Here is a 56878-nt window from a genome sequence, read left to right as displayed (position 1 = left end):
GGAGGATCTGGAACCGCGCCTGCTGCCCGCCGGACAGGCGGTCGAACGGCCGCTCGGCTGCCCCGACCAGCTCGTACCGTCGCAGCGACGACATGGCGGGGCCCATCTGGAGGGAGTGGTCCTCCCAGAGGATCGACAGGAGCGTGCGCCCCACGAGCTCGGGGTGGGCGTGCGTCTGCGCGAAGTGGCCGGGCACCACGCGAGCGCCCAGCTTCCACGTCCCGGTGTGCGCCACGTCGCCCCCGGCGAGGAGCCGCAGGAAGTGGGACTTGCCCGACCCGTTGGACCCGAGCACGGCGACCCGCTCGCCGTAGAAGACCTCGAGGTCGAACGGCTTCATCAGCCCGGTGAGCTCGAGCCCCGCACACGTGACGGCGCGCAGTCCCGTGCGCCCGCCCCGCAGGCGCATCGTGATGTCCTGCTCGCGCGGCGGCTCGGGCGGCGGCCCGGCCTCCTCGAACTTCGCCAGGCGCGTCTGGGCCGCCCGGTAGCGTGACGCCATCTCGTGGCTCACCGCGGCGGCCTGCCGTAGCGTGACCACGAGCTTCTTGAGCTGCGCGTGCTTCTCGTCCCAGCGTCGGCGCAGCTCCTCGAACCGGGCGAAGCGCTCCTGGCGGGCCTCGTGGAAGGTGGCGAAGCCCCCGCCGTGCACCCAGGCGTCGGCCCCGGCGGGGCCGGGCTCGAGCGACACGATCCGGTCGGCGGCGCTGGCCAGCAGCTCGCGGTCGTGCGACACGAACAGGACGGTCTTGCGCGTCTCCCGGATCCGGGCCTCGAGCCACCGCTTGCCGGGCACGTCGAGGTAGTTGTCGGGCTCGTCGAGGAGGAGGACCTCGTCGGTGCCGCGGAGCAGCGCCTCGAGGACGAGCCGCTTCTGCTCGCCGCCGGACATGGTGCGGACCTCGCGGAACTGCGCGCGGTCGTAGGGCACGCCCATCGCGGCCATGGTGCACACGTCCCAGAGCGTCTCGGCCTCGTAGCCGCGCACCTCGGCCCAGTCGGCGAGCGCCTGCGCGTACGCCATCTGGACGTCCTCGTCGTCCGACTCGAGCATGGCCTGCTCCGCGGCGTCGACGGCGCGGGCCGCGTCCCGGATCTGCGGGGTCGCGACGGAGACGAGCAGGTCACGGACGGTGGAGGCGTCGCGTACGGACCCGACGAACTGGGGCATGACCCCGAGCCCGCCCGACACGGTGACGGTGCCGCCGTGCGGCTTCAGCTCGCCGGTGACGATCCGCAGGAGCGTGGTCTTGCCGGCACCGTTCGGCCCGACGAGCGCTGTGGCGCTGCCCTCACCGACCCGGAAGGAGACGTCCCCGAGGAGCGTCCGGCCGTCGGGGAGCTGGTACTCCACGTGCGCGACTTCGAGATGGCCCATGGGTCACCATGGTCCGGCCTCGCACGCCCAGGTCCAAACGCATTGTCGCAGGGCGCGACGTGCGGTGCTGTACAGCCTGTGGACGAGTCGCCACGGATGTGGGCGGCGTGTTGTTGACTGTTCCTCGTGAGCACCGACCTCGACTTCACCGACGTGGCATCCCTCTCCTACGAGCAGGCGCGTGACGAGCTGGTCCGCGTCGTCGGACGGCTGGAGGCGGGCGGCGAGCCCCTGGAGGCGTCGCTGGCCCTCTGGGAGCGCGGCGAGGCCCTCGCGGCCCGCTGCCAGGAATGGCTCGACGGCGCGCGCGAGCGCCTCGCCGCGGCGCAGGCCGCCTCGTCCGGTACCCCGGGCGACGCCGCGTGAGCGGCCACGTCCTCGCCGTGGGCGAGGCGCTGGTCGACGAGGTGCACCGCCCGGACGGCACGTCGGCCGAGCACCCGGGCGGCAGCATCGCGAACGTCGCGCTGACTCTCGGCCGGCTGGGCCGGGACGTGCGGCTGGCGACCTGGACGGGGCCCGACGCGCGGGGTGACCTGGTGCGGGGCTGGCTCGCCGAGTCCGGGGTCACGGTCGTGGCGGGCAGCGACCGCGCGGACCGCACGAGCGTCGCCGTCGCCACGCTGGACGCGCAGGGCGCGGCCACCTACGACTTCGACCTCACCTGGCGGGTGCCCGACGACGCCGCGGCCTCCGAGGGCACGCTCGCGGTGCACACCGGCTCCATCGCCGCCGTGCTGGAGCCGGGGGCGTCCCAGGTGCGCGCCCTGCTGGAGGCCGCGCGCACCACCGCCACCGTGACGTACGACCCGAACGCCCGCCCCGCGATCATGGGCGACGCGGACACCGCCCGACCTCTGATCGAGGCTCTGGTGGGCCTGGCGGACGTGGTGAAGGTCAGCGACGAGGACCTCGCCTGGCTCTACCCGGGTCAGGACCCGCGCGACGTCGCCCGCACGTGGCGGAGCGGGGGTCCGGCCCTCGTGGTGGTCACCCTGGGCGGCGCAGGAGCCGTCGCGGTGACCGCCGGCGGCGAGGTCGAGGTCGCGGCCCCGAAGGTCGAGGTCGTCGACACCGTGGGCGCGGGCGACTCGTTCATGGGCGCCCTGCTCGACGGCCTCTGGGACGCCGGCCTGCTGGGTGCCGCACGCCGCGCGGAGCTGCGCGCGATCGGTACCGACGTGACCACCTCGGTCCTGGAACGGTGCGTCGCCGTCGCGGCGATCACGGTGTCCCGGGCCGGGGCCAACCCCCCACGACGAGAGGAGCTCGCACGATGACCGCCACGCAGGAGAGGGTCCCGCTGACGCCCCAGGAGGCCTGGGCGCGGCTCCGGGCAGGCAACGCCCGGTTTGTCGCGGGCGAGCCGGCGCACCCCTCGCAGAGCGCCGACCGGCGGCGTGAGCTGCAGGCGGCCCAGTACCCGCACACGGTGATCTTCGGCTGCTCCGACTCGCGGGTCGCGGCGGAGATCATCTTCGACCAGGGCCTCGGCGACGTCTTCGTGGTCCGCACCGCCGGGCACGTGCTCGACACGACCGTGATCGGCTCGATCGAGTACGGCGTGGACGTGCTGGGCGCGTCGCTCGTGGTGGTCCTCGGCCACGACTCGTGCGGCGCAGTCGCGGCGGCGGCGCACACCCTGGCCACGGGCGAGCAGCCGAACGGCTTCGTGCGCGCGATCGTGGACCGCGTCATCCCCTCGATCGTCAACATCACGGCCGGTGATCCCGGGATCGACATCCGGGCGCTGTCCGACCCGGACATCCTGCGCCGCCAGCACGTGGTGCACACGGTCGGCATGCTGCACGGCTACTCCGCGGGCCTCGCCCAGGCCGTGGCGGAGGGCCGGTGCGCCGTGGTGGGCGTCGAGTACGACCTCGCCGAGGGCAGCGCCCGCCTCGTGGACGTGGTCGGAGACGTGGGTGAGCAGCCGGCGGAGTGACCCCTCGGCGTGACACGGTTCACGATGGGCGGTCCCGCGCGGTGCGGCACGATAGTTCCATGACTGCAGACACCGTCGTCCCGTCCGGCGTGCCCGGCGCCGACCCCACCGAGTACCGCATCGAGCACGACACGATGGGTGAGGTGCGGGTCCCCGCGCACGCGCTCTACCGTGCCCAGACGCAGCGGGCCGTGGAGAACTTCCCCATCTCGGGCACACCGCTGGAGCGTGGCCACATCGAAGCGCTCGCCCGCATCAAGAAGGCCGCGGCCCAGGCCAACGCCGAGCTGGGCGTCCTCGACCAGGCGATCGCCGACGCGATCGTCGCAGCCGCCGACGAGGTGGCGACCGGGGCGTACGACGCGCACTTCCCGGTGGACGTGTACCAGACGGGCTCCGGCACGTCGTCGAACATGAACACCAACGAGGTGCTCGCCACCCTGGCCACGCGCTCCCTCGGCCAGGACGTGCACCCGAACGACCACGTGAACGCCTCCCAGTCGTCCAACGACGTGTTCCCCACGTCGGTCCACGTCGCGGCGACGTCGGGCGTCATCAAGGACCTGGTGCCCGCCCTCGAGCACCTCGCCGGCGCGCTGCAGGCCAAGGCCGACGAGTACGCGACGGTGGTGAAGTCGGGTCGCACGCACCTCATGGACGCCACCCCGGTGACCCTGGGCCAGGAGTTCGGCGGCTACGCGGCGGCGATCCGCTACGGCGTCGAGCGCCTCCAGGCGGCACTCCCCCGCGCCGCGGAGGTGCCGCTGGGCGGTACCGCGGTGGGCACGGGCATCAACACGCCGGCCGGCTTCCCGCAGCGGGTCATCGCCCTGCTCGCCGAGGACACGGGCCTGCCGCTCACCGAGGCGCGGGACCACTTCGAGGCGCAGTCCTCGCGTGACGGTCTCGTCGAGCTGTCCGGCGCGCTGCGCACCATCGCCGTGTCGCTGACCAAGATCTGCAACGACCTGCGCTGGATGGGCTCCGGCCCCAACACCGGCCTCGGGGAGATCTTCATCCCCGACCTGCAGCCGGGCTCGTCGATCATGCCGGGCAAGGTCAACCCGGTGGTCCCGGAGGCCGTGCTCATGGTCTGCGCGCGCGTCATCGGCAACGACGCCACGGTGGCATGGGCCGGGGCGTCGGGCTCGTTCGAGCTCAACGTGCAGATCCCGGTGATCGCTCAGGGGGTCCTGGAGTCGATCCGCCTCCTCGCCAACGCGAGCCGCGTGCTCGCAGACAAGACGGTCGTGGGCATCACCGCGAACGTGGAGCGTGCCCGCGCGCTCGCGGAGTCGTCGCCGTCGATCGTCACGCCGCTCAACCGGGTGATCGGCTACGAGGCCGCCGCGAAGGTCGCGAAGCACTCCGTCAAGGCGGGCGTCACCGTGCGCCAGGCCGTCGTCGACCTGGGCTTCGTGGAGCGCGGCGAGGTCACCGAGGAGCAGCTCGACACCGCCCTGGACGTCCTGTCGATGACGCGTCCGCCCCAGGCCTGACGCCTCGCCCGCGTGCCCGCGGAGTCCGCGGGCACGCGGGCCGGCACCTGCCGGCCACCGTCCGGCACCCGCCGGCCACCGTCCGTCGCTCACCGTCCCGCGCGTCCGGGCGAGAGGTCGGTCACGTCTCCATAACGACATCGGTTTCCTCATGGAAACGCTCCCACTCGTATAGGTAGCGTCGGCCGGGCACGGCCACCGGGGACCGCCCGGGAGCCGTCCCGACCTCCGAGGAGACCCGTGGCCTGGCTGCCCCGTGTGCTCGGCCGCCGCGCTGCCGCCCAGCTCGGCGTCCTCACCGCCGTGACCGCGCTGACGCTCGTGACCTGCTCCCTGCTCGGGTCGTTCGCCCTGCTCCTCACCACAGCGCAGGACCACGCGCTCGGCGCGGCGCTCGACGACGCCCGGCCCGACGACGTCGCCCTGGTCGCCGACCTGCGCCTCGGCGGGCCGATGGGCACCGGGGACGCGACCCGAGCAGCCGTCGGAGCGGCGACCGGCGCCCTCGCCACCCTGGCCGGGGACGCGCCGCTCACCACGACGGCGTGGCTGTCGTCGGGGCTGATGCAGTCCAGCGAGGCCCGGAACGAGCCGGCCACCTACCTCGCGGCCGTGCCCGACCCGGCACTCGTCCGCGTCGTCGAGGGCACGGTCCCGGCGCAGGACGCGCCGCTGCTGCCTCCGGCGCCGGACGGCGCCGACGTGGTCCCGGTGGCCGTGCCCGCCTCCGCGGCGGAGGCCCTGGGCTGGGCCGTCGGAGACCGGCTGACTCTGGCCGGCATGAACGACAGCGGCCGGGTCACCGTCGAGGTGACCGGCGTCTACGAGCTCACCGGCCCTCGCTCGGCCTGGCGCACCGACCTCCTGGAGGGCGCGAGCCACGACCCGGCGTTCCCGCTCCCCGAGTCCTTCGGCTTCGCGACCATCCCGGTGTGGGGCCCGCTGCTCACCCCGCAGGCTCCCCTGCTGGACGGCGTCGTCCCGACCGCCGAGGCGCGCGTCACGGCCCGTCCGGACCTCGCCGGCCTGACGGCGGCCGGGTCTGCCGCGATGCGCGACCGGCTCGTCGACGGCCAGGCGGTCCTCCAGAGCGCCACCGACCGCCAGACCAGGACCTCGGTGCTGTCCACCCGCCTGGACGACACGCTGGAGGGCGTCGCCGCCCGGCTGGCGGCGACACAGACCGGCGTCCTCGTGGCGGGACTGGCGCTGGCGGTCGTGGGCGGCGCGGCGTTGCTGCTGTCGGCCCGGCTGCTGTCCGAGCAGCGCACGGCCGGCCTCGCCCTGATGGCCGCACGAGGCACTTCGCACGGGCAGCTTCTCGCGCTCGCCGCGCTCGAGGCCGCGGTCGTCGCCGCAGCCGCCGCCCTCGCCGCCCCCTGGCTCGCGGCCCTGCTCGTCCGGGCGACGTCCGCGGTCCTCGCCCCGCCGGGCGCCACAGCCCTGCCGGTCACCGACGCCCTGAGCACCCCCGCGCTGTGGTGGACCTGCACCACGGGAGCCGTGCTCCTCGCGGCGCTGCTGGTGGTGCCCGTGCTCCGCCCCGACGACGCCGACTCCGACGCTCCGACGACCCGGCCCGGCCGTGCCGACGCCGTCCGGGCGGTCCTCGCCCGGTCCGGCGGCACCGTCGCCCTCCTCCTCGTCGCCGGGGTGGCGGCCTGGCAGCTCGACCGGTACCGGACGCCGTCGGGCGCCGCGGGTCCGGACCCGGTGCTCGTCGCCGCACCCGCCCTCCTGCTGCTGGCCTGCGCGCTGCTCGTGGTGCGGGCGCTGCCCGTGCTCGCGCGCGCGACGGACGCCCTCGCGGCCCGCTCCCGTCGCCTCGTCGCCCCGCTCGCCGCCTGGGAGACCGGGCGGCGTCCGGACCGGGCTGCGGGCACCGTGCTGCTGGTGACGCTGGCGGTCGCCAGCGGCACGTTCGCCCAGGTCACGCTGGCGACGTGGCGTACCTCCCAGGTGGAGCAGGCGGCGCTGGCGGTGGGCACCGACGTGCGCCTGACCGACGTGCCGGGCTCCCCGCTCGACGCGGCGGCCCGGGTGGGCACGCTGACGCCCGACCGGCCGGGGACTCTCCAGCCCGTGACGGACCGCTCCGTGACGTTCGGCGGCGCCGACGGCGACAGCGAGAGCCGCAGCGCACGGCTGCTCGCCGTCGACGACGCCTCGGTGCTGCGCGGGCGCGTCGAGCCGGGCGCGGGCCTGTCCGGGGCGCAGACGTGGGACGACGTCGTCGGGCACCTCGGGCCGGTCACCGGCCCCGCACCCGGCCTGGCGCTCCCGGGCAGCGCCTCGATGCTGTCCGCGCTCGTCACCACCTCCGCGGACGCGCCCCTGACCGGCACCGTCGTCGTGAGCGTCGTGCTGGAGGACGAGCAGGGCGTCCGCAGCCAGCATCCCTTGGCGACGCTCCCCCTCAACGGGACCGCAGCCGGCCAGGCGGCGCTGCGCGACGCCTCCGCCGACGACACCCCGGGCACCCCCGTCCGGGTGGTCGGCCTGCTGGTCACGACGTTCCCCGGCGACGACCTGCCGGACGGCTGGGAGCTCGCGGGCTCCGCCGACCTGCGGCTGACCCTCTCGAACCTGACCGCGACCGACCCGGCCGGCACCACGACCCCCGTCCCCCTCGACGGCTCGTGGACAGCGCTCTCGCGCCCGCAGCCGGGCGGGTCCCCCGGCACGCAGGTCCTCGGAGCCGGCAGGCAGCTGCCGGGTGAGGCAACCGTGTCAGCCGGCGCCCTCACGCTGGAGCAGCGCGTCGACCTCCTCGACTTCTCGTTCGAGGGCGAAGGTCTCGTGGCCGCACCGGGCCCCCTCGTCCCGGGCCGCCTCCCCGCGGTCGTCACCGCGGACCTGGCCTCGTCGGCAGGACTGGCCCCGGGCGACACCGTGCGGCTCGGCGGTGCGACGCCGTTCCTCCTGGAGGTGACGGGAGTCGTGGAGCACCTGCCCGGCGGTGCGGGACCCGGCGTCCTCGTCCGGCGCGACGCGCTGCAGGCCGCCGAGCTCGCGGCCGTCGCCCCCGCACACGGACCCGAGGCCTGGTGGGGCACCGTGCCCGACGACGCCGTGCCCGCGCTGACGGCCGCCGCGGCCGCGGTCGGCGAGCTGCGCTCCCTGTCCGCCGAGCGCACGGCGCTGCTCGACGGACCCGACCGGGTGGGACTCCAGGCCGCCCTCTGGATCCTCTCAGCAGCCGCTCTGCTCCTGGCCGGGGCCGGCGTGGCGACGAGCGTCGCGGCGGGGCTCCGCCTCCGTCGGCTGGAGCTCGCACGGCTGCAGGCTCTCGGCGTCCCGCGCGCCACGCTGGTGCGAGCCGTCCTCACGGAGCACGGGCTGCTCGCCGCCGTGGGCCTGGCCGGAGGCGCCACGGTCGGCGCGCTCGTGGCGGCGCTGCTCGCGACCGCGCTCGCCGTCGGGCCGGACGGCCGGGTGCCCGTACCCGACCCCGTCCTGCACGTCCCGTGGGCCCACCTGGCCGCTCTCGGCGGCGCGGCGCTCCTGGTCGTCACGCTCGCCGTGACGACGACGGCGCGCAGCCAGGTGCGCCAGGCGTCCGCCGACCTGCTGCGACTGGGAGCCGACCGATGACCGCGACCGCCCGCGCCCTCCGCGCGACGTTCCAAGGCCTGCCCGTCGCGGCGCACCGCGCCCGGCGGCACGCGGGCTTCGTCACGGCGTACGGAGCCCTCACCGCCGTGGTGGCGCTCGGCGCCCTGGCGACCCCCCTCGCTCTCACCCGCGCGGCGGACGACGGCCTGCGCACGGTCGTGTCCGACGCCGGCCCCGGCGCGGACGTCGTGGTCCGGTACGTGGGACGGGAGGACACCAGCCTCCGGCACCCCGGCGAGCTCGCCCAGAGCCTCACCCGGGCGGCGGACGACGGCCTCCCCCGCTCCCTCCGTGCCGCCACGCAGGACCCCGTGACCGTGCTGCGTACCTCCGGGCTGCCGACGCTCGCACCCGACGGCGACTTCTCCGTCCGGCTCGTCCACGCCCCGCAGGGCGACGTCACCTGGGTCGCCGGAGAGGCCCCCGGCGCACCGGACGACATCACGCCGGGCGACGTACCGGCCGTCGAGGTGGGGCTCTCCGCGGCGACCGCCGAGGCCATGGGCGTCGGCGTGGGCGACGTGCTCGCCCTGTCGGGCGACATCGTCATGGCGCGGGTGACGGGCGTCTTCGAGGCCGTCGACCGGAACGACGTCGCGTGGACCGACGCGGCCGACCTGCTGACCCCCGGCCCCCTCCGCGAAGGCCAGTCGCTGCGGCCGGCGGCGGCCCTGCTGCCCGTCGAGTCGCTCGCCGCCGCCCTGCGGGTGTTCGCCTCCGGGTCGACGACGGTCCAGGTCCGCTTCCCCGTCGAGGGGGAGGCCCTCCACGCCGACGACCTCGCGACGCTGCGCCAGGTGCTCGCCCGGGTCGCCACGAACCCGGACGCCCTCGCGATCCCCACGGCGGCGCCGCCCGTGCTGGAGACCAGCCTGGACGACGTGCTCAGCACCTACGAGGCCCGCCTCGCCGTCGCCCGGGGCCAGGCCGCCGCGGTGCTGACCGGTCTCGCGGCGGCCGGCGGCCTGGTCCTCTTCCTCGCCGCGAGCCTGCTGGTGGCACGCCGCCGACAGGTGCTGGAGCTCGAGCGGGCGCGCGGCGCGTCGGTCGCGTCGGTGGCGCTGCGCGCGGCAGCCGAGTCGGTACCCGTCACGCTGGTCGCCGCCCTCGTCGCCGTCGCGGCGACGCTGCCCGGCGGCGGGCCGCCGTCCGGCATCGAGCTCCTGCCCGCCGTCGCGGTGCTCGCCGTGGCGGCGGGCGCCCCGGTGGCTCTCGCCGCCCAGGTCGCCGCGTCGTCGTGGGCAGGACGTCGCGTGGCCGCCAACCGCCGGGACCGCGAGCGCGACGCGCGCGTGCGGCGCACCTGGCGCGCGTCGGCCGAGGGGGCGGTCGTCGCGCTCGCTGCGGCGGCGGTCGCGGCCGCCCTGGTCCGTGGCGTGGTGCCCGACGGCGACCTGCTCGTCGCCGCCGCGCCCATCCTGCTGGCGGGTGCGTGCACGGTGGTGGTGCTGCGGGTCGTGCCCCTGCTGCTCGGCACCCTGGCGGGGGCGGCCTCCCGGGGCCGCGGGCTGGTGCCGCTCGTCGCCGCCTCCCGGGCGGCGGGCGGGAGGTCCCGTGGCGCCGCCGGGGCGAGCGCGGCGGCCCCCGTCCTGGCCCTCACGATCACGGCGGCGCTCACCGTCTCGTGCGCGGCGGCCGCGACGACCGTCCGGTACGCGCAGGAGGAGGCGGCGGACGTCGTCGTCGGCGCGGCTGCCCGGGTCGACGGGCCGGACGAGGACCTCTCGGCGCTCGCCCTCGCGGCGCGTCCCGGCGTGACGACGGCCTCGGGCGCGGTCCTCCCTCGGCGCACGTTCGCGCAGGGCAGCGGGATCAAGGTCACGGTGCTGGCCGTCGACGCCGCGGCCTTCCCGCAGCTGGCCGCGCTGGCCGACGCCGGACCGGTCGCCCCCGGCGGCCCCGTCCCCGCCCTGCTCGACCCCGGCCTCGCGCGGACCGCCGCCCTGGTTGAGCCGGACGTCTGGGCGCTCGACTCGACGGTCCCGCTCACCCCCGTGGGCGTGGTAGACCTGGTCCGCACCGGCCCCTACCCGGACGTCACCGGCCCGCCCACGGCACCGGTGGTCGTGGTCGACAGGACGGCGCTGGCCGGGTCGCTCGGCATCTCGCCCGGCGAGCTGCCGGTGGACGTCGTCTGGCTCGACGGGCCCGGGACGCAGGCCGCGGTCGACGAGGTGAGGGCAGCCGGGGCGTCGTCGGGCACCGTGACGACGCGCGACGAGCGCGCCACGGCGCTGCGCACCGACCCGCTCGCCGTGGGCCTCGTCGCGCTCTACCTGCTGGCGGCGGGCCTGCTGACCGCCCTCGGCGTCGCGGCCGTGGCGCTGACTGTGCTCGCCACCGCGCCCGAGCGGACCCGGGTGCTCTCAGTGCTGCGCACGCTCGGTACCCCCCGGGCTGCGGGCCGGGCCCTCGCAGCGGCCGAGCTCGCCCCCGTGCTGGCGGCGGCGGTGGCCGCGGGCCTGGCCTCGGGGGTGCTCGTCGCGGTGCTGCTGACCTCCGCGCAGGGGCTGGGGTCGCTCGCGGGCGGCGGCGAACCCGGCCTGCGCGTCCCGTGGTGGCCGTTCGCGCTCGTGGTGGGTGCGACCGCAGCCGCCCTGGCCGCCGCAGTGGTGGCGGAGGCGCGCTCGCGCCGCCACGTCCGGATCGGGGACGTGCTGCGCACATGGTGATTCGAATCCACAGGTGGGGCCGGACGAGGAGGCGGACGTGAGCGGGACGGCGACAGAGACGACCAGGACCGAGCCGGGCCGGGCAGAGGGTGTGTTCGGCGACGGTGCGCTCGTGGTGTGCGACAGCCTGGTGCGCATCTACCAGTCGGACGGGATCGAGGTGCAGGCGCTGCAGGGCCTCGACCTGCTCGTCGAGGAGGGCGAGCTGGTCGCCGTCGTCGGGGCCTCGGGCTCGGGCAAGTCGACGCTGCTGGGCATCCTGTCGGGCCTCGACGTGCCGACGGCGGGCCGGGTACGGGTGGGCCCGTGGGACCTGGCCGCCATGACGCGTGCCCAGCGGGTGACCTACCGGCGGCAGTCGGTGGGCTTCGTCTGGCAGCAGACCGCACGGAACCTCGTCCCGTACCTCACGGCCGAGCAGAACGTCGACTTCCCGCAGTCGGTGGCGGGGGTTCCCCGGCGGGAGCGCGCCGCCCGCACCACGGAGCTCCTGGAGGTGCTGGGGGTCGGCGACTGCGCGCACCGGCGGCCCGGGCAGCTCTCGGGCGGGCAGCAGCAACGCGTCGCCATCGCGGTGGCCCTGGCGAACAGCCCGGCGCTGCTCCTGGCGGACGAGCCCACGGGCGAGCTCGACACGACCACGTCGGCCGAGGTGCTTGGGGCGCTGCGGTCGGTCAACACCGAGCTCGGCACCACGGTGCTGGTGGTCACGCACGACCCCGGGGTGAGCGAGCACGTGCGCCGCACCGTCGCGATCCGCGACGGGCGCACCAGCTCGGAGGTGCTGCGCAGCACCCGTACGCACGACGACGGCACGGAGCACACCGTGGCCGAGGAGTTCGCGGTGCTCGACCGCGCCGGCCGGGTCCAGCTCCCGCGCGAGTACCGCGAGGCGCTGGACCTGGTGGGGCGCGTGCGCCTCGCGCTCGAGGAGCACCAGGTGACGGTCCGGTCCGGGAGGGAGAGCTGATGACGACGTCGGAGCCGCTGGTGCGGGTGAGGGACGTGCGCCGCACGTACGGGCGCGGGCACGCCGCGGTGCGTGCGCTCGAAGGGGTGTCGTTCGAGGTGCGGCCCGGTGAGCTCGTGGCCGTCGTGGGACGGTCGGGCTCGGGCAAGACGACCATGCTCAACATCGTGGGCGGTCTCGACCGGCCCGACGAGGGCAGCGTCCACGTCGCGGGGCGGGAGGTGTCGTCGCTCGACGAGCGCGGGCTCGACACGCTGCGCCGCGACGTGGTCGCGTTCGTGTTCCAGTCGTTCGGCCTGGTGCCGACGCTGTCGGCCGCAGAGAACGTGGGCGTCCCGCTGCGGCTGCGCGGCACGCCGGTGGCCGAGCGCGAGGCCCGGGTGCGGCTCCTGCTCGACCTGGTCGGGCTCGGCGGACACGCCGACCAGCGCCCCGGCGAGCTGTCGGGCGGGCAGCAGCAGCGGGTGGCGATCGCCCGGGCGCTGGCCACCTCGCCCCAGCTGCTGATCGCCGACGAGCCCACGGGCCAGCTCGACTCCGAGACAGGGCTCGCGGTGATGGCGCTGCTGCGCGGTGTGGTCGAGGCCGAGGGCATGACGGCCCTGGTCGCGACCCATGACCCCACGTTCATGGCCCTGGCCGACCGGGTGCTGCGCCTGGAGGACGGCCGGCTGCACGAGGACGCTCTGGCCGGCCCGGGCCGCGGGTGAGCCGTTCCCGCGGGACGGACAAGTTACTCCTGTCTCCCTTGCCGGATATACGATCCCGCCATGCTGATTGCTGAAGACCTCCTGCTCCTGTCCGTCGACGACGAGACGGGCAAGACCGCCAGCGTCGACAACCTCGGCGTCCGCCTCGCCGGGGCCCTCCTCGCCGACCTCGCCGCCGCGAACCGCACCCTCGTCAAGGGCGGGCCCGAGGCCGGCGCCACGAAGGAGGAGCGCAAGAAGGCTCTCGACGCCTACATCCGCGTCACCAACAACGACCCCACCGGCCACGTGGCGCTCGACGCCGCGCTCCAGGCCGTCCTGGCCACGGAGGGCAAGGCGCAGGCCGTCGTCGAGGCCATCGCCAAGGACGCGGAGGAGAACCTCCTCGCGGGCCTGGCCGAGCGCGGCATCCTGGAGAAGAAGGAGAGCAAGCTCTTCGCGATGCTCCCCGTCACGCGCTGGCCGGCCGCCGACTCGGCCCACGAGACCGAGCTGCGCGCCACGCTCCGCAGCGTCCTCGTGGACGGCGCCGAGCCCGACGAGCGCACGGCGACGCTGATCTCCCTGCTGCACGGCTCCGGCCTCGTGGCCGGGGTGGTCGGCAAGGAGAACCGCAAGGCCGCCGAGGACCGCGCCGAGGAGATCGCGGGCAGCGACTTCGGCTTCGCCACCGTCGCCACCCAGGTGGCCATCGCGGCGACCGTCGCGACCGTCGCCGTCGTCGGCGCGGGCGTGGCCGCTGCCCTGCTGCTCGCGGCCGCCAAGGAGGGCGAGGAGGCCCCGGCCCCCGCCGAGGCCGCCCCGACCGCCTGACCCTCCCGTCCGGCGGGCCTCGCCCATCGGACCCGGCCCGACGCCGGTGGCACGCCTGGTGAGGCGCGCCACCGGCGTCAGCCGTTCTCAGACCTCCAGCGACTCCAGCATCTCGGTGACGAGCGCCGCCACGGGCGAGCGCTCGGACCGCGTCAGGGTCACGTGGGCGAACAGCGGGTGCCCCTTGAGGGCCTCGATGACGGCCGCGACGCCGTCGTGCCGGCCCACCCGCAGGTTGTCGCGCTGCGCCACGTCGTGGGTGAGTACCACCCGCGAGCTCTGCCCGATGCGGGACAGGACCGTGAGCAGCACGTTGCGCTCCAGCGACTGCGCCTCGTCCACGATCACGAACGCGTCGTGGAGCGAGCGCCCGCGGATGTGGGTCAGGGGCAGCACCTCGAGCATGTCGCGGGCGATGACCTCCTCCACGACCTCCTTCGAGACGAGCGCCTCCAGGGTGTCGAACACGGCCTGCGCCCAGGGGTTCATCTTCTCGGACTCGTTGCCGGGCAGGTAGCCGAGCTCCTGACCGCCCACCGCGTACAGGGGGCGGAACACCACGACCTTGCGGTGCTTGCCGCGCTCCATCACGGCCTCGAGCCCGGCGCACAGCGCGAGCGCCGACTTGCCGGTCCCGGCCCGGCCGCCGAGGGAGACGATGCCGATCTCCTCGTCGAGCAGGAGGTCGATCGCGATGCGCTGCTCGGCCGACCGCCCGTGCACCCCGAACACGTCCTGGTCGCCCCGGACGAGCCGCACCCGCTTGTCGGCGGTCACGCGGCCCAGCGCCGACCCGCGCGGCGAGTGCACCACCAGCCCCGTGTGGCACACGAGCGGCCCGGTGGCCTCGACCACCGCGGGGTCGAGCGACGCGAGCTCGAGCGAGTCCTCCTCCCAGAGGGCCGCCATCTGCTCGTCGGCGATGTCGATCTCGCGCATCCCCGTCCAGCCCGAGTCCACCGCGAGCTCGGCCCGGTACTCCTCGGCCGCGAGCCCCACGGCCGAGGCCTTGACGCGCATCGGCAGGTCCTTGGACACCACTGTCACCACGGCCCCCTCGGCCGCCAGGTTGGCGGCCACGGAGAGGATCCTCGTGTCGTTGTCGCCCAGCCGGAACCCGGCCGGCAGCACCGTCGGGTCGATGTGGTTCAGCTCCACGCGGAGGGTGCCGCCCGCGTCACCGACCGGCACCGGCGCGTCGAGCCTCCCGTGCTTGACGCGCAGGTCGTCGAGCAGCCGCAGCGCGCTGCGGGCGAAGTACCCCAGCTCGGCGTGGTGCCGCTTGGCCTCGAGCTCCGTGATCACCACCACGGGCAGCACGACGTCGTGCTCGGCGAAGCGGAACATGGCGCGGGGGTCGCTCAGCAGGACAGAGGTGTCGATGACGAAGGTCCGCCTGTCGCCGTCCGCGCCACCGGGCTCGGCGGTCGCGGTCACGGGCGTGGGGCTGGTTGCGAAAGAGACCACAGCAGGACTCCCTCCGACGCCTCAGCGTCGAACGTGGGGCGGGCGACCGGTCCCGGGCACAGCCACGTGCCGCAGAGCCGGGGCCGGCCCTCCTGCACGGAGCAGATACTCCAAGGTTGGCCTCCCGTAGGACGACTGGGTGTCGCCCCTGCTCGCGAAACTACGCGCGCACCCGGATCATTGCCAGACCTCGACACCGGCGCGTCGCAGATGTCACCAACTGTTCACATGTTGGTAACACCTTGACCAAATACCCAAGAACGGGTCAAGTCAACTGGTGATAACGGTTCGACGGCGGTCGTGCGCGGCGTCCCCTGCCTGCGGCAGGATGAAAACATGAGTGCCTTCGTCGTACTGCTCCGCGGGGTCAACCTCGGCCCCCACCGGCGCGTCCCCGCCGCCGACCTGCGCGGCGCCGCGCAGGACGCCGGCCTCGCCGACGTCCGCACGCTGCTCACCAGCGGCAACCTCGTGGTCACGCCGGGCACGTCGGGAGCCACGGCGCCCGACGACGTCGCTCGCCTCGTGCACGACGGCCTCACCACCCGCCTGGGCCTGGATGTGCCGGCGGTCGCCCTCTCCGCGGCACGCCTCGCTGCGGTCGTCCGGGAGAACCCGTTCCCGGCCGCGGCCCGGGACGACCCGTCCCACCTCCAGGCGCACGTGCCGTTCGGGCCGGTGGACGAGGCCGGCATGGCCCGGCTCGACCTGCGCCACCCCGGCCGCGAGCGGATCGCCGTCGCGGAGAACGTGGTCTACGTGCACTACGCCGACGGGATCGGCACGTCGCGCCTCACGGCGGACGTGCTCGACAAGGCCGCCGGGACCATGCTGACCGGCCGCAACTGGAACACGGTGACCCGCCTCCTGGAGATGACCCGCGACCTCGAGGGCTGACGCGCCGGAAGGGGGCACCGCCCCGGTAGACTGCTCCCAGGTGTGCCGGGAAGTCTGGTCGGCGTCGCGGCGTGGACCCTTCACGCCGCTGCTTCGCTCTCGGACTGGAGACCACGTGGCCTCGTCGCACACCCCTCAGCCCTCCGCCCACCCCACGCTCGACGCGGTGAAGCGCGCCCGGCGCCGCACCCGCACGTGGGTGACGCGTGAGACCACCGGCGGAGCGCTCCTCATCGGCGCCGCCGTGATCGCGCTGGTATGGGCCAACTCGCCGTGGTGGGAGAGCTACCAGGCGCTGTCGCAGACCGTGGTGGGCCCGGCCTACCTCGGCTCGTGGCACGTCCACCTCGACCTGCCGCTCACCGCCTGGGCGGCCGACGGCCTCCTCGCCATCTTCTTCTTCGTGGTAGGCCTCGAGCTCAAGCACGAGTTCGTGGCCGGGTCGCTGCGGAGCCCCAGGCAGGCAGGCGTGCCCATGCTCGCCGCCGTGGGTGGCATGGCGCTGCCCGCCGCGATCTACGTCGCGGTGCTGCTCGGCCTCGGGGACCAGGGAGCCATGCACGGCTGGGCGATCCCGACCGCCACCGACATCGCGTTCGCCCTCGCGGTGCTCGCAGTGTTCGGCAAGGGCCTGCCGGTCGCGATCCGCACCTTCCTGCTGACCCTGGCCGTGGTCGACGACCTGCTGGCGATCGTCGTCATCGCGATCTTCTACACGAGCGAGATCCACTGGCTGCCGCTCGGTGCGGCGCTCGTGGGTGTCGCCCTGTTCGCCTGGCTGGTCCGCCGCCGCCGCAACCTCTGGTACGTGCTGGTCCCCGTCGCGCTGGTGACCTGGGCGCTCATGCACGCATCGGGCATCCACGCCACGATCGCCGGTGTTCTCCTCGGCTTCGTCGTGCCCGCCACCGCGATCTGGGGCGAGGACGACACGCGCGTGCACCGGATGGAGTTCGACCTGCGGCCGGTGTCCAGCGGCCTCGCCCTGCCGATCTTCGCCTTCTTCGCCGCCGGTGTGTCGCTGACCGAGGGCGGCGGGCTCGGCGCGGTCCTCGGCCAGCCGGTCGTGATCGCGATCGCCGTCGCGCTGATCCTCGGCAAGCTCGTGGGCGTGCTCGGCGCCACCTGGCTGCTCACGCGCCTCACGCCGCTGCGGCTCCCGGACGGCCTCGGCGTGCGCGACCTCCTGCCGGTCGGCTTCCTCGCCGGGATCGGGTTCACGGTGTCGCTGCTCATCGCCGAGCTCTCGTTCGAGCACGGCTCCGAGCACACGGCCGGGGCCAAGGCCGCGATCCTGGGCGCCTCGGTGCTGGCCGCCGTGCTCGGCGCGGTCACGCTGCGCTGGGACGCCCGGACAGCCCGGAGCGAGGACATGAACCTCGACGGCGTGGCCGACTCCGTGCTGGTGCGGATCGGCGACGAGAAGGACCGCGAGGAGCACTAGGCTCCTCGCGGCCTTCGGGAGACCTACGCCTCCAGCAGGAGCGCCTCGCCCTGCCCGCCGCCGCCGCACAGCGCGACGGCGGCACGGCCCCCGCCCCGCCGGGCCAGCTCGTGGACGGCGTGCACGGCGATCCGCGCGCCGGACGCCCCCACCGGGTGGCCCAGCGCGATCCCGCCGCCGTGCACGTTCACGCGGTCCAGCGGAACGCCGAGGGCGCGCGCCGACACGGCCACGACCACCGCGAAGGCCTCGTTGATCTCGACGAGGTCCAGGTCGGCCACGGTCCAGCCCTCGCGGTCCAGCGCGGCCTCGACGGCCCGGGCGGGCTGCGAGTGCAGCGACGTGTCGGGCCCGGCCACCTGGCCCGCGGACCGCACCGTGGCCAGCACCGGCACGCCCGCCGCCTCGGCCCGCCCGCGCGTGGTCAGCACCAGCGCGGCCGCGCCGTCGGAGATCTGCGACGCGTTGCCCGCCGTTACGGTCCCGTCCTTCGCGAACGCCGGCCGCAGGCGGGCGAGGGTCTCCACGCTGGTGTCGGGCCGCACGCCCTCGTCGGTGGCGACCACGACGGGCTCGCCGCGGCGCTGCGGCACCGACACGGGCGCGAGCTCGGCGTCGAACGCGCCGTCGGCCCAGGCCTTCGCGGCGCGCTGGTGCGACTCCGCGGCGATCGCGTCCTGCTCCTCGCGCGACACGAACACCTCGCCGGTGTTGTGGCCCTCGGTGGAGACCCCCATGGACACGCTGTCGAACGCGTCCGTCAGGGCGTCGTGGGCGGTGGCGTCGAGCATCGTGGCTGATCCGTAGCCCAGGCCGCCCCGCGCCCCCGGCAGGAGGTGGGGAGCGTTGGTCATCGACTCCTGGCCGCCCACGAGCACGGCGCGCGCCTCGCCCGTGCGCAGCAGCCGGGCGCCGTCGATCACCGCGGTGAGCCCGGAGAGGCACACCTTGTTGATGGTGATCGCCGGGACGCTCCAGGGGATGCCGGCGCCGATCGCCGTCTGCCGCGCGGGGTTCTGCCCCGCACCGGCCTGGATCACCTGGCCGAAGATCACGGCGTCCACGTCGGCGGCGACGGGCCCCGCCACCTCCAGCGCCCTGCGCGCCGCGACCGACCCCAGCTCCGCGGCGGACAGCGCCGCCAGCGAGCCCTGCATGCGGCCCTGCGGCGTCCTCGCCGCGGAGACGACCACCACGTCGTCGGCACTCATCAGCTCTCCTCCGGTCCGGAGACCTCGTCCACGAGGCCTATCAGCATCGACACGAACTCCTCGCGAGCCTCCAGGTGGGGGCTGTGGCCCACACCGGGTAGCTCTACCTCACGGTACGACCCCCCGGCCGCCGCATAAAGATCCAGCACCGCACGGGTCTGCGCCACCATGGGCTGCGCCGGCGCGGCGTCGGCCCCTGGCCAGCCCGGGACCACGCCGAGGGCGCCGAGCTGCGCGAGGTCCAGCGCCGACGCGTCGGACACGATCGCGTCCACCGCCCCGTGCACCCACAGCACCGGCGCGGTCGCGCCGCTCCGCGCGAACCCCGAGACGTCGCAGTACTTCGGGGAGATCGCATTGTTCATCCCTCGCGTCCCGGGCGCCAGGAACGGCCAGGTGTCCGACGACGTCGTGTCGCCCGGGTAGAAGTCGTCGCCCGTCCGCGTGCTCAGCACGGAGTCGAGCAGGGCCTCCTCGTCGTCGCCGAGCGACGCCGGGTCGGCCACGTAGAAGCGGCGGAGCACGTCGCGCGGCGAGCCCGGGCCGTCCGACCGGTCGCCCGCGGCGATCGCCGCGACGAAGTCCGGGTTCGCGGTGCCGCCGCCCGACCCGGCGAAGTCAGGCGCGTTCGGGGTGCCGTCCGGACCGTGCGTGCCGCCGAACCCGAACGGCGACATCGGCGCCTCGAGCAGGATGCCGGCGAACAGGTCGGGGTGGTCCGTCGCCGCCTGCAGCACCACCGCCGCGCCGGCCGAGTGGGCGACGGCGACCAGCGGGCCGCCGTCGAGCGACGGGGCGAGGTGGCCCGTGAGCGCCTCGAGGTCGTCCGCGAAGTCACGGACGCCCCGGGTCGCGTCGATAGGCCGGGGCTCGGAGTCTCCGTACCCGCGCAGGTCGACGGCGACGCCCGCGACGTCGTCGGGCAGCGCGCGCAGGACCGGGTCCCAGAACGCCGACGACGAGCAGTTGCCGTGCACGAGCAGGACGGTGGCCCGCGGCGCGCCGTCGACGGTGACCCGGCGCACGTGCTCCTGCCCGCGGGACGTGGCGATCTCCGCGTGCTCGATCGCGCGGGTCACGCCGCACCGGCCCCGGGCGTGACGACCACGTCGCCGGGCACCACCAGGTCGGGCTCGGTCGCCGCCACCACGTCCTCGACCGAGACGCCCGGCGCGACCTCGCGGAGAACCAGGCCGTCCGGCGTCACATCGATCACCGCGAGGTCCGTGATGATGCGGTCCACGACGCCACGCCCGGTGAGCGGCAGCGAGCACTCGCGCAGGATCTTGGGCGAGCCGTCCTTCGCCGTGTGCTCCATGAGGACGATGACCAGCCCGGCGCCGTGCACCAGGTCCATCGCCCCGCCCGGTCCCTTGACCATCTTGCCGGGGATCATCCAGTTGGCCAGGTCACCGGAGGCCGACACCTGCATGCCGCCCAGCACCGCCGCGTCGATCTTGCCGCCGCGGATCATGCCGAACGACAGCGCCGAGTCGAAGAACGCCGCGCCCGGGAGCACGGTGACCGTCTCCTTGCCCGCGTTGATCAGGTCGGGGTCCACGGCGTCCTCGGTGGGGTACGGGCCTACGCCGAGGATCCCGTTCTCCGACTGCAGCACCAGGTGCCGGTCGGCCGGCACGTAGTTCGGCACGAGCGTCGGCAGGCCGATGCCGAGGTTCACGTACCAGCCGTCCTGCAGCTCGCGCGCGGCGCGCGCGGCCATCTCCTGTCGCGTGAGCGTCATCGCTCAGCCCTCCCCGCTCGTTCGTACGGTTCGCCGCTCGATCCGCTTCTCGATGTCGCGGCCCACCTCGACCACACGGTGCACGTACACGCCGGGCAGGTGCACCTGGTCCGGGTCCAGCTCGCCCGGCTCCACCAGCTCCTCGACCTGCGCGACGCAGAGCCGCCCCGCCATCGCGGCCAGCGGCGAGAAGTTGCGGGCGGACTTGTTGAACACGAGGTTCCCGTGCCGGTCGCCCTTCTCGGCGTGCACCAGGGCGAAGTCGGTCGAGATCGCGTCCTCCAGCACGTAGTCGGCCCCGCCGAACGACCGGACCTCCTTGGGCGACGAGGCCACGGCGACGCCGCCGGCGCCGTCGTACCGCTGGGGCAGGCCGCCCTCGGCGACCTGCGTGCCCACGCCCGTGCGGGTGAAGAAGGCAGCGATGCCGGCGCCACCCGCCCGGAGCTTCTCCGCGAGCGTGCCCTGCGGCGTGAGCTCGAGCTCCAGCTCCCCCGAGAGGAACTGCCGCTCGAACTCCTTGTTCTCCCCCACGTAGGACGAGGTCATCTTGCGGATGCGGCCGGCGCCGAGCAGGACGCCGAGGCCCCAGTCGTCGACGCCGCAGTTGTTCGAGACCACCCACAGGTCGCGCGTACCCTGCGCGAGCAGGGCCTCGATCAGCGCGATCGGGTTGCCGCAGAGGCCGAACCCGCCCACCGCGAGCGACGCGCCGTCGGGGATGTCCGCGACCGCCTCGGCCGCGGAGGCCACCACCTTGTCCAGTCCAGTCATCGCGCGCTCCATCCTCCGTCCATCGTCCAGGACGCCCCTGACACCATGGCAGCGTCCGGCCCCGTGAGCCACCCCACCAGGGACGCCACCTCCTCCGGCTCCACGAGCCGCTTCACCGCGGACTCGGCGAGCATCACCTTCGCCACCACCTCCGACTCGGGGATCCCGTGCACCTTCGCCTGGGCGGCGATCTGCTTCTCCACGAGCGGGGTCCGCACGTAGCCCGGGTTGATGCACACGCTCGTGACCCCGCGCTCGCCGCCCTCGAGGGCGATCACCTTCGACAAGCCCTCCAGGCCGTGCTTGGCCGAGACGTACGCCGACTTGAACGGCGACGCCACGAGACCGTGCACCGAGGACAGGTTGACCACCCGGCCCCAGCCCTTCGCGTACATGCCGGGCAGCACCGCCCGGGCCAGCAGGAACGGAGCCTCCAGCATGATGCGGTGGATCAGCCGGAAGTCCTCCGGGTCGAAGTCCTCGACCGGGCTGACCCGCTGGATCCCGGCGTTGTTCACCAGGATGTCGGCGTCGAGGCGGAGCCCGTCGAGGGCCCGGGTGTCGGACAGGTCCACCACCCACGCCTCGCCACCCACCTCGGCGGCGAGCCGCTCGGCGGGCTCCGCGACGACGTCGGCCACCGTCACGTGCGCGCCGCGTGCGGCGAGCTCCCGCACGCAGGCCGCGCCGATGCCGCTCGCGCCGCCGGTGACGAGGGCCCTGCGGCCCGCGAGGTTCACCGGGCGATCGAGGTTCTGGCTCATCGGTCCTCCTCGACCGTCGAGATCTCCTCCGCCACGGCGGCCACGCCGGGCGGGGACATGATGATCGTGTAGTGGTTGACGTCCGCGACCTCGCGGACCACCAGCCCGGGCAGGCGCCCGGTCCAATCGGCCACCGCGGCCGCGGGGTACAGCCCGCCCGGCTCGTCGAGCAGCCCGCGCGGCGCACGCAGCAGCGTGATCGGCGCGCGCACCGGGTCGGGGCCGAGCAGGGCCTCCATGAGGGGCCCGCCCTCGTAGAGGTCGAGCGAGTCGTGCGCGACGGCGTCCGGGCTCGTCGCGGGCCGCAGGCCCGCCCCGGTCTCGACGAGGTCGTAGTCGACGTACCCCTCGACGACGTCGTCCCAGGCGCCGGCGAACGCGGGGTGCGCCCGCCAGAAGTCCCGGTACGCCTCCCGGGAGGGGAAGGTGCGCCCCAGCCGCTCGACCGCGGGGCCGAGCAGCGCCTGCAGCACCTCCTCGTGGGTGGCGCCCTCCGGCAGGCCGGCGGGCGGCGGCAGCGGCAGGCCGCCGTCGACCAGCACGAGGCGCGACACCAGGTGCGGGTAGCGGTGCGCCAGCACCACGGACGCGAACCCGCCCATGGAGTGGCCCAGCACCACGACCGGGCCCGAAGCCACGGCCTTCAGCACCGCCGCCAGGTCGTCGGCGTGCGCCCCCATCCCGAACGGGCCGGGCAGGTGGTTGCTGCGGCCGCGGCCGCGCAGGTCGGGCGCGACGACGCGCACGCCCGGCAGGGCCGCCGCCACCGCGGGCCACGCCCGGTGCGAGGCGGTGATGCCGTGCACGGCGAGCACGGTGGGGACGTCGGACGCCGACGCCGCCTCGGGCTCCCACACGCCGACGCGCAGCGCGCCGCCGGCCACCGGCACGTCGACACCGGTGTACGAGTGGGTGGTGGTCATGGTCATCGGTTCTCCCCCTCGGGCGCGAGCGCCCGCTCGATGAAGCGCATCGCCTGCTCGAACACCTCGGGCGGCAGGGTCGACGTCGGCCCGCCGGGCTGGACGTCGTCTCCCCACAGGACCCAGCGCATGCCCACGATCTCGCCGATGCCCATGAGGGCCCAGGCCGCGACCTCCGGGTCGATGTCACCGATCTGCCCCTCGGCGCGCGCCTTCGCGAGGCCGGTCATGTAGCCCTCGACGATGTTGGTGTAGTGCTTGCGCAGGGCGCCCGGCGAGACGAACTCCGCCTGCCGCACGATCCGGTACAGCGCCGGGTGCTCCGCGGTGAACGCGAAGAAGGCCGCGAACCCCGCACGCTCGGCGTCGATCCGGTTCGTGGCGCGCGAGGACGCCTCGATCATGGCGTGCCGCACCCGGCGGTTCAGGTCCTCCACGACCTCGTCGAACACGTCGATCTTGCTGTGGAAGTACAGGTAGAAGGTGCCCTGGCCTACGCCCGCCGACTCGGTGATCTTCACGATCGAGGCGTCGTGGAACCCCAGCTCGGCGAACACCTGCTCGGCCGCGGCGAGAATGCGCCCGCGGGTGCGGGTGCCCTTGGTGGTGCGCGGCACTGGCTTCGGGTCGGTCACCGGGCCTCCTCCGGGGTAGTGGTCTGGGTCTGGGGCGCGCCGGGCGCGAGCGCGGCGCGCATGACCTTGTGCAGGGACGAGCGCGGCAGGTCGGGTACGAAGTCGAACGAGCGCGGCACCTTGAAGCCCGCCAGCTCGCGGCGGCAGAACGCCTCGAGCTCCTCGGCATCGGTCACCCGGCCGGGCCGGGGCACCACGAACGCGTGCCCCACCTCGCCCCAGCGCTCGTCGGGGACGCCCACCACGGCGGCGTCGGCCACCCCGGGGTGGCGCCGGAGCACCGCCTCGACCTCTGCGGGCGTCACGTTCTCGCCGCCGGTGATGAACACGTCCTTGAGCCGGTCGAGCACGCGGTAGTAGCCGTCGGCGTCGCGCTCCACGAGGTCGCCCGAGCGGAGCCAGCCGTTCGCGAACGCCGCAGCGGTGGCCTCCGGGTCGCGGAAGTACCCGGCGAACACGCCCGGCCCGCGCACCAGGAGCTCGCCGGTGGCCGGCCCGTCGAGGTGCTCGCCCGTGACCGGGTCGGCCACGGCCACCTCGACGTGCGGGTAGGGCACGCCGGCGGAGCCCACGTGGGTGCGGGCCACGTCGTCGGGCAGGCAGAGCACGTTGGGGCCCGCCTCGGTGAGGCCGTAGCCCTGCGTGAGCTGCACGCCCCGCCGGTACCAGGCCCGCAGCAGCGGCTCGGGCATCGGGGCCCCGCCGACCACGGCGTGCCGCAGCGACGACAGATCGGCGTCGGCGAAGCCCGGGTGCTCCGCGAGCAGCACGTAGTTGGTGGGGACGCCCATCATCGTGGTCACGCGACGCTCGGCGACGAGCTGGAGCACCCGCTCGGGCTCGAACGTGCGCTCCAGCACCACCGTGGCGCCGGTCCACCAGGCCAGGAGCGGCTGGATGTTCCAGCCGCCCGCGTGGAACTGGGGCAGCACCGACAGCACCACGTCGGCGCTGCTCAGCTCGGCCGTGCGCGAGAACGACAGGTTGGTCCAGAAACAGTTGGCGTGGGTGAGCAGCGCGCCGCGCGCGTTGCCGCCGGTCCCCGAGGTGAAGACGAGCAGCAGCGGGTCGTCGTCGCGCACCTCGCGGACCGGGGGTAGGTCGCCCGACCCGGGCCGGCGCGTGGGGCGCGGCACGTGCGCCTCCACGCCGCTGCGCCCCAGCTCGGTGCGGAGCGGCGGCAGGGGCAGCCGCTCGAGCGCCGCCGAGGCGAGCGCGGAGAACTCCTCCTCCACCAGCACCAGGGCCGGGTCGGCCTGGTCGAGCTGCGCCGCGAGCTCCCGGGGCGTCAGCCGCCACGACAGCGGCGCGAGCACCAGGCCCGCCTGCGCGCAGGCGAAGAACAGGACCACCTGGTCGGCGCTGTTGCCGGTCACGGTCGCGACCCGGTCGCCGACGCCGTAGCCCGCCTCCCGGAACCGCCGCGCCAGGGCGGTGGCCCGGTCGTGCAGGTCGCGGTAGCGCAGCGTGACGCCGCGGTCGTCCACGGCGACGCGGTCCGGCGTGGCCAGGGCCCGGTCGCGCGTCCAGCGGCCGAGGGTGTGGAGGCCGTCGGGGCTCACGCGGCCACCGTCCGCCGCCCCGGCCCCGCGGTTCGGGCGGCGCCCGCCCGGGTGAGCCGGCCCGCCGCCCCGGCGAGGCCGCCCGGGACGAACATCACCACGAGGATGAAGCACGCCCCGAGGAGGAACATCGGCTCGGACAGGGGGACGCGGAGCACGGCCGGCAGGGCCTCGACGGCCTCGGACCCGGCGAGCTCGCCGAGCCGCTGGTCCAGCATCGTGTACAGCACGGCCCCCACGATGGCCCCCCAGCGGGAGCCCACGCCACCCAGGACCACCATGACCAGCAGCGTCAGGGTGAACTCCGACGACGACGCCCGCGGCACCGCCCCCGACTGCAGCAGCAGGTACGCCATGCCCACGACCGTCGCGAGCGCGGCGGCGAGGACGAAGACGAGGAGCTTCACGGCGTACGGCCGCCCGCCGACGACGCGCACGCGCAGCTCGTTCTCCCGGACGGCGGCAGCCACGTGGCCGGCCCGCGAGCGCTCGATCCAGAGCACCACGAGGTAGACCACCACGAGGACCGCGAGCGCCAGCCAGTAGAGGTTCCGGGTGTTGACCACGCCGACGAGGGCGTCGGGCACGTGCTGGGTCTCGAGCGCGAGCCCCTCCTCGCCGCCGGTGAGGTCGCCGGGGTTGCGGCGCACCAGGACGTTGCCCGCCTGGGCGAACGCGAGGGTGACCATGGCGAAGGAGATGCCGGTGACGCGGAGCGAGATGGCACCGAGCACGTTGGCGAGGAGCACGCCGCCCGCGAGGACCACCGCGGCGGCCCCGAGGAGCGGGAGGTCGGTGCGCTCCAGCACGATCGCGAGTCCGTAGACGCCGGCCGCGAAGTAGAGCGCGTGCCCGAAGCTCATCAGGCCCACCACGCCGAACAGGAGGTGGTAGCTCAGGGCGAGCGCCGCCGTCAGCCAGCACAGGGCGAGAAGCTGGAGCGCGCCGGGCGTGTAGGTGGGACCGGGGAGCACGCCCGGGACGTTGATCGCGAGCAGCGGGAGGCACGCGACCAGGACGAGGCCGCCGAGGGCGGCGGCGAGGCGGATCCAGCGGGTGCGGGTCATGCTTTCCTCCCGAGCAGGCCGGAGGGGCGCACCAGCAGCACGACGGCCAGCAGGAGCACCACGACCAGGTCGCCGTAGCCGAGGTAGTAGTTGGTGAGCTGCTGGAGCACCGCGACGACGACGGACGCCACCGCGGCTCCCGTGAGCGAGCCGAGGCCGCCGATCACCGTGACGATGAACGCGAAGATGAGCAGGTTGCCGCCCAGGTGCGGGGACACGTAGCCGAAGTACTGGGCGGCGAGCACGCCGCCCAGGCCGGCCGCCGCGCCGCCCACGGCGAAGACCAGCGTGAACGCGCGGCGCACGTCGATGCCGAGGGCCGTCACCATGGCGCGGTTCTCCACGCCGGCCCGGATGATGAGGCCGTAGCGCGTGTGCTTGAGGAAGAGCACGATGCCCGCGAGCACGAGGGCTCCGGCCACGAAGGTGGCGAAGGCGACGTTGGGGATCCGGGCGCCGGCGAGCGTGGTGGTGGACTCGAGCCACGCCGGGCCGGTGAGGTACTGCGCGTCGGGGCCCCAGATGCCCTCGAACAGGGCGACGGTCGCGAGCGACAGGCCGACCGTGACGAGCACCTGCTCGATGTGCCGCTCGTAGAGCGGGCGGATCAGGCCGAGCTCGGTGAGGGCCGCGGCGGCCGCGCCGGTCGCGGCCCCCACCACGAGGGCGAGGGCCAGGCCGGCCCACGTGTCGGTGCCGACGAGGCGTGCCACGCCGACGCCGACGAACGCCCCGAGCGTGAGGAACGAGCCGTGGGCGAAGTTCAGCACGCCCATCAGGCCGTAGATCAGGGACAGGCCCGAGGCCACGAGGAAGTACAGGCCGCCGAGGCCCAGACCCGTGACCAGCAGGAGGACGAGGGTGCTCACAGTGATTCCTCTCCGGCGTGCACGCCGAGCAGGCGCTGGATCCGGTCGGGGTCGCCGAGGAGGTCGGCGGCCTGGCCCGTGTGGACCACGCGGCCCGCGTCGATCACCACGACCGTGTCGGCGAGCCGCTCGATGACCTGCAGGTTCTGCTCGACGAGCAGGATCGGGACGGTGGTGGCGGCGCGGGCGAGCGCCTCGGCCACCTCGCCGACGATCTTCGGGGCGAGGCCCTTGGTGGGCTCGTCCACGAGGAGCAGGCGGTTGTCGTTGAGGAGGGCCCGGGCGAGCGAGACCATCTGCTGCTGGCCGCCCGAGAGCGTGCCGGCGCGCTGCTCGGCGCGCTGGACCAGGTCGGGGAACAGCTCGGCGACGAGCTCGCGGCGCTCCGGGCTGGTGCCGTTGGCGCCGGTGCGCTCGGCGAGCCGGAGGTTCTCCGCGACGGTGAGACCGGCGAAGACCTCGCGGTCCTCGGGCACGTAGCCGACACCGCGGCGCACGATCTTGTCGGTGCGGTCGCCGTCGACGCGCTCACCGTCGACGAGCACCTCGCCCTTGCGCTCGATCAGGCCGAGCACCGCCTTGAGGGTCGAGGTCTTGCCCACACCGTTGCGGCCGAGGACGGCGGTCACGCCGACCGCCGGCACCTCGAACGACACGTCCTCGACCACCTGCTGGCCCGCGATGCGGGCGGAGAGGTTCCTGACCTTGAGGACGGGCCCGCTCATGCTGTGCCCGCTCATGCGACGTCCCCCAGGTACGCGGACTGCACGGTCGGGTCGGCCATGATCTTCTCCGGGGTGTCGCAGGCGAGGAGCTCGCCGTGGTGCATGACGGCCACGCGGTCGGCCAGGCCGAGCACCACGTCCATGTGGTGCTCCACCATCAGGACGGTGCACCCCGTGCCGTGCAGGTCCTTGATGACCTGGCACAGCCCGGGCACGTCCGCCGTCGCGACGCCGGCCATGGGCTCGTCGAGGAGCACCACCGTCGGCCGCATCGCGAGCAGCACCGCGATCTCGAGCTTGCGCTTCTCGCCGTGGGACAGGTCGCCCGCGGCGGCGTCGGCCCGGTGGGTGAGCCCCACCGTCGCGAGGTGCTCGGCGGCCTCCCGGGTGGCGACGTCGCCACCCCGGGGGAACCGCAGCACCGACAGGGCGCCGCCGAGGCGGCCCTGGGAGGCGAGCCGGACGTTCTCGAGCACGCTCAGGCGCGGGAACAGGCTGGACGTCTGGAACGTCCGGCCCAGCCCGGCGCGGGCGCGCGCGGCGACCGGCGCCGCCGTGACGTCCTGCCCGGCGAGCAGCACCTGGCCCTCGGTGGGCCGGTGCACCCCGCTGACCAGGTTGAACAGCGTGGTCTTGCCGGCGCCGTTGGGTCCGATGACCCCCACCAGCTCACCCTGCCCTACCGTCAGGTCGACCCCTTGCAGGATCCGCGCCCCGCCGATCCGCAGCCCCAGGCCGCGCACCTCGAGCGCCGTCGGCTCGCCTCCTGTCACGTCACTTCACCTCGGCCGGCGCGACGGTGTCGGCGTCGACGGACTCGATGAGCTCCGGCTTCCAGGTGTCGCCGTCCTTGACCAGGCTCACCTGGTACATCGGCTGGACGAGCGCGTGGTCCGAGGCGCGGACCGTCGTCGTCCCCTTGGGGCCCTCGAAGCTGTAGCCCTCGAGCGCGTCGACCATGGCCTCGACGTCGTCGCCGCCCTCCTCGATCGCGTGCACCATCAGCTGGGCCGCGACGAAGCCGTCGGGCGTGAACAGGTCGGGGGTGCCGCCCGCGCCGGCGACCGCGTCCAGCATGGCCTTCTCGACGTCGGTGCCCGCGGCGCCCGGGAAGTAGTGGTTCAGGTAGCTGACCTTGGCCGCCGCCTCGCCGTACGCGCCGTAGGTCGACACGTCGCCCAGGCCGGTGACCACCGTGGTGGCGTCGAGGACGCCCTGCTGGTCCAGACCCTGCCACATCGCGCCGGAGGTGGCACCGGCCCAGGCCACGAAGACCAGGTCGGGCTGCTCGGCGGTGATCTTCTGGGCGAACGGCGTGAACTCGGTGGCGTCCTCCGGGACCAGCACGCTGGTCACCGTGGCGCCCTGGGCACCGAGGACGGCCTCGACTGCCGCGAGGTTGCCCTGGCCGAACGCGTTGTCCTGCGCGAACACGACGATCTTGGCGCCTGCGGGGTCGATGAACGTCCCCGCGGTGGCGACGTCCTGGAGCGACTGGCGGCCGGACCGGAACGTGTAGCGGTTGATGCCGGTGACGGCGTCGGCGGCCGCGGGACCGGAGACGTACAGGACCTTGTTCTGCTCGGCCTGCTCGGCGAGCTTGAGGGCCACGCCCGACACGACGGTGCCGCCCAGCACCTTGTAGCCCTTGCCGATGAGGTCCTTCGCCTGCGTGACGGCCTTGTCGGGGTCGCCCGCGTCGTCGTGGAAGGTGATGTTGAGGGGGCGGCCGCCGGCCTCGCCGGTACCGTCCGTCGCGTACTCGATGCCGGCCTCGAAGCCCTCCTTGTAGGCCTTGCCGTAGGCCGCGAGCGCGCCGGACTCCGAGTAGATGATGCCGATGTCGATCGGCATGGCCTCGGCGGTCTCGCCGGAACCGGCGGGGGTGGTGCCGGTGGTGTCGCTCGGCGCGCAGGCCGCGAGCGCCAGGCTCGCGACCGTGAGGGCCGCGACGGCCAGCACCTGGGACTTCCTCGTCCGCATGATCTGCCCTTCGTCGGGTGGTCGCTCCCTCGAAACTGAGAGGCGATTCAGGTTTTGGGAATGGTGTCCCTCCGGGCCGGTTCCTGTCAAGTGCCCGTTTCGTTGACAGGTGATTCAGGTTGCACCTAAGGTCCAGCCAACTTCGCACCTCAACGAGGAGGTCCCCATGGTCCGCACCAGCCGGCGGGTAGCAGCAGGTCTGCTCACCGCCGCCACGTCCCTCGCGCTCCTGCTCCCGGCGGTCGCCGTCAGCGCGCCCGCCGCAGCGGCCGGCGCCTGGTCCCAGCGCTCCGCCGGCGGCATGACCGTCGAGCTCTACACGCCGTCCACCGCCCCCGCGATCCCGGCCGGGCGGGCGCTGATGATCAACCTGCACGGCTGCGTGCAGACGTCGTCGGTGCTCAAGAACGGCGGCAACTGGGCCGCCACCGCCGACCAGTACGGCATGGTCGTCGCCGTCCCCGCGGCCCCGAGCGGCGGCGTGCTCCTCGGCTGCTGGGACTACTACGACACGAACCACTCGCGCACGTCGCCCTCCCGGCACGACGACAACCTGCTCGCGCTCGTGACGTCGCTCCTCTCCGACGCCTCGCTCGGCATCGACCCCGACCAGGTGTACCTCTCGGGCCTGTCGTCCGGCGGCGGCGAGACCATGGTGATGGGCTGCCTCGCCCCCGACGTCTTCGCCGGGATCGGCATCAACGCCGGGCCGACCGTGGGCACCACGTCCGGGCAGATCTCGTCGGTGGCGGTGAGCGCCTCGACCGCGAAGTCGACGTGCACGCGCTTCGCCGGGACGCACACCGCCGGGTTCTCCACGCAGCTCACGTCGGTGGTGTACGGGACGTCGGACACGACCGTCGCTCCCGGGTACAACACCCTCAACGCCCAGGTCATGGCGTCGATCTACGGCGCCTCGACACAGTCGTCGTTCTCGCTCTCCTCGCTGGCGGGGTCCAACCTCGCGGGCACGGGCACCCTGTGGTCCGACGCCTCCGGGCCGCGCGTCTCGCTCATCGCCAACTCCGGGGTGGGCCACGCCTGGCCCGCGGGCGGCGGGCCGGGCGGCTCCTACGTCACGACGTCGTCGGTGAACTACCCGGCGTACGTGACGGACTTCTTCTTCGACAACAACCGGCGGGTGGACCGGAGCGGGGAGCCGGGGCCGGGGCCGACGCCCACGCCCACGCCCACGCCGGATCCCACCCCGACGCCCACCCCGACCCCCGGGCTGTACTGCGGCTCGGCGACGAACGCAGCCCACAAGGCTGCCGGGCGCGCGACCTCCTACGGCGTGAACCCGTACAACCCGTACTACGCCAACGGGTCCCTCGACTACCTGGGCCAGGGCGACACCACCGTGACGACCCTCCAGGAGTCGGCGGGCGGCCGCTTCGACCTGGTGACGAGCTGCTGACCCCTTAGCCCCGAGGGGCGCGCGCCAGACTGCCTCCAGGGCCGTCTACCGACCCGTAGACGAACCTGGAAGCAGTCTGGCGCGTTCTCGTGACCAGGTTCCGCGGCTGCGACCCCGACCACAGGGGCCTGATTGGCGTCCTCGTCCACAGGGTCCGGTGCCGGCCCAGCCGTCGGGCCCCGCTCGCTGCTGTGATCAGGTGATGCGCATCCGCTCCCTGACCCCGATCGCCCAGGCCCTGCTCGACCTCGCGACCCTCCAGGAGGGCCTCGTCTCCTCTGCCCAGTGCGCAGAGGTCGGGCTATCCAGCGCGCGCCGGTCCCGACTTGTCGCGCATGGACGGTGGCAACGCGTCACCCACGGCATCTACGACACCGATCCGCGCCCACCGTCAGAGCGACGGGAACCTGGCACGCTCGACCGGCTCAGGAGACGGTCGGCCTGGATCGCGCTGCTCGCGTGCGGGCCGAGCTCGGTCGCCGTCGGTCAGTGCGCCCTCGCCCTCCTGGGGGTTCAGGGGCTACCGCTGCGGATCGAGCCCGAGGCCGCGCTGCTCGGGAAGCGATCGACACGGGTCGCCCCGGGCGTCCGGCTCCGTGGGTATGCCCTGCGCCCGGACGACGTCGACGCGTCCCGACGATGCGTGACCCTCCTCGTAGCGCTGGCCCAGGCGCTCCCCACACTGCCGCGAGAACGTGCGGTGGCTGTCCTGGACCATCTTCTGAACACCGGCCGCCTCCAGCCCGAGGACCTCCCGGTGGTGCACGACATGCTCCGCGGTCGCCCCGGAGCGAAGGCCGTTCACCAGTGGTTCGCCGAGGTTGACGGCCGCGCCGAGTCAGCGCTCGAGACCTTCGCGAGGCTGGAGTGCGTCGACGCCGGGGTTCCGCCCCACGACCTCCAGCGTGAGTTCTTCGACGATCGTGGACGGTTCCTCGGTCGGGCCGACCTGGCGTGGTGCCTCCCGGGGAACCGCTGGCTCGTCGTGGAGATCGACGGCGACGAGTTCCACAGCTCTCGACAGGCCCGCACCCGGGACGCACAACGCCAGAATGACCTGGTCTCGGACGGGAACATCGTGGTGCTCCGCTTCACGTACGACCACCTCCGCCGCCGCGGGACAGTCGGGGCTGAGGTGCGTGCGGTGATCACCCGGCTGAGCGTCTGAGAGATGCACGCCAAACTGCTTCCAGGCCCGCCTAAGCCCCAGTGGACGACTCTGGAAGCAGTCCGGCGCGCATCTGACCACCGCTTCTCCCGGGCGGTGAACCTCGCAGAGCTCTGAAGGTGCGCCCCTCAGTCCCCCGCCGGCGCGTGCCGGTCCAGGAAGCGGTACACCTCCGTGGTCTCCACGCCGGGGAACGCCCCCGCCGGCATCGCCGCCAGCATCGACGCGTGGGGCCGGGCGGACGGCCACGCGAAGTCGCCCCACCGCTCCTCCAGCGCGGCAGGGGGCCGCCGGCAGCACGACTCGTCCGGACACTTCGAGGTGGCCCGCTTCGTGGTGTCGCGCCCGAGGAACCAGCGCACGTGGGCGAACGGCACGCCCACCGAGACGGAGAACGCCCCGTCCGACGTGCCCTCCACCCGCGACGTGCACCAGTACGTCCCCGTCGCCGTGTCGGTGTACTGCGCGTACGGGTTGAACCGGTCCTCCACCCCGAACACGACGCGCGCCGTCCACTGCCGGCACACGTGCTGCCCCTCGACGGCACCCAGCGCGTCGGCGGGGAACCTCACGCCGTCGTTCTCGTACGCCTTGTGCAGGATCCCCGACTCGTGGACCTTCATGAAGTGCACCGGGATGCCGAGGTGGTGCGTCGCAAGGTTGGTGAACCGGTGCGCGGCCGTCTCGAACGACACCGCGAACGTGTCGCGCAGGTCCTCGATGGCGATCGACCGCGTCTCCTTGGCCTCGCGCAGGAACTTCACGCCGGTGCGCTCCGGCACCAGGAGCGCGGCCGCGAGGTAGTTCGCCTCGACGCGCTGGCGCAGGAACTCGCCGTAGTCGCGCGGCTCGGTGTGCTCGAGCACGTGCGACGCGAGCGCCTGGAGCAGCGCGGACCGGGTGTTGGACCGCCCGCGCATCCCGTTCGACGGCAGGTAGACGCGGTGGTGCCGTGTGTCGATCACCGAGCGGGTGGAGTGCGGCAGGTCGCCCACGTAGTGGAGGGTGAACCCGAGGTGCTCGGCGATCTCGGCGGCAACGCGCTGCGGCATCGGCCCGCCGGAGTGACCGACGTCGGCGAGCAGCCCCTTGGCCACCGCCTCCAGCTGCGGCAGGTAGTTGTCGCTCTCGCGCATCATCGCGCGCAGCTCGGCGTTGGCCCGCCGCGCCTCCTCCGGCGTGGCGGCCCGCTGGGTGTGGAGCCGCTCCAGCTCCCGGTGGAGGGCGAGGATCACCTCGAGCGCCTCCGTGGGCAGCGACTTGCCCACCCGGAGGCCGTTCACGCCGAGCGACGCGAGCAGCGGCCCGCGCTGCGCCCGCTCCAGCTCGATCTCGAGCGCGTCCCGGTGCGACGGCGGCTCGGGCGACAGCAGGTCGTCCACGCTCGCTCCGAGCGCGCGGGCTATGGCCTGGAGCTGCGAGAACTTGGGCTCCCGCTTGCCGTTCTCCAGCGTGCTGACCTGCGAGGGCGCGCGGCCCACGGCGTTCGCCAGCTCCTCGAGCGTCATGCCCTTGGCGGTGCGCAGGTGGCGGATGCGCCGCCCGATCGTCAGGGCGTCCGGCTCAGCCTCGGGTGCCTCGCTGCCCGACGCCGGTCGCCCGCCCGGGTGCACCACGCCGGCTCGCACCCCCGAGACGAGGGCATTTCGTCCGGTTCCACGATTTTCCGTCGAGATGGCCATGACTGAGCGTGACATACGCCATGGCTTCCGTCCAGCAGAAGTTTGCCGAATCTTCTGCATGCAACTGCCTAGCGAGGGACTTGTGGCGTGATGGATGGTCGTCCTACGGCCCCGCTGACGCGGTCCGCCGGACGTTCCGCACCACCCGGTCGCACCGGGTGCCTCACCCAGGAGGTCACGCCATGAGCACCCCCACCATCGTCACCCGTCGTTCGCTCCCCGAGGAGCCGAAGAAGGCGACGACCGCGCCCGAGGCGGCCGGGACGCCGTCGGGCAAGCGCGCCGGCGACCAGGTGCAGACGGCCGACGAGCTGCGCCGCTCCTGGGCGACCGACCCCCGCTGGGCCGGTGTGGAGCGCACCTACACGGCGGAGGACGTCGTGGCGCTGCGGGGCTCGGTCGGCGAGGAGTACACGCTGGCCCGCCGGGGGGCGGAGCGCCTGTGGCGCCAGCTGCACGAGGAGGACTACATCAACGCGCTCGGCGCCCTGACGGGCAACCAGGCCGTGCAGCAGGTCAAGGCGGGCCTCCAGGCCATCTACCTGTCGGGCTGGCAGGTCGCCGGCGACGCGAACCTCTCGGGCCAGACGTACCCGGACCAGTCGCTCTACCCGGCCAACTCGGTGCCCGCGGTCGTGCGCCGCATCAACAACGCCCTCCTGCGCGCCGACCAGATCGACGTCGAGGAGAACGGCACCCCCACCCGCGACTGGCTGGCGCCGATCGTGGCCGACGCCGAGGCCGGCTTCGGCGGCCCGCTGAACGCCTACGAGCTCATGCGCTCGATGATCGCGTCCGGCGCCGCGGGCGTGCACTGGGAGGACCAGCTCGCCTCGGAGAAGAAGTGCGGCCACCTCGGCGGCAAGGTGCTCATCCCGACGCAGCAGCACGTCCGCACGCTGAACGCGGCGCGCCTCGCGGCCGACGTCTCCGACGTGCCCTCCGTGATCATCGCCCGCACGGACGCCGAGGCCGCGACCCTCATCACGTCGGACGTGGACGACCGCGACAAGCCGTTCGTCACCGGCGAGCGCACCAACGAAGGCTTCTACAAGGTGCGCAACGGCATCGAGCCGTGCATCGCCCGTGCCAAGGCCTACGCGCCGTACGCGGACCTGATCTGGATGGAGACGGGCACGCCGGACCTCGAGCTCGCCCGCACGTTCGCCGAGGCCGTCAAGGCCGACTTCCCGGACCAGATGCTCGCGTACAACTGCTCGCCGTCGTTCAACTGGAAGAAGCACCTGGACGACGCGACGATCGCGAAGTTCCAGCGCGAGCTCGGCGCCATGGGCTTCTCGTTCCAGTTCATCACCCTGGCGGGCTTCCACGCCCTCAACTACTCGATGTTCGACCTCGCCCACGGCTACGCCCGGGAGCAGATGTCGGCGTACGTGCGGCTGCAGGAGGCCGAGTTCGCTGCCGAGGAGCGCGGCTACACGGCCACCAAGCACCAGCGCGAGGTCGGCACGGGGTACTTCGACCGCGTGGCCACGGCCCTCAACCCGGACGCCGCGACGCTCGCCCTCGCCGGCTCCACCGAGACCGCCCAGTTCCACTAGGCCGGACAGCGGCGCCCGCCGCGCCGCGCCCGCTACCGGACCCGCCCGACCATCTACCCCGCGGAGGACCTCATGACCGCCATCACCAACACCCCTGCCCCGGGCGGGGTCAGCCCCTACGACGCGGCCGCCGGCCTGTCCGGGATCGGCACCCCGCCGGGCTCCCGTGCCGCAGGCACCGTCACCGTGCACGGGACGCTCGGCGCGCGCTACGACGAGATCCTCACGCCCGAGGCGCTCACCTTCCTCGCCCTGCTCCACGACCGGTTCGCCGCCCGCCGCGCGGAGCTGCTCGCCGCCCGCCGCACGCGGCGCGACGAGTTCGCCGAGGGCGCCGACCCCGACTTCCGGGCGGCGACCCGCCCGGTCCGGGACGACACGTCCTGGCGGGTGGCGGGCAGCACGGGCGCGCCCGGCCTCGACGACCGGCGCGTCGAGATCACCGGACCCACCGACCCGAAGATGACCATCAACGCCCTGAACTCGGGCGCCAAGGTCTGGCTCGCGGACCAGGAGGACGCCTCCTCCCCCACGTGGCGCAACGTCGTGGAGGGGCAGCTGTCGCTCCACGACGCCGTCCGCGGCACGCTGACCTTCACGAACGAGGCGGGCAAGCGCTACGAGCTGCGGTCTCCCGACCTCGCCGACCTTCCCACCATCGTCTTCCGCCCCCGCGGCTGGCACCTGGTGGAGAAGCACCTGCGGTACACCGACCGGGACGGCGTCACGGGCTGCACCTCGGCGAGCCTGGTCGACTTCGGCCTGTACTTCTTCCACAACGCCCGGGAGCTGATCGCCCGGGGGCGCGGGCCGTACTTCTACCTGCCCAAGCTGGAGGGGTACCGGGAGGCCCGGCTCTGGAACGACGTCTTCACGCTCGCCCAGGACACGCTCGGGATCCCGCGCGGCACGGTCCGCGCGACGGTCCTCATCGAGACGCTGCCCGCGGCGTTCGAGATGGAGGAGATCCTCTACGAGCTGCGGGAGCACTGCGCCGGCCTCAACGCCGGACGGTGGGACTACCTGTTCTCGGTGATCAAGTCGTTCCGGACCCGCGGCGACTCCTACGTCCTGCCCGACCGCGCGCAGGTCCCCATGACCGCCCCCTTCATGCGCGCGTACACCGAGCTGCTGGTGCAGACCTGCCACAAGCGGGGAGCCCACGCGATCGGCGGCATGAGCGCCTTCATCCCGGACCGCCGCTCCCCCGAGGTGACGGAGCGGGCGCTCGAGCAGGTCCGCGCCGACAAGCGGCGCGAGGCCGGCGACGGGTTCGACGGCACCTGGGTGGCGCACCCCGACCTCATCCCGGTCGCACGCGCCGAGCTGGACGCCGTCCTCGGCGACGCCCCGAACCAGGTGAGCCGCCTGCGCCCCGAGGTCAGCGTGCGCCAGCACGACCTGCTGGACATCGCCTCGGTGCGCCGGGCGGGCGCCACGGTCACGTCGGCGGGACTCCGCGCCAACGTGTCGGTGGGCGTCCGCTACATCGAGTCGTGGCTGCGCGGCGTCGGCGCCGCCGCCCTCGACAACCTCATGGAGGACGCCGCCACCGCGGAGATCTCGCGGTCGCAGGTGTGGCAGTGGATCGCGTCCGGGACCCGGACCGACGACGACGGCGCGCCCGTCACCCACGAGCGCGTCGAGGGCCTCCTGGTCGAGGTCGCCGCGGAGCTGCCGCGGCCGGAGGGCAACCGGGTGGACGACGCGGTCGCCGTCTTCCGGGAAGTCTCCCTCGGCGAGGACTTCCCCGACTTCCTCACGCTGGACGCGTATGCGAGGTTCCTGGTCGGGTCCCCGGTGGACCAGCCGTGAGGTAGCGGGGCCTCTGGGCCCCGGCTGACGGGGAGGGCGGGGGCCCGGTGATGGCCCCCGCCCTCCTTCGTGTGACGGGTGCGGCGCCCCGGGCACTCGATTTCACCCGTTCTGGGGCTCCTGGCGCCATTTCGCGTGATCTACGGGCACTATCTTCGGCCTCGCTCCGGTCATCGGCAGATATCGACGTCTGCACCGGGGCGCACCAGCAAGGAGAGAACGTGCCAGACAAGACCACCCCCGAGACGACGGCTCCGGACGAGGCCACCGAGGCGATCGCCGAGGCCCTCGTCGAGGCCTCGGGCGACACCGCACCGGCTTCGGACCTCGACGCCCCGGAGGCCCCCGCTGCCCCGGCGCCCTCCACCGCACGCTCCGGCAGCTTCCTCGGGCGCCACTGGGTGAGCCTCGTGCTCGCCGTGGCCCTCGTCGCGGCTCTCGGGTGGGGCTTCGCCGCGACCGGCGACGCCGGCGACTGGGAGGCCACCGCGGGCGAGCTCACCGCCGAGCTCACCGCGACGACGACCGCCAAGGACGACGCCGAGGCACAGGTCGTCACGCTCACCACGGAGAAGGAGGACCTCCAGGGCGACCTCGACGAGTGCCGCGCGACCGTCGACGCGTCCGAAGGGCTGCTCGCGGTGAACGACGAGGCTGGCACGAAGCTCGGCCAGTTCGTCGAGACGCTCGGCCTGGTCATGGCCGCGGCCACCGAGGCGGAGTTCAACCAGCACTACGCCACGATGGAGACGCAGCAGAAGGAGCTCGACGAGATCAGCTCCCGGTTCGACGCCACGGAGAAGACGTACACGGAGAGCACCGGCCTCTGCAAGGACTGATCGGGCAGTGCCCGACGCCGGTCCGGTCGCCTTCCGCGGGAGGCGACCGGACGGGCGTCCTCAGCCCTCGTCCAGGGCCAGCAGGTCGTCGATCGTCTCCCGGCGTACCAGCACGCGGGCAGCGCCGGACGCCACGGCGACCACGGGCGGGCGCGGGAGCAGGTTGTAGTTGGACGCCATCGAGCGGCCGTAGGCCCCGGTGGCCGCGACGGCGAGAAGGTCGCCCGCGCGGACGTCGCCCGGGAGCTGGACCTCGTGGACCACGATGTCACCGCTCTCGCAGTGCTTGCCCACCACGCGGGCGAGGACCGGCTCCGCGGTGGAGGTCCGGTTCGCGAGCTCCGCGTGGTACCGCGCGCCGTAGAGGGCGGGCCGGATGTTGTCGCTCATCCCGCCGTCCACCGACACGTAGGTGCGGGTGAACGGCTCGCCCGCCGCGTCCTGACCCACGACCACAGGCTTGACCGTGCCGACGGTGTAGAGCGTGAGACCCGCGGGCCCCACGATCGCCCGGCCCGGCTCGATGGAGAACCGGGGCAGCGGGGTGCCGAGCTCGGCCGCGACCGCAGCGACCGCCTCGGCCACGTCCTTCGCGACGCGCTCCGGGTCGATCGCCACCTCGCCGGGCAGGTAGGCGATGCCGTAGCCACCCCCGAGGTCCACCTCCTCGACGAGCACGTCGGTGCGTGCTGCGAGGTCGGCCCGCAGCTGGAGCACGGCTCGACCGGCCACCTCGAAGCCCTCGGGGTCGAGGATCTGGGAGCCGATGTGCGAGTGGATCCCCAGGAGGCGCAGCTCCGGGTGGCGCAGCACGGCGAGCAGGGCGCCCATCGCGGCCGAGTCGCCGTCGGCCCCCGTGCCCGGCGCGATCGACAGGCCGAACTTCTGGTCCTCGTGCGCCGTGGAGATGTACTCGTGACCGCCCGCGTGGACCCCGGTGGTCACCCGGACCATCACCGGCGCGACGACGCCGCGCTCCCGGGCGAGGCCCGCGACCCGCTCGATCTCGACCAGGGAGTCGACGATGATCCGGCCCACGCCCTCGTCGAGCGCGCGTCCGATCTCGGCGTCGGACTTGTTGTTGCCGTGCAAGCCGAGCTCCGGTCCCGGCACGCCGGCCCGCAGCGCGACGGCGAGCTCGCCGCCCGACGCGGTGTCGACCCGCAGGCCCTCCTCGCGCGCCCAGCGCGCGACGGCCACCGTCAGGAGCGCCTTGCCTGCGTAGTAGACGTCCACGCCCGCCCCGACCGCGGCGAACGCCTGCTCGAAGGCCGTCCGGTAGGCGCGCGCCCGGGAGCGGAAGTCACCCTCGTCCAGCACGTAGGCGGGAGTGCCGTGCTCTGCGGCGAGGTCGCGCAGGTCCAGGCCCGCCACCTCGAGGGAACCGTCGGCCGTACGGCGGGCGCCCCGGGACCAGGGCTCGCCGGGGTAGCCGCTCACAGACGCTCCGGAGCGCTCACGCCCAGCAGGCCGAGGCCGTTCGCGAGGACCGTCCGCACCGCGTCGTTGAGCCACAGGCGGGCCCGGTGGTCCTCCGTGACCTCCTCGTCCGGGTACGGGACGACGCGCAGCTTCTCGTCGTCGTTGTACCAGGAGTGGAAGTCACCGGCGAGGGCCTCGAGGTACCGGGCCACGCGGTGCGGCTCGCGCAGCTCCGCAGCCTGGCCCACGACCCGCGGGAACTCCGTCAGCCGGCCCAGCAGCACGGACTCCGACTCGTGGCTGAGCAAGGACGGGTCGAAGCCGTCCTCGCGACGCACCCCGCGCTCCACCGCCTTGTTGGCGATCTGGACCGTGCGGCTGTGCGCGTACTGCACGTAGAACACCGGGTTCTCGTTCTTCGCGGTGGCGAGCAGGTCGAGGTCCAGGTCGATGTTCGAGTCGGCCGAGTAGCGGGCGAGCGAGTAGCGCGCCGCGTCGACGCCGACGGCGTCCACGAGGTCGTCGATGGTGATGACCGTGCCCGCGCGCTTCGACATGCGCACCGGCTGGCCCTCCTTCACCAGGTTCACCATCTGGCCGATGAGGATCTGCATGTTCTTGCCCGGCGTGTCACCGAACGCCGCGCAGACCGCCATCATGCGAGCCACGTACCCGTGGTGGTCGGCACCGAGCATGATGATGACGTCGTCGAACCCGCGCTCGCGCTTGTCCAGGTAGTAGGCGATGTCGCCGGCGATGTACGCCGCCTCGCCGTCGGACTTGATGACCACGCGGTCCTTGTCGTCGCCGAAGTCCGTGGTGCGCAGCCAGAGCGCACCGTCCTTCTCGAACATGCGCCCGTCGGCCTTGAGCCGGTCCACAGCACGCTCCACGGCCCCCGACTCGTGCAGCGAGTCCTCGTGGAAGTAGACGTCGAAGTCGACGCCGAAGTCGTGCAGCGACTGCTTGATCTCCGTGAACATGCGGTCCACGCCGCGGGCGCGGAAGACCTCCTGCGCCTCGTCGTCCGGCAGCTCGCGCGGGTCCGTGTCGCCCGCGGCGAGCGCGTCCGTGATGACGGCCTGGGCGATCTCGCCGATGTAGGCGCCGCCGTAGCCGTCCTCCGGCGCGGGCAGGCCCTTCGCCGCCGCGAGGAGCGAGCGGGCGAACCGGTCGATCTGCGCGCCGTGGTCGTTGAAGTAGTACTCGCGGGTGACCTGGGCACCTGAGGCCTCGAGGATGCGGGCCAGCGAGTCGCCCACCGCCGCCCAGCGGACGCCACCGATGTGGATGGGACCGGTCGGGTTGGCCGAGACGAACTCGAGGTTGATCCGCGTCCCGGCCTCCTGGGCGTTGCGGCCGTAGTCGGCACCCGCCTCGACGATGCTGCGCGCGAGCTCACCCGCCGCCGCCGCGTCGAGCGTGATGTTGAGGAATCCCGGGCCGGCCACGTCCACCGACTTCACGCCCGGCGTGGAGCCCAGGCGCACGGCCAGGTCCTCCGCGAGGGCGCGCGGCGTGGTGCCGGCCTTCTTGGCGACCTGGAGCGCGACGTTCGTAGCCCAGTCGCCGTGCTCGCGCTGCCGGGGCCGCTCCACGTGGACCGACGCGGGGATCGCGTCAGCAGGCAGGGCGAGGGTGCCGTCGGCAACCGCCGCGGCAAGGGCAGCGCTGAGTGCTCGGGAGAGCTCGTCGGGGGTCACTCGGAGATTCTATCGGCCGGGTCAGGCGCGCTGCCCCGTGTTTCCACAGCCCGGAACCGGCTCCGCTCTGGTTCGCTCCGCGGGCGCCGCCCGGCCTCGCCCGGCCCGGGCCGGCCGGCCCAACCCGGCCCAGCCGCCATGTATTCGGCAATCCGTCGGATGATCGGCAGCTCGGGCTGCCGATCATCCGACGAACTGCCGATCGAGCGACCCCGCTCGGCAGGTCACGCTCAATCGATGCGGACGAACCGGCCGACTCCTGGTAGTCTCATGCACCGTGCTGGTCCTGAGACCAGCACAGCGCGCCCGTAGCTCAGTGGATAGAGCGTCTGCCTCCGGAGCAGAAGGTCGTAGGTTCGAATCCTATCGGGCGCACCTTCGGAAAACAGCCCCTGACCAGCACTTACGCCGGTCGGGGGCTTTTTCGTTGCCTGGCGACGGACGCACGCACGAGGTGTGTTCTCGCGAGGTCACTCTGCGTGCACATTGTCACCAAGGGTGACAGCGCGGGAGGCGCAAGTGTCCGAGCGAACCCCGGCCTGGACCAGGCGGATCCCGCGTGGACGAGCTCGCCGTGGTACGTCGGCTCCGCTACGGTGCGACCCCTGATGGGTACCTACAACTCCCTGTACGTCAGCGTCCCGTGCCCCGGCTGCGGAGCGCCCACCCGCCGCGAGATCCAGTTCCGCTTCGGCCACGTCTGGCAGCATAGCTATGTGCTCGGCGAGGCGCTCACCTGGGGCCCTGCTGCCGTCGGCGATCCCGGCGCCGACCACGTCGTGGTCGACGGCTGGCTCTGCGACTGTCCGGAGTGCGGGCATGAGGACCGCATCGCCATCTATGTGCGAGCAGGCGGGCTCGAGGCCGTCGGCCCGGTGGACGACGTACCGGACCTGCCACAGATCGGGTGGATCGTCCTTCCCGAGAACGGCGTCCGCCGAACACGTCCGTGACCGGTGGACCCCTCACACCTCGACTCACCGCCGCCTCGTGCGGAGCTCCCCGCCCCCGAACCGCTCCGCCGCCATCCGCTCGGCGGCCTCGGCCGCGTCGCCCGCCCAGTCCCGCCGTCGGCTCCCCTCGAAGATCCGCTCGAACGCCCAGCCGGCGAACCGCGGCGCGTCCCAGCCGGGCGTGCCGGCGAGCTCCTGCACCGCCAGGTAGGGATCGACCCGCACCCGGTCCCAAGCGTGGACCACCTGCCCGCCGCCCAGGCTCAGCCCTACGTGGCCCCAGTTCCGGCGGGTGCCGAACAGCTCACCAGCGGTGTCGTAGAAGACGAACGCGCCCCGCGGTGGCTTCCCCGGAGTTCTCGGACGCGGCGTAGAGCTCGGCCGACTCGCCCGCGAAGTCACCGCCGAAGACCTCGATCCCGTTGGACCGCTCGTAGGCGTCCTCGACGAACGCCAGGCACCGCGTGGTGTAGGCGGCCGAGCCGAGAGCGCCTTGCGCCCAGGCGACCGCGTTGTCGATGTACTGCTGCCAGTCGTGCTGCATGGTCTCCCTCGTGACGCGCCGGACGCCCCGAACGCTAGCCCGGCGCGGGCGCACGTCAGCAAGGAATTTCGCACCCGAGTAGACTCGCGGGGATCCGCACCCGTCAACTATTGAGGGGCGTCATGAGCGAGCACCGACCCGCACCGGCGCAGGACACGGGCTACGAGGACTTCGAGTTCGAGCGCCGCTTCTTCGTCCGGGAGCTTCCCGCCGCGCTGCGGGACGCGCCCACGCTGATCATCCAGTCCTACTTCCTGTCCGACGGCGGCTACGCCCTGCGCGTCCGCGTCCAGGTGGCCGACGTCGACGTGCGGCAGGACAAGGCCACGGAGGCCCCCGACATCCTCGACCGGTTCCGGGACGCCGTCGACTTCGCCGCCGTCACGGTCAAGGGCCCGTCGGTGGGCGGCACCCGCTACGAGGCGGAGCGTGAGCTGGACCCGCTCGTGGCGGTCGAGCTGGTGCGCCGGGGAGGCAACCCGGTCGTGAAGACCCGCTACGCGGTGTGGCTGGGCGCGGACGGCTGGTCGATCGACGTCTTCGGCGGCGCCAACCACCCGCTCGTCATCGCGGAGTGCGAGCGCTCGGGCCCGGTGACGGACCTGCAGATCCCGGACTTCTGCGTCACGGAGATCACCGACGACCGGCGCTTCTCGAACGAGTCTCTCGCGGTGGACCCGTACAGCGGCTGGTCCACGACGTTCGCCGCCGAGCTCGCGGCGACGGGCCCGCGGTTCAGCCAGGACTTCGGCGACAACGCCCACCTGACCACCTGAGCACCGAAGGGCTCAGCCGTACCACTTGCCCTTCTCCTGGACACCGGGCACGAACTCGAAGTGCCACGGCTCGTACGCGCCCACACCGCCGCGCTTGGCCCAGGAGGGGTTCTGCCAGCCGTAGGCGGGCGCGTTGGCGTTGAGCCACCGGTAGACCTCGGCCGACCCGGTCTCCTGCGAGCAGAGGTCGATCGCGAGGCCCCAGCCGTGCATCGAGCTGCCGGGTGACGCGGCGTACGAGCCGCGGGACGCCTTGACGGAGTACTGCATCGACAACGAGCGGTAGGTGGCGACGAGGCACAGGTCGCGGCCGAACGCCGCGCGGAAGTTCTCGTTGAGCGACGACAGCGCGATGGCGGCGTCGGGCCGGAGGAAGTCGCCCGGCTGCCAGATCTCGCACAGGGAGTGGTCGGCGAGCCGGCCGTTGGTCCCCTCGACCGGCGTGTTCGGGTCGCAGTTCGGGAGGGGGTTGCGCTCGGAGGTGCGGCTCACCGTGACGTCGCTGCGCGCGATCTTCGGCGCTGCGGCCACCGCGCCCGAGGTGGCCGGTGCGGTACCGGGCATCGTGACGACGTCGAGCGTGGACGGGCCGACGTTGCCCTGGTCGAGCGCGAAAGGCGTGTCGTTGGCCGGCGCGGGCGGAGCGAGCGGGACGGCGATCGTCGCGGCGGCGAGGGTGCCGAGGACCGCCGACTTGGGGATCCAGCGCTGCTGGAGGGTGCGCTGGTTCGCCGCGGGCTTGTCGGGTCGCCGTCGGCCGGTACTTCGACCCGGTCCCTGTTCTGCCTCCCGCCGGGCGCGCCGCGAGACGAGCGCGGGCTGTTCGCCCGAGGATGCCGCTGACTCCACTACCCCTCCGTGGTCCGTTGTCCCCGCGGCCCCTCGCGGCTCGTCCGACACTAACCACGCCTCGGCGAAGGTGCCAAGACGTGGCTGTGGTATCCCGCCCCCTGGCGGTGAACCACCCCGGCGCCCGAGGATGCCGTACGCCTGTGACCTGGATGTGTCGTCCACGTCACGCGGTGCGTGGGTCACGATAGCGTCACGACGCCCGGTTACAGAAGTCGCCGTCGTGCCCACGTCGTGCCGGCCGCGCTTCTCAGGCGAACCGGCGACGCTGCATGGCGTCGCGGACCTCGCCCACGAGCTCCTCGAGGATGTCCTCGAGGAAGACGACCCCCAGGACCGCGCCGTCGGACCCGACGACCCGGGCGAGGTGCGAGCCGGACCGCTGCATCTCACGCAGCGCCTCCTCCACCTCGTCGTCGGGGCGCACGGCGGCCAGGGCCCGCACGCGCCACGGCGCGACGGGGTCGTGCCGGTCGCCGTTGGTCGCGTACAGGACGTCCTTGAGGTGCAGGTACCCCACCAGCTGGCCGACGGCGTCCGGGTCACCTTCCGGTCCCGTCTCGCCCTCGGCGAGGGGGTGACGGCCGGCCACGACCGGGAAGCGGGAGAAGCCGTGCCGCGTGACGAGCCGCTCGACCTCGTCCGGCGTCGTGTCGTCGGGCACCGTGACGAGCTGGTCCACGGTCACCATCACGTCGCCCGCCGTGCGGGACGAGAACTCGATCGCGCCCGCGAGGAGGCCCTGCTCGTCGTGGAGCACCCCCTCCGCGGCGGAGTGCTCCACGATGGACTGGACCTCCTCGGCGGTGAACGCCGAGGCGACCTCGTCCTTGGGCTCCACGCCCGCGAGCCGCACCGCGTGGTTCGCGATCCAGTTGAGCGCGCCGATCACCGGGCGCAGCACACGGCCCAGCATCACGAGCGGCGGCCCGAACCACAGGACAGCCTTCTCGGGGCCCGCCACCGCGAGGTTCTTCGGCACCATCTCGCCGAGCACCACGTGCAGGTACACGACGACGGACAGCGCCACGACGAGGGCGATCGGGTGCGCGAGCGCCGTGCTGACGCCGAGCGAGTGCAGCGGGCCCTCGAGGAAGTGCGCGAGCGCCGGCTCCGCCACCATGCCGAGGCCGGTGGAGCAGACGGTGACGCCGAGCTGGGCGCACGCGAGCATGAGCGACACGTGCTCCATGGCCCACAGCACGGTCTTGGCACGGCGGTCACCTGCTTCCGCGAGGGGCTCGATGGCGCTCCGGCGCGCGGACAGGACGGCGAACTCGGCGCCCACGAAGAACGCGTTGCCCGCGAGCAGCGCGAGGGCGACCAGGAGAGCGGTCGAGGTGCTCATCGGACCTCCTCCGGCCGGTGGGAGTCGTCCGGGGCGGGTTCGACCACCTTGACGCGCAGCCGCTCGACCCGCCGGCCGGCCATGGCCTCGACCCGGAGCGTCACCCGGTCGACCTCGATCAGGTCGCCCACGACGGGCACACGCCCGAGGCGCGCCATCACGAGGCCCCCGAGGGTCTCGTACGCCCCGTCCTCGGGAAGGTCGATGCCCGTGGTCTCCTCCAGCTCGTCCGGGCGCAGCACGCCCGGCACGATCCACGACCCGTCGGTGGCCCGGGCGGCGCCGGCGCGGCGGGGGTCGTGCTCGTCGGCGACGTCGCCCACGAGCTCCTCCACGACGTCTTCCAGCGTCACGATGCCCGACGTGCCGCCGTACTCGTCCACCACGACCGCCATCTGCAGCCCGAACCCGCGGAGCTCCACGAGCAGGGGTCCCAGGCGGACGGTCTCGGGGACGCGCGGCGCGTCGACCATGAAGGCGGCGGCGGGGACGTCGTACCGGCGGTCGTGCGGCACGCCGACGGCACGGCGCAGGTGCACCAGGCCGACGACGTCGTCCCGGTCCTCGCCGATCACCGGGAACCGGGAGTGGCCGGTGGTGCGGGCCAGCGCCACGACTTCCTCCGCGGTGGTGTCGCGGTGCACGACGACCATCCGCATCCGGTCGGTCATGACGTCCACGGCGGTGAGCTCGTCGAGCTCGATGGAGTTGGTCAGCAGCGTGGCGACGGACCGCTCGAGCGTGCCCTCCTCGGCGGACCGCCGGACCAGGGACGCGAGCTCGGAGGCGGACCGCGCGCCCGACAGCTCCTCGCGGGGCTCGACGCCCACCCGGCGCAGGATCGCGTTCGCGGAGCCGTTCAGCAGAGCGATGACCGGCTTGAACCCGATGGTGAAGGCACGCTGCAGAGGGACGACGAGCCGGGCGGTCGCGAGCGGCGCGGAGAGCGCGAAGTTCTTCGGGATCAGCTCGCCGAAGACCATCGAGAACATGTTGACGAGCAGCAGCGCCAGCACGCCGGCGAGCACGCCCGCCACTGCGCCGGACACAGGCACGTTGCCGAACGCCGACTCGAGGAGCGAGTCGAGCGCCGGCTGCGCTGTGTAGCCGAGGAGGATGGTGGTCAGCGTGATGCCGACCTGGGCGGAGCTGAGCTCCGTGGAGAGGTTCTTCAGCCCGGCGCGGACCGCCGCGTCACGCCTGCTCGGTGCAGGCCTGCTCGCTGCGGTGGCGCCGGGCCGGGCTCTGTCGCCCTCCTGGTCGTCGTCTCCGCCCAGGACGGCGGGATCCAGGGTGACCAGGGAGAACTCACCGGCCACGAAGACAGCGGTGCCTGCGGTGAGGAGCACCCCGAGCGCGACCATCAACCAGTCGCCGATCACAGGGTGCTCCACGAATATCGCTCGATCATGGTGGCAACGATCGTAGCGTCCTGGCGGGGCGGAGGCCGCGCGAAGCACGTGGGGCGCGCTTTCCTCGCGCCGTTTCAGCCGGGTCTCAGTGTCCTGTCAGGCTCGTAGGTGCAAGATTGGTCCTATGTCTTCTGGTACGCCCCAGTCGCCGGGCACCCCGTTCCCGGGATCCGCGCCGTCCTCGGCCAGCACAGGCCAGCAGACGGCCACCGTCCTCGTGGTGGAGGACGAGCCGACGATCGCCACGGCGATCGCACAGCGGCTCTCCGCCGAGGGATGGCGCGTGGAGGTGGCGCGCGACGGGCTCTCCGGCGTCGACGCGGCCGCCCGGCTCCGCCCCGACCTGGTGGTGCTGGACGTGATGCTCCCCGGGATCGACGGGCTCGAGGTCACGCGCCGCATCCAGGCGGAACAGCCTGTGCCGATCCTCATGCTCACCGCCCGCGACGACGAGACCGACATGCTGGTGGGTCTCGGCGTCGGCGCGGACGACTACATGACCAAGCCGTTCTCCATGCGCGAGCTGGTGGCGCGGATCAAGGCGCTGCTGCGGCGGGTGGACCGCGCGGCCCAGGCCGCCGCGTCCACGCCGGCCGACCCGCCCATGATCATGGGCGACGTGACGGTCGACCGTGCGCAGCGCCGCGTGTACCGGGGCGGCGAGGAGGTCCACCTCACCCCCACGGAGTTCGAGCTGCTGGTGATGCTGGCCGGCTCGCCCAAGACCGTCCTCACGCGCGAGCGCCTGCTCGCCGAGGTCTGGGACTGGGCCGACGCCAGCGGGACCCGCACCGTGGACTCCCACATCAAGGCGCTGCGCCGCAAGCTCGGCCCGGACCTGATCCGGACCGTCCACGGCGTGGGCTACGCCTTCGAGCCGCCCGCCCTGTGAGCGCCACCACCTGATGGCCCCCCGCCGAGACCTGCGCGACCTCCGCCCCCTCGACCCGCTGCGCTCGCTCAAGACCAAGCTCGGCGTCCTCGTGGCCGCGACGGTCACGCTCGCCGTGCTCATCACGTGGCTGGGGCTCCAGGCGAGCCTCGGTCCCAGCCGCACGTTCCCGCTGGCGATCCTGCTCTCGCTGCTGCTCACCCAGATCCTGGCGCGCGGCATGACGTCGCCGCTGCGCGAGATGACGGCCGCGGTCCAGGCCATGGCCGAGGGTGACTACACCACCCGCGTGCGCGCCACGAGCCAGGACGAGGTGGGTCGGCTGGCGGCGGCGTTCAACATGATGGCCGACGACCTGGCGTCCGTGGAGCAGACCCGGCGGGACCTGATCGCGAACGTCTCGCACGAGCTGCGGACTCCCATCGCCGCCCTCCAGGCCCAGCTCGAGAACATGGTGGACGGGGTGTCGCAGCCCACGCCGGCCGCCCTGGAGCAGGCGCTCGCCCAGACCGAGCGGCTGACCCGTCTCGTCTCCTACCTGCTCGACCTGTCGCGCATCGAGGCGGGGGCCTCCGCCCTCGCCATGTCGGAGGTCTCGGTGGGCGACTTCCTGGAGGACTGCGCTCAGGGGCTCGCGATGGTGGACGCGGCCAAGAACCTCCACTACGTGGTGGACGTGACCCCGGACGACCTGGCGCTGGAGGCCGACGCCGAGCGGCTGCACCAGGTCGTCACCAACCTGCTCCAGAACGCGATCCGGCACTCGCCGCACGGCGGGGTCGTCCGGCTCGACGCGTACCCGTCGGGCGACGACGTGGTGATCGAGGTCAGCGACCAGGGACCCGGTATCGCCAAGGAGGAGCGCGAGCGGATCTTCGAGCGGTTCACGCGCGGCTCGTCGAGCCACCCCGTCGGCGCCTCGGGCACCGTCGGCACGAGCGGCGGCACGGGGATCGGCCTGGCGATCGCCCGCTGGGCGGTGGACCTGCACGGTGGTCATGTGGAGGTCGCGGACTCCGACCAGGGCGCCACGATGCGGGTGACGCTCCCGGCGCACGCGCGGCCGGCACCGGGCGTGGCGACCACCGCGGACGAGTGAGACCGCGTCGCACCATCGCGACGAGTTCCCGTGATCTCTATCACACCCGCCAGCCGGACCGCTAGGAGGGCACGGGCAAGCCATCACCCGCGGCAGAGGACATATCGTCCCCGCATTGCCGGGGTTTTGCCCGGCGTTCAGAAATCGTGACGAAGCGTCACCATGAGCGATTCCGTGCGCCAGACGAACTCGTCCGGGACGCCCTATCACGGGCCCTGAGGGCCTAGTCTTGAACGGCTTGGACAACGTGCGACCGCGCCGCGGGAGCACACTGAGAACGATATTCGACGACCGCACTCCTTAGCAGAGTGCCACTGTGGTGAAGGTGGGCGATCCGCGCGTGTCCCCGAAGGCTGGTTCAGAGTCGATCAGCGTGTCGAGCTCGTCGTTCGGAGCCAACGAATGGCTCGTGGACGAGCTCTACGAGCAGTATCTGAAGGACAAGAACGCGGTCGATCCCGCGTGGTGGGAGTTCTTCGAGAACTACACCCCGGGGGGCGACGGCAGCGCACGACCGGCCCCTCCGGCTCCTGCCGGTGGCGCGCCCGCGCCCGCCCAGGACGGTGCACCCGCCCCGGCTCCGGCGTCGGCCGCCAAGCCCTCTCCCGGCACCGCCGCCGCCGAGGAGGCCCAGCGCCCGCGTGAGCAGGTCCTGCCGGCCGACCCGACGGTGAACGCCGCGCTGAGCAAGATCGTCGTCGCGACGGCGCAGCCCGCCACCGCCGACTACGCCGACGTGGCCACCGCGAAGCGCAAGCCGCAGCACGACGACGCCGTCGACGCGGTGGAGAAGCTGCGCGGCCCTGCCGCGCGCGTCGTGACCAACATGGAGGCCTCCCTCGAGGTCCCGACCGCCACCTCGGTGCGTGCTGTCCCCGCCAAGCTCATGGTGGACAACCGCATCGTCATCAACAACCACCTCAAGCGCGGCCGCGGCGGCAAGATCTCCTTCACGCACCTCATCGGGTACGCGCTGGTCGAGTCGCTCGCCGACATGCCGGTCATGAACGCGCACTACCAGGTGGTGGACGGCAAGCCGGGCATCGTCCAGCCCGCTCACGTCGGCTTCGGCCTGGCGATCGACCTGGCCAAGCCGGACGGCTCGCGCCAGCTGCTCGTGCCGAGCATCAAGAAGGCCGACGAGCTCGACTTCGCCCAGTTCTGGGCGGCCTACGAGGAGCTGGTCCGCAAGGCCCGCGGCGGCAAGCTGACCGTCGAGGACTTCCAGGGCACCACGATCTCGCTCACCAACCCCGGCGGCATCGGCACCGTCCACTCCGTGCCGCGGCTCATGCAGGGCCAGGGCACCATCATCGGCGTCGGCGCCATGGACTTCCCCGCCGAGTTCGCGGGTGTGTCCGAGGAGCAGCTGGCCCGCATGGGCGTGTCGAAGGTCCTGACGATCACGTCGACCTACGACCACCGCATCATCCAGGGCGCGCAGTCGGGCGAGTTCCTCAAGATCCTCTCGGGCAAGCTGCTCGGCCTCGACGGCTTCTACGACCGGGTGTTCGCCGCCCTGCGCGTGCCGTACGAGCCGGTCCGCTGGGTACGCGACAACACGGTGGACGCCGACGTCGAGGCGGCCAAGCCCGCCAAGATCGCCGAGATCATCCAGTCGTACCGCTCGCGCGGCCACCTCATGGCCGACACGGACCCCCTGGCCTACCGCCAGCGCAAGCACCACGACCTCGACATCCAGAACCACGGCCTCACGCTCTGGGACCTGGACCGGACGTTCCCGACCGGCGGCTTCGGCGGCAAGCCGAAGTCCACCCTGCGCGACGTCCTCGGCCTGCTGCGCGACTCGTACTGCCGCACCATCGGCTTCGAGTACATGCACATCGCCGACCCGGCCCAGCGCACCTGGCTCCAGGAGCGCCTCGAGTCCGGCTACGCCCGCACGCCCCGCGAGGACCAGCTGCGCATCCTGCGCCGCCTGAACTCCGCCGAGGCGTTCGAGACGTTCCTCCAGACCAAGTTCGTGGGCCAGAAGCGCTTCTCGCTCGAAGGTGGCGAGTCGCTCATCCCGCTGCTCGACACCATCCTCTCGAAGGCCGCCGAGGGCGGGCTCGACGAGGTCGGCATCGGCATGGCCCACCGCGGCCGCCTCAACGTGCTGGCCAACATCGCCGGCAAGAGCTACGCCCAGATCTTCAAGGAGTTCGAGGGCCAGCTGGACCCGAAGAGCGTCCAGGGCTCGGGCGACGTGAAGTACCACCTCGGCACCGAGGGCGTGTTCACCGCCGAGACCGGCGCCACCACACGCGTCTACCTCGCGGCCAACCCGTCGCACCTCGAGGCGGTGGACCCGGTGCTCGAGGGCATCGTCCGCGCCAAGCAGGACCGCATCGACCTGGGCAACGACGGCTTCTCCGTGCTGCCGATCCTGGTCCACGGCGACGCGGCCTTCGCCGGCCAGGGCGTGGTCCCCGAGGTGCTGAACCTGTCACAGCTGCGCGGGTACCGCACCGGCGGCACCATCCACGTCATCATCAACAACCAGGTCGGCTTCACCACCGGCCCCATGTCGTCGCGCTCCACGACGTACGCGACGGACGTGGCCAAGGGCTACCAGATCCCGGTCTTCCACGTGAACGGCGACGACCCGGAGGCGTGCGCGCGCGTCGCCGAGCTGGCGTTCGACTACCGCGAGCAGTTCGGCCGCGACGTGATCGTCGACATGATCTGCTACCGCCGCCGCGGCCACAACGAGGGCGACGACCCCTCGATGACGCAGCCCCTCATGTACAACCTCATCGAGGCCAAGCGCTCGGTGCGGACCCTGTACACGGAGAACCTCGTCTCCCGCGGCGACATCACCGTGGAGGAGGCCGAGCACGCCCTGGCGGACTACCAGCAGCAGCTCGAGCGCGTCTTCACGGAGACCAAGGCCGGCTTCACCCCGGCGCCCCAGACGGAGCACATCAAGGGCCTGGAGCGTCCGGAGTCCCAGCTGGAGGACGCCGGCACCATGGTGGGCTGGCAGACGGCCGTCTCCCCCGCCGTGCTGCAGCGGGTGGGCCAGGTCCACACCTCCCCGCCGGAGGGCTTCACGATCCACCCCAAGCTGGCCCAGATGCTCGAGCGGCGTCAGGTCATGTCCACCGAGGGCGGCATCGACTGGGGCTTCGGCGAGCTGGTGGCCTTCGGTTCCCTGCTCATGGAGGGCACCCCGGTGCGCCTCGCCGGCCAGGACTCCCGCCGCGGCACGTTCGTGCAGCGGCACGCGGTGCTCCACGACCGGGAGACCGGCGCCGAGTGGACGCCGCTGCTGTACCTGTCCGACGAGCAGGCCAAGTTCTGGGTGTACGACTCCTCGCTGTCGGAGTACGCGGCCCTCGGCTTCGAGTACGGCTACTCGGTGGAGCGTCCCGACGCCCTCGTGCTGTGGGAGGCGCAGTTCGGCGACTTCGTCAACGGCGCCCAGACGGTCATCGACGAGTTCATCTCGTCGGCGGAGCAGAAGTGGGCGCAGTCCTCGTCCGTCGTCATGCTGCTGCCGCACGGCTACGAGGGCCAGGGGCCGGACCACTCGTCCGCCCGCATCGAGCGCTTCCTCCAGCTCTGCGCCGAGAACAACATGACGGTGGCGCAGCCGTCCACGCCGGCGTCGTACTTCCACCTGCTGCGCCGCCAGGCGTACCAGCGCCCGCGCCGTCCGCTGGTGGTGTTCACGCCCAAGCAGCTGCTCCGCCTCAAGGCCGCGGCCTCGGCGGTGGAGGACTTCACCACGGGCACGTTCGAGCCCGTGCTCCCCGACACCACCGCGAACGCGGCGTCGGTGGACCGTGTGCTGATCTGCACCGGCCGGGTGTACTACGACCTGATCGCCGAGCGTGCCAAGCGCGGCGACGCGGGCGTGGCGATCGTCCGCCTGGAGCAGCTCTACCCGTTCCCGGAGGAGCAGATCCGCGCCGAGATCGCCAAGTACCCGAACGCGGAGATCCGCTGGGTCCAGGACGAGCCGCAGAACCAGGGCGCCTGGTCCTTCGTGCACATGTCGCTGCCGATGGACGTGCCGTACGTGAAGGTCGTCTCGCGCCCGGCGTCGGCCTCCACGGCGGCCGGCACCGCCAAGCGCCACCAGGCGCAGCAGGCCACGCTGATCGAGCAGGCGTTCGCCGCACGCTCGTAGGGCTGTACGACGACGCCGTGGTCACCTTCCCGACGGAAGGTGACCACGGCGTCGTCGTACCGGAGGGTGGCTACCTCACCACTTGTCGTGCACGTGCTTGGCGATCAGCTCGTCGTAGATCTCCCGCACGCCCGAGGTGAACAGCGGGCCGAGGGTCCCCGCGTTCCCCGCCGCGGCGTTCGCCCGCGCCTGCTCGGGGTTGCGCGCCCCGGGGATGACGGTCGACACGCCCGGCTGCTGCCAGACCCAGGCGATCGCGGCCTGGGCGGGGGTGAGCTCCCCGCCGAAGGTCGCCTCGGTGAGCTCCGTGAACCGCGCCGCCGCCTCGACGCCCACCTCGTAGGGCACGCCCGAGAACGTCTCCCCCACGTCGAACGCGCTGCCGTCGCGGTTGTAGGTGCGGTGGTCGTCCTTCGCGAACGTGGTCTCGCGGGTGTAGCGGCCGGAGAGCAGGCCCGAGGCCAGCGGCACGCGCGCGATGATGCCCACGCCGGCCGCCGACGCTGCCGGCAGCACCTCTTCCAGCGGCTTGAGGCGGAAGGCGTTGAGGATGATCTGCACGCTCGCCACGTTCGGGCGGGCGATCGCCGTCAGCGCCTCCTCGACCTTCTCGACGCTGACGCCGTAGTGGGCGATCGCGCCTTCCTCGACCAGCGTGTCGAGCGCGTCGAAGACCTCGTCGTCCGAGTAGACCGCCGTGGGCGGGCAGTGGAGCTGGACCAGGTCGAGGCGCTCGGTCCCGAGGTTCCGGCGGGACCGGTCGGTCCACTCGCGGAAGTTCTTCAGGACGTAGTTCTCCGGCTTCTGCGGCAGGCGGCGGCCCATCTTCGTGGCGACCGTGATCCCGGCGTCGGGGTGGCTCGTGAGAAAGGCGCCGATCACCTGTTCGCTGCGGCCGTCACCGTAGACGTCCGCCGTGTCGAAGAAGGTCACGCCGGACTCCAGCGCCGCGTCCAGGACGGCGTGCGCGTCAGCCTCGCTGACCTCGCCCCAGTCCGCGCCGAGCTGCCAGGTTCCCAGGCCCACGACCGGCACCAGCCGGCCGGTCCGTCCGAGTACCTGCTTTTCCATCGTTCCTCCATGCTGTGGTGCGGGCAGGGCGCCCGCGGGGGCCCGGCACAGGGCCGGACGTCCAGGCCAGTCTGCTGTCCTACGCTACGTGGCGCCTGGCGAAAGGGCTTACCCGTTACGGTGTGAGTGTGATTACCGCAGACCCCGCTCTCCTGGACGTGGAGAGCGCACCGCACCCGTCGGGCGACCAGTACCGCATCGCGCACGGCGCCCACCGCGCCACCGTGACCGAGGTGGGCGCCACCCTCCGCGAGTACGTCGTGGACGGCCGGCACGCCGTCGTCCCCTTCTCGGTGGACCAGATCAACCCCGTCTACAACGGCGCGGTCCTGATCCCGTGGCCCAACCGCCTGCGCGACGGCGCCTACGAGGTGGACGGCGAGCAGCTCCAGCTGCCCATCACCGAGGTGGGCCGCAACACCGCCCTGCACGGCCTCGCGGCCTGGGAGCGGTGGAGCGTCGTGGCGCACGAGGGCTCCTTCGTGGAGCTCGAGCTCGCGCTGCCCGCGCGTCCCGGCTACCCGTTCCAGATCGTCTCCCGGATCCGCTACTCCCTGTCCGACGCCGGGCTCGAGATCCGCCTGTCCACCACGAACGTCGGCTCGGGCACCGCGCCCTACGGCGCCGGCTTCCACCCGTGGCTCTCCACGGGCGGTGCCCCGCTCGACGAGTGCACCGTGCAGCTCGGCGCCGTGACGCGCGTCACCACCGACGACCGCCTCCTGCCCACCGGTACCGAGCCGGCCGCGGGCGACTTCGACCTCCGTGAGCCGCGCACCGCCGCGGGGCTCGACCTGGACGACGCCTACGTGGACCCGGTCCGCGATGCCGACGGCCTCTCGTGGGGCACGCTCACCGGGCCGGACGGCCGCACCGTCGCCGTGTGGATGGACGGCTCCATGGACGTGTGGCAGATCTGCTCCGGCAACCACATCGACCCGGACTACCGGCGCATGGGCATGGCTGTGGAGCCCATGAGCTGCGCCGCCGACGCGTTCGTCAGCGGCGACCGGCTGGTCCGCCTCGCGCCCGGAGACACCCACGAGGTGCGATGGGGCATCACGGTGCGGTAACTCCCGCTCCGGTAGCGTGTCCTCGCGCACCGCGGCGCGCGTCACGAAATCCCAGGTCGTCGCTCCCCAGTACCTGAGAATGGGACCGGCCGTCCCCGGTGTCGGGTACAGGCGGCCGAGCGAGGCAAGGAGAGGTCCGTGCAGGAACGCGAGGTGCGCATCTGCGTCGTCGGTGACGAGCTGGCAGTGGGCGTGGGCGACGCCCGTGCGCTCGGCTGGACCGGCCGCGTCGTGGCGCGCACGCACTTCGACCGGCCGTCCATGGTGTTCTCGCTCGCGATCCCGGGCGAGACCACCACGCAGCTCAGCGCCCGCTGGGAGGGCGAGACCGCTTCCCGCTTCGGCCCGGAGGGCGAGGTGGAGAACCGCCTCGTCGTGGCTCTGGGCAGGCACGACGTAGCCTCCAACCTGTCGGTGGCCCGGTCGCGCCTCAACCTCGCCAACATCCTCGACGTGGCCGACTCGCACCGGATCCCCGCGTTCGTCGTGGGTCCGCCGCCGGGCCGGCCGGAGGACGGCGACCGCATCCTGGAGCTGTCCGACGCCTTCGCGGACGTGGCGAGCCGGCGGCGCGTCCCGTACGTCGACACGTTCACGCCGCTCGCCTCGCACGAGCAGTGGCTGGCGGACCTGGCACAGAACGGCAGCACCTACCCGGGTCAGGCGGGCTACGGCCTCATGGCGTGGCTCGTGCTGCACACCGGCTGGCACGCCTGGCTCGGCCTGCCCCACGACGAGGGCTGATTCTCCTCGCCCGGGGCAACAGGCGGCGGAACATCCGATGAACAGTGCGCGGACCGGGCGGTCGTGGCTTGATCGCCCGGTCCGGCACCGTGTTACCTGACGCGGTGCCCGCTCCGAACCTGACCCGTCCCGCTCGCCGTGGCCTCCGCGCCCTCCTGACCACCGCCCTGGTGACGCTCGGCGCGGTGGTGGGCACCGCCGTCGTCGGGCAGCCGGCCGCTGCGCACGACGTGACCACCACGGCCTTCGCCGAGGTACGTCCCGGCTCGGGGGCCGACGTCGAGGTCGCCCTCGACCTCGAGTACGACCTGCTGATGAAGTCGGCGTGGCTGACCGCCGAGGCGTACGAGGCGACGGGCCGCGCGGAGCAGCAGCGGCAGCTCGACGAGCACGCCGACGCCGTGGCCGAGTACGTCACCGGCCGGTTCGGCGTCACGTACCGCGGCGAGCCGTGCGCAGCGACCGTGGGCGAGGCGACCGTCGTGGAGCGCGGCGAGGTCGCGTACGCCCACCTGCCGGTCGGGTTCGCGTGCGAGGGCGAGCCGGAGGGCTCGCACGCCGTGCGGTCCACGCTGTTCCCGGACGCGGAGAGCTTTGTCCACTCGACGCGCACCATAGTGGCGTACACCCTCGACGGCGAGCACGGTTCCACCGCCCTGACGGCCGCCGACCCCGAGCTCGTGACCGGCGAGAACCGGCTGCTG

The 56878-nt window shown here is 73.3% G+C and carries 48 protein-coding genes and 1 tRNA gene (2 of these 49 only partly in view); 25 read left to right on the top strand and 24 right to left on the bottom strand.

From position 1 onward, the window contains the following. Positions 1-1378, bottom strand: partial view of an ATP-binding cassette domain-containing protein gene (locus AC060K_RS03030; RefSeq protein WP_483763971.1) — the 5' portion only. Its footprint begins 242 nt before the window's first position; only the first 1378 of its 1620 coding nucleotides appear in the window; it begins with the start codon at positions 1376-1378; its stop codon lies beyond the left edge, outside the window. A 126-nt stretch (positions 1379-1504) separates the two neighbouring features. Here AC060K_RS03030 and AC060K_RS03025 point away from each other — a divergent pair, with 126 nt between their 5' ends. From AC060K_RS03025 to AC060K_RS02985, 9 genes are all read left to right on the top strand, one after another. Continuing rightward, entirely contained in the window at positions 1505-1744 is a 240-nt protein-coding gene (locus tag AC060K_RS03025) for an exodeoxyribonuclease VII small subunit (protein ID WP_483763970.1), read from the top strand. Beyond that, positions 1741-2658 (top strand): carbohydrate kinase family protein, encoded by a 918-nt coding sequence (locus AC060K_RS03020; RefSeq protein ID WP_483763969.1) that lies wholly within the window; start codon positions 1741-1743, stop codon positions 2656-2658. The genes AC060K_RS03025 and AC060K_RS03020 overlap by 4 nt, the downstream gene beginning before the upstream one ends. Next, positions 2655-3323 (top strand): carbonic anhydrase, encoded by a 669-nt coding sequence (locus AC060K_RS03015; protein WP_483763968.1) that lies wholly within the window; start codon positions 2655-2657, stop codon positions 3321-3323. The genes AC060K_RS03020 and AC060K_RS03015 overlap by 4 nt, the downstream gene beginning before the upstream one ends. Positions 3324-3382: 59 nt before the next feature. Then, positions 3383-4822 (top strand): class II fumarate hydratase, encoded by a 1440-nt coding sequence (locus AC060K_RS03010; RefSeq protein WP_483763967.1) that lies wholly within the window; start codon positions 3383-3385, stop codon positions 4820-4822. A gap of 240 nt (positions 4823-5062) precedes the next feature. Beyond that, entirely contained in the window at positions 5063-8416 is a 3354-nt protein-coding gene (locus AC060K_RS03005; RefSeq protein ID WP_483763966.1) for an FtsX-like permease family protein, read from the top strand. Further along, the gene (locus tag AC060K_RS03000; protein ID WP_483763965.1) at positions 8413-11109 is read left to right on the top strand and encodes an FtsX-like permease family protein; all 2697 of its coding nucleotides are present in this window, start codon (positions 8413-8415) and stop codon (positions 11107-11109) included. Before AC060K_RS03005 ends, AC060K_RS03000 begins: the two co-directional genes overlap by 4 nt. A gap of 37 nt (positions 11110-11146) precedes the next feature. Next, a complete protein-coding gene (locus tag AC060K_RS02995) occupies positions 11147-12079 on the top strand; it encodes an ABC transporter ATP-binding protein (protein ID WP_483763964.1) in 933 nt (310 codons plus the stop codon). Continuing rightward, positions 12079-12789, top strand: a complete 711-nt coding sequence (locus tag AC060K_RS02990; RefSeq protein WP_483763963.1) for an ABC transporter ATP-binding protein — start codon at positions 12079-12081, stop codon at positions 12787-12789. Before AC060K_RS02995 ends, AC060K_RS02990 begins: the two co-directional genes overlap by 1 nt. Positions 12790-12849: 60 nt before the next feature. Beyond that, positions 12850-13602 (top strand): GOLPH3/VPS74 family protein, encoded by a 753-nt coding sequence (locus AC060K_RS02985; protein WP_483763962.1) that lies wholly within the window; start codon positions 12850-12852, stop codon positions 13600-13602. Between the two features lie 87 nt (positions 13603-13689). On the opposite strand, the gene phoH2 is transcribed toward AC060K_RS02985, so the two are convergent. Next, on the bottom strand, positions 13690-14949 hold the full coding sequence (gene phoH2, locus AC060K_RS02980; protein WP_483764048.1) for an RNA 5'-3' helicase PhoH2: 1260 nt from the start codon (positions 14947-14949) through the stop codon (positions 13690-13692). Positions 14950-15405: 456 nt separating this feature from the next. Between phoH2 and AC060K_RS02975 the strand changes: the two genes are divergently transcribed. Together AC060K_RS02975 and nhaA are read left to right on the top strand one after the other, a co-directional pair. After that, on the top strand, positions 15406-15966 hold the full coding sequence (locus tag AC060K_RS02975) for a DUF1697 domain-containing protein (protein ID WP_483763961.1): 561 nt from the start codon (positions 15406-15408) through the stop codon (positions 15964-15966). A 115-nt stretch (positions 15967-16081) separates the two neighbouring features. Then, the gene (nhaA, locus tag AC060K_RS02970; protein ID WP_483763960.1) at positions 16082-17410 is read left to right on the top strand and encodes a Na+/H+ antiporter NhaA; all 1329 of its coding nucleotides are present in this window, start codon (positions 16082-16084) and stop codon (positions 17408-17410) included. Positions 17411-17433: 23 nt separating this feature from the next. Here nhaA and AC060K_RS02965 read toward each other — a convergent pair whose 3' ends face one another. From AC060K_RS02965 to AC060K_RS02905, 13 genes are read right to left on the bottom strand one after another with little or no spacing between them, the layout of a single operon-like run. Then, entirely contained in the window at positions 17434-18621 is a 1188-nt protein-coding gene (locus tag AC060K_RS02965; RefSeq protein ID WP_483763959.1) for an acetyl-CoA C-acetyltransferase, read from the bottom strand. Continuing rightward, on the bottom strand, positions 18621-19700 hold the full coding sequence (locus AC060K_RS02960; RefSeq protein WP_483763958.1) for an alpha/beta fold hydrolase: 1080 nt from the start codon (positions 19698-19700) through the stop codon (positions 18621-18623). Before AC060K_RS02960 ends, AC060K_RS02965 begins: the two co-directional genes overlap by 1 nt. After that, the gene (locus AC060K_RS02955; RefSeq protein WP_483763957.1) at positions 19697-20365 is read right to left on the bottom strand and encodes a CoA transferase subunit B; all 669 of its coding nucleotides are present in this window, start codon (positions 20363-20365) and stop codon (positions 19697-19699) included. Before AC060K_RS02955 ends, AC060K_RS02960 begins: the two co-directional genes overlap by 4 nt. A gap of 3 nt (positions 20366-20368) precedes the next feature. Then, a complete protein-coding gene (locus AC060K_RS02950; protein WP_483763956.1) occupies positions 20369-21139 on the bottom strand; it encodes a CoA transferase subunit A in 771 nt (256 codons plus the stop codon). Further along, positions 21136-21903 (bottom strand): 3-hydroxybutyrate dehydrogenase, encoded by a 768-nt coding sequence (locus AC060K_RS02945; protein ID WP_483763955.1) that lies wholly within the window; start codon positions 21901-21903, stop codon positions 21136-21138. The genes AC060K_RS02950 and AC060K_RS02945 overlap by 4 nt, the downstream gene beginning before the upstream one ends. After that, positions 21900-22832: an alpha/beta hydrolase gene (locus tag AC060K_RS02940; RefSeq protein WP_483763954.1), complete on the bottom strand. Its 933-nt coding sequence runs from the start codon at positions 22830-22832 to the stop codon at positions 21900-21902. Before AC060K_RS02940 ends, AC060K_RS02945 begins: the two co-directional genes overlap by 4 nt. Beyond that, complete coding sequence (locus AC060K_RS02935; RefSeq protein WP_483763953.1) at positions 22829-23461, bottom strand: TetR/AcrR family transcriptional regulator; 633 nt, start codon at positions 23459-23461, stop codon at positions 22829-22831. Before AC060K_RS02935 ends, AC060K_RS02940 begins: the two co-directional genes overlap by 4 nt. Then, on the bottom strand, positions 23458-25023 hold the full coding sequence (locus AC060K_RS02930; protein ID WP_483763952.1) for a class I adenylate-forming enzyme family protein: 1566 nt from the start codon (positions 25021-25023) through the stop codon (positions 23458-23460). Before AC060K_RS02930 ends, AC060K_RS02935 begins: the two co-directional genes overlap by 4 nt. Next, entirely contained in the window at positions 25020-26090 is a 1071-nt protein-coding gene (locus AC060K_RS02925; RefSeq protein WP_483763951.1) for a branched-chain amino acid ABC transporter permease, read from the bottom strand. Before AC060K_RS02925 ends, AC060K_RS02930 begins: the two co-directional genes overlap by 4 nt. Next, on the bottom strand, positions 26087-26959 hold the full coding sequence (locus tag AC060K_RS02920; protein WP_483763950.1) for a branched-chain amino acid ABC transporter permease: 873 nt from the start codon (positions 26957-26959) through the stop codon (positions 26087-26089). Before AC060K_RS02920 ends, AC060K_RS02925 begins: the two co-directional genes overlap by 4 nt. Continuing rightward, on the bottom strand, positions 26956-27699 hold the full coding sequence (locus tag AC060K_RS02915; RefSeq protein ID WP_483763949.1) for an ABC transporter ATP-binding protein: 744 nt from the start codon (positions 27697-27699) through the stop codon (positions 26956-26958). Before AC060K_RS02915 ends, AC060K_RS02920 begins: the two co-directional genes overlap by 4 nt. Continuing rightward, complete coding sequence (locus tag AC060K_RS02910) at positions 27696-28457, bottom strand: ABC transporter ATP-binding protein (protein ID WP_483763948.1); 762 nt, start codon at positions 28455-28457, stop codon at positions 27696-27698. Before AC060K_RS02910 ends, AC060K_RS02915 begins: the two co-directional genes overlap by 4 nt. Before the next feature lies 1 nt (position 28458). After that, positions 28459-29667: a substrate-binding domain-containing protein gene (locus AC060K_RS02905; RefSeq protein WP_483763947.1), complete on the bottom strand. Its 1209-nt coding sequence runs from the start codon at positions 29665-29667 to the stop codon at positions 28459-28461. A gap of 166 nt (positions 29668-29833) precedes the next feature. Between AC060K_RS02905 and AC060K_RS02900 the strand changes: the two genes are divergently transcribed. Together AC060K_RS02900 and AC060K_RS02895 are read left to right on the top strand one after the other, a co-directional pair. Continuing rightward, complete coding sequence (locus tag AC060K_RS02900) at positions 29834-31084, top strand: extracellular catalytic domain type 1 short-chain-length polyhydroxyalkanoate depolymerase (RefSeq protein ID WP_483763946.1); 1251 nt, start codon at positions 29834-29836, stop codon at positions 31082-31084. Positions 31085-31286: 202 nt separating this feature from the next. After that, positions 31287-32252, top strand: a complete 966-nt coding sequence (locus AC060K_RS02895) for a type IV toxin-antitoxin system AbiEi family antitoxin domain-containing protein (protein WP_483763945.1) — start codon at positions 31287-31289, stop codon at positions 32250-32252. Between the two features lie 128 nt (positions 32253-32380). Here AC060K_RS02895 and AC060K_RS02890 read toward each other — a convergent pair whose 3' ends face one another. Then, the gene (locus AC060K_RS02890; protein WP_483763944.1) at positions 32381-33934 is read right to left on the bottom strand and encodes a helix-turn-helix domain-containing protein; all 1554 of its coding nucleotides are present in this window, start codon (positions 33932-33934) and stop codon (positions 32381-32383) included. 182 nt (positions 33935-34116) lie between these two features. Here AC060K_RS02890 and aceA point away from each other — a divergent pair, with 182 nt between their 5' ends. From aceA to AC060K_RS02875, 3 genes are all read left to right on the top strand, one after another. After that, positions 34117-35496: an isocitrate lyase gene (gene aceA / locus AC060K_RS02885; protein WP_483763943.1), complete on the top strand. Its 1380-nt coding sequence runs from the start codon at positions 34117-34119 to the stop codon at positions 35494-35496. A gap of 72 nt (positions 35497-35568) precedes the next feature. Next, positions 35569-37311 (top strand): malate synthase A, encoded by a 1743-nt coding sequence (gene aceB, locus AC060K_RS02880; RefSeq protein ID WP_483763942.1) that lies wholly within the window; start codon positions 35569-35571, stop codon positions 37309-37311. 221 nt (positions 37312-37532) lie between these two features. Continuing rightward, complete coding sequence (locus AC060K_RS02875; RefSeq protein ID WP_483763941.1) at positions 37533-38150, top strand: hypothetical protein; 618 nt, start codon at positions 37533-37535, stop codon at positions 38148-38150. Between the two features lie 60 nt (positions 38151-38210). Here the strand turns inward: AC060K_RS02875 and lysA are convergent, their stop codons facing one another. Then, entirely contained in the window at positions 38211-39590 is a 1380-nt protein-coding gene (gene lysA / locus AC060K_RS02870) for a diaminopimelate decarboxylase (protein WP_483763940.1), read from the bottom strand. Further along, the gene (gene argS / locus AC060K_RS02865) at positions 39587-41275 is read right to left on the bottom strand and encodes an arginine--tRNA ligase (RefSeq protein WP_483763939.1); all 1689 of its coding nucleotides are present in this window, start codon (positions 41273-41275) and stop codon (positions 39587-39589) included. Before argS ends, lysA begins: the two co-directional genes overlap by 4 nt. A 302-nt stretch (positions 41276-41577) precedes the next feature. Between argS and AC060K_RS02860 the strand changes: the two genes are divergently transcribed. Next, positions 41578-41650: transfer RNA gene (locus AC060K_RS02860), tRNA-Arg, on the top strand. Between the two features lie 233 nt (positions 41651-41883). Further along, positions 41884-42228: a hypothetical protein gene (locus tag AC060K_RS02855; RefSeq protein WP_483763938.1), complete on the top strand. Its 345-nt coding sequence runs from the start codon at positions 41884-41886 to the stop codon at positions 42226-42228. Positions 42229-42252: 24 nt separating this feature from the next. Here AC060K_RS02855 and AC060K_RS02850 read toward each other — a convergent pair whose 3' ends face one another. Together AC060K_RS02850 and AC060K_RS02845 are read right to left on the bottom strand one after the other, a co-directional pair. Continuing rightward, complete coding sequence (locus AC060K_RS02850) at positions 42253-42474, bottom strand: hypothetical protein (RefSeq protein ID WP_483763937.1); 222 nt, start codon at positions 42472-42474, stop codon at positions 42253-42255. Positions 42475-42532: 58 nt separating this feature from the next. Further along, positions 42533-42772, bottom strand: coding sequence for a hypothetical protein (locus AC060K_RS02845; protein WP_483763936.1), 240 nt, complete (start codon positions 42770-42772; stop codon positions 42533-42535). A 122-nt stretch (positions 42773-42894) separates the two neighbouring features. Between AC060K_RS02845 and AC060K_RS02840 the strand changes: the two genes are divergently transcribed. Continuing rightward, positions 42895-43548, top strand: coding sequence for a CYTH domain-containing protein (locus tag AC060K_RS02840; RefSeq protein ID WP_483763935.1), 654 nt, complete (start codon positions 42895-42897; stop codon positions 43546-43548). A 12-nt stretch (positions 43549-43560) separates the two neighbouring features. Here AC060K_RS02840 and AC060K_RS02835 read toward each other — a convergent pair whose 3' ends face one another. The 3 genes from AC060K_RS02835 to AC060K_RS02825 all read right to left on the bottom strand — a co-directional run bounded on the left by AC060K_RS02835 (position 43561) and on the right by AC060K_RS02825 (position 47127). Beyond that, entirely contained in the window at positions 43561-44397 is an 837-nt protein-coding gene (locus tag AC060K_RS02835; protein ID WP_483763934.1) for a M15 family metallopeptidase, read from the bottom strand. A gap of 250 nt (positions 44398-44647) precedes the next feature. Further along, positions 44648-45745, bottom strand: a complete 1098-nt coding sequence (locus AC060K_RS02830; protein ID WP_483763933.1) for a hemolysin family protein — start codon at positions 45743-45745, stop codon at positions 44648-44650. After that, a complete protein-coding gene (locus AC060K_RS02825; protein ID WP_483764047.1) occupies positions 45742-47127 on the bottom strand; it encodes a hemolysin family protein in 1386 nt (461 codons plus the stop codon). The genes AC060K_RS02830 and AC060K_RS02825 overlap by 4 nt, the downstream gene beginning before the upstream one ends. Positions 47128-47281: 154 nt before the next feature. Here AC060K_RS02825 and AC060K_RS02820 point away from each other — a divergent pair, with 154 nt between their 5' ends. The 3 genes from AC060K_RS02820 to AC060K_RS02810 all read left to right on the top strand — a co-directional run bounded on the left by AC060K_RS02820 (position 47282) and on the right by AC060K_RS02810 (position 53286). After that, on the top strand, positions 47282-48049 hold the full coding sequence (locus AC060K_RS02820; RefSeq protein ID WP_483763932.1) for a response regulator transcription factor: 768 nt from the start codon (positions 47282-47284) through the stop codon (positions 48047-48049). Between the two features lie 13 nt (positions 48050-48062). Beyond that, entirely contained in the window at positions 48063-49148 is a 1086-nt protein-coding gene (locus tag AC060K_RS02815; protein ID WP_483763931.1) for a sensor histidine kinase, read from the top strand. A gap of 340 nt (positions 49149-49488) precedes the next feature. Next, positions 49489-53286 (top strand): multifunctional oxoglutarate decarboxylase/oxoglutarate dehydrogenase thiamine pyrophosphate-binding subunit/dihydrolipoyllysine-residue succinyltransferase subunit, encoded by a 3798-nt coding sequence (locus tag AC060K_RS02810; protein ID WP_483764046.1) that lies wholly within the window; start codon positions 49489-49491, stop codon positions 53284-53286. A gap of 75 nt (positions 53287-53361) precedes the next feature. On the opposite strand, the gene AC060K_RS02805 is transcribed toward AC060K_RS02810, so the two are convergent. After that, the gene (locus AC060K_RS02805; protein WP_483763930.1) at positions 53362-54357 is read right to left on the bottom strand and encodes an aldo/keto reductase; all 996 of its coding nucleotides are present in this window, start codon (positions 54355-54357) and stop codon (positions 53362-53364) included. A gap of 128 nt (positions 54358-54485) precedes the next feature. On the opposite strand from AC060K_RS02805, the gene AC060K_RS02800 reads away from it, so the two are divergent. The 3 genes from AC060K_RS02800 to AC060K_RS02790 all read left to right on the top strand — a co-directional run. Next, positions 54486-55430, top strand: a complete 945-nt coding sequence (locus AC060K_RS02800) for an aldose 1-epimerase family protein (protein WP_483763929.1) — start codon at positions 54486-54488, stop codon at positions 55428-55430. 138 nt (positions 55431-55568) lie between these two features. Further along, positions 55569-56174 (top strand): GDSL-type esterase/lipase family protein, encoded by a 606-nt coding sequence (locus AC060K_RS02795; RefSeq protein ID WP_483763927.1) that lies wholly within the window; start codon positions 55569-55571, stop codon positions 56172-56174. A 104-nt stretch (positions 56175-56278) separates the two neighbouring features. Then, positions 56279-56878, top strand: partial view of a HupE/UreJ family protein gene (locus tag AC060K_RS02790; RefSeq protein WP_483763926.1) — the 5' portion only. The gene runs 606 nt beyond the window's last position; only the first 600 of its 1206 coding nucleotides appear in the window; its start codon is at positions 56279-56281; its stop codon lies off the right edge, out of view.

This window comes from Antribacter sp. NEAU-D49 (assembly GCF_057158775.1).
Note: the sequence above shows the minus strand (reverse complement) of the source record. Positions and strands in the feature narration are given on the sequence as shown.

What these genes read in the sequence shown, in the direction of transcription:
- AC060K_RS02955 (WP_483763957.1), bottom strand. Translation starts at nt 20,365, where the DNA reads ATGACGCTCACGCGACAGGAGATGGCCGCGCGCGCCGCGCGCGAGCTG.
- AC060K_RS03010 (WP_483763967.1), top strand. Translation starts at nt 3,383, where the DNA reads ATGACTGCAGACACCGTCGTCCCGTCCGGCGTGCCCGGCGCCGACCCC.
- aceA (WP_483763943.1), top strand. Translation starts at nt 34,117, where the DNA reads ATGAGCACCCCCACCATCGTCACCCGTCGTTCGCTCCCCGAGGAGCCG.
- AC060K_RS02815 (WP_483763931.1), top strand. Translation starts at nt 48,063, where the DNA reads ATGGCCCCCCGCCGAGACCTGCGCGACCTCCGCCCCCTCGACCCGCTG.
- AC060K_RS02940 (WP_483763954.1), bottom strand. Translation starts at nt 22,832, where the DNA reads ATGACCATGACCACCACCCACTCGTACACCGGTGTCGACGTGCCGGTG.
- AC060K_RS02820 (WP_483763932.1), top strand. Translation starts at nt 47,282, where the DNA reads ATGTCTTCTGGTACGCCCCAGTCGCCGGGCACCCCGTTCCCGGGATCC.
- AC060K_RS02895 (WP_483763945.1), top strand. Translation starts at nt 31,287, where the DNA reads ATGCGCATCCGCTCCCTGACCCCGATCGCCCAGGCCCTGCTCGACCTC.
- AC060K_RS03015 (WP_483763968.1), top strand. Translation starts at nt 2,655, where the DNA reads ATGACCGCCACGCAGGAGAGGGTCCCGCTGACGCCCCAGGAGGCCTGG.
- AC060K_RS02900 (WP_483763946.1), top strand. Translation starts at nt 29,834, where the DNA reads ATGGTCCGCACCAGCCGGCGGGTAGCAGCAGGTCTGCTCACCGCCGCC.
- aceB (WP_483763942.1), top strand. Translation starts at nt 35,569, where the DNA reads ATGACCGCCATCACCAACACCCCTGCCCCGGGCGGGGTCAGCCCCTAC.
- AC060K_RS02905 (WP_483763947.1), bottom strand. Translation starts at nt 29,667, where the DNA reads ATGCGGACGAGGAAGTCCCAGGTGCTGGCCGTCGCGGCCCTCACGGTC.
- AC060K_RS02965 (WP_483763959.1), bottom strand. Translation starts at nt 18,621, where the DNA reads ATGAGTGCCGACGACGTGGTGGTCGTCTCCGCGGCGAGGACGCCGCAG.
- AC060K_RS02945 (WP_483763955.1), bottom strand. Translation starts at nt 21,903, where the DNA reads ATGAGCCAGAACCTCGATCGCCCGGTGAACCTCGCGGGCCGCAGGGCC.
- AC060K_RS02805 (WP_483763930.1), bottom strand. Translation starts at nt 54,357, where the DNA reads ATGGAAAAGCAGGTACTCGGACGGACCGGCCGGCTGGTGCCGGTCGTG.
- AC060K_RS02840 (WP_483763935.1), top strand. Translation starts at nt 42,895, where the DNA reads ATGAGCGAGCACCGACCCGCACCGGCGCAGGACACGGGCTACGAGGAC.
- AC060K_RS02845 (WP_483763936.1), bottom strand. Translation starts at nt 42,772, where the DNA reads ATGCAGCACGACTGGCAGCAGTACATCGACAACGCGGTCGCCTGGGCG.
- AC060K_RS02925 (WP_483763951.1), bottom strand. Translation starts at nt 26,090, where the DNA reads ATGACCCGCACCCGCTGGATCCGCCTCGCCGCCGCCCTCGGCGGCCTC.
- AC060K_RS03000 (WP_483763965.1), top strand. Translation starts at nt 8,413, where the DNA reads ATGACCGCGACCGCCCGCGCCCTCCGCGCGACGTTCCAAGGCCTGCCC.
- AC060K_RS02990 (WP_483763963.1), top strand. Translation starts at nt 12,079, where the DNA reads ATGACGACGTCGGAGCCGCTGGTGCGGGTGAGGGACGTGCGCCGCACG.
- AC060K_RS02975 (WP_483763961.1), top strand. Translation starts at nt 15,406, where the DNA reads ATGAGTGCCTTCGTCGTACTGCTCCGCGGGGTCAACCTCGGCCCCCAC.
- AC060K_RS02915 (WP_483763949.1), bottom strand. Translation starts at nt 27,699, where the DNA reads ATGAGCGGGCACAGCATGAGCGGGCCCGTCCTCAAGGTCAGGAACCTC.
- AC060K_RS02985 (WP_483763962.1), top strand. Translation starts at nt 12,850, where the DNA reads ATGCTGATTGCTGAAGACCTCCTGCTCCTGTCCGTCGACGACGAGACG.
- AC060K_RS02855 (WP_483763938.1), top strand. Translation starts at nt 41,884, where the DNA reads ATGGGTACCTACAACTCCCTGTACGTCAGCGTCCCGTGCCCCGGCTGC.
- AC060K_RS02890 (WP_483763944.1), bottom strand. Translation starts at nt 33,934, where the DNA reads ATGGCCATCTCGACGGAAAATCGTGGAACCGGACGAAATGCCCTCGTC.
- AC060K_RS02830 (WP_483763933.1), bottom strand. Translation starts at nt 45,745, where the DNA reads ATGAGCACCTCGACCGCTCTCCTGGTCGCCCTCGCGCTGCTCGCGGGC.
- AC060K_RS02950 (WP_483763956.1), bottom strand. Translation starts at nt 21,139, where the DNA reads ATGACTGGACTGGACAAGGTGGTGGCCTCCGCGGCCGAGGCGGTCGCG.
- phoH2 (WP_483764048.1), bottom strand. Translation starts at nt 14,949, where the DNA reads ATGTTCCGCTTCGCCGAGCACGACGTCGTGCTGCCCGTGGTGGTGATC.